Origin of the sequence: Saccharopolyspora antiqui (assembly GCF_052246905.1) — a bacterium.
Classification (GTDB): domain Bacteria; phylum Actinomycetota; class Actinomycetes; order Mycobacteriales; family Pseudonocardiaceae; genus Saccharopolyspora.
The window spans coordinates 1-44,751 of the sequence record NZ_JBQQBO010000043.1; the positions used below are offsets into that span (position 1 = coordinate 1).

Annotated in this window: 39 protein-coding genes and 1 pseudogene; 10 read left to right on the plus strand and 30 right to left on the minus strand. The window is 69.1% G+C overall.

Annotated elements, in window-relative coordinates; translation table 11 throughout:
• Positions 1 to 222 precede the first annotated feature (222 nt).
• Positions 223 to 948 carry a DedA family protein gene (locus ACTWQN_RS36865; protein WP_443208312.1) on the plus strand — a complete coding sequence of 242 codons (726 nt, stop codon included), beginning with the start codon at positions 223 to 225 and terminating at the stop codon, positions 946 to 948.
• Between the two features lie 90 nt (positions 949 to 1,038).
• Here ACTWQN_RS36865 and ACTWQN_RS36870 read toward each other — a convergent pair whose 3' ends face one another.
• Positions 1,039 to 1,875: a helix-turn-helix domain-containing protein gene (locus ACTWQN_RS36870; RefSeq protein ID WP_443208313.1), complete on the minus strand. Its 837-nt coding sequence runs from the start codon at positions 1,873 to 1,875 to the stop codon at positions 1,039 to 1,041.
• A gap of 46 nt (positions 1,876 to 1,921) precedes the next feature.
• Between ACTWQN_RS36870 and ACTWQN_RS36875 the strand changes: the two genes are divergently transcribed.
• Entirely contained in the window at positions 1,922 to 2,128 is a 207-nt protein-coding gene (locus ACTWQN_RS36875; protein WP_443208314.1) for a hypothetical protein, read from the plus strand.
• Between the two features lie 126 nt (positions 2,129 to 2,254).
• On the opposite strand, the gene ACTWQN_RS36880 is transcribed toward ACTWQN_RS36875, so the two are convergent.
• From ACTWQN_RS36880 to ACTWQN_RS36940, 13 genes are all read right to left on the minus strand, one after another.
• Positions 2,255 to 4,807, minus strand: a complete 2,553-nt coding sequence (locus ACTWQN_RS36880; protein ID WP_443208315.1) for an ATP-dependent Clp protease ATP-binding subunit — start codon at positions 4,805 to 4,807, stop codon at positions 2,255 to 2,257.
• A gap of 246 nt (positions 4,808 to 5,053) precedes the next feature.
• Positions 5,054 to 5,914: an ABC transporter ATP-binding protein gene (locus tag ACTWQN_RS36885; RefSeq protein WP_443208316.1), complete on the minus strand. Its 861-nt coding sequence runs from the start codon at positions 5,912 to 5,914 to the stop codon at positions 5,054 to 5,056.
• On the minus strand, positions 5,911 to 6,993 hold the full coding sequence (locus tag ACTWQN_RS36890; protein WP_443208317.1) for a FecCD family ABC transporter permease: 1,083 nt from the start codon (positions 6,991 to 6,993) through the stop codon (positions 5,911 to 5,913). Before ACTWQN_RS36890 ends, ACTWQN_RS36885 begins: the two co-directional genes overlap by 4 nt.
• Positions 6,990 to 8,072, minus strand: a complete 1,083-nt coding sequence (locus ACTWQN_RS36895) for a FecCD family ABC transporter permease (RefSeq protein WP_443208318.1) — start codon at positions 8,070 to 8,072, stop codon at positions 6,990 to 6,992. The genes ACTWQN_RS36890 and ACTWQN_RS36895 overlap by 4 nt, the downstream gene beginning before the upstream one ends.
• Before the next feature lie 409 nt (positions 8,073 to 8,481).
• Positions 8,482 to 8,838, minus strand: a complete 357-nt coding sequence (locus ACTWQN_RS36900; RefSeq protein ID WP_443208319.1) for a histone-like nucleoid-structuring protein Lsr2 — start codon at positions 8,836 to 8,838, stop codon at positions 8,482 to 8,484.
• Between the two features lie 186 nt (positions 8,839 to 9,024).
• A complete protein-coding gene (gene lysS / locus ACTWQN_RS36905) occupies positions 9,025 to 10,479 on the minus strand; it encodes a lysine--tRNA ligase (protein ID WP_443208347.1) in 1,455 nt (484 codons plus the stop codon).
• 184 nt (positions 10,480 to 10,663) lie between these two features.
• Positions 10,664 to 11,467, minus strand: a complete 804-nt coding sequence (locus ACTWQN_RS36910; RefSeq protein WP_443208320.1) for a type III pantothenate kinase — start codon at positions 11,465 to 11,467, stop codon at positions 10,664 to 10,666.
• A gap of 128 nt (positions 11,468 to 11,595) precedes the next feature.
• Positions 11,596 to 12,072, minus strand: coding sequence for an aspartate 1-decarboxylase (panD, locus tag ACTWQN_RS36915; protein WP_443208321.1), 477 nt, complete (start codon positions 12,070 to 12,072; stop codon positions 11,596 to 11,598).
• A 94-nt stretch (positions 12,073 to 12,166) separates the two neighbouring features.
• Positions 12,167 to 13,066, minus strand: a complete 900-nt coding sequence (panC, locus tag ACTWQN_RS36920) for a pantoate--beta-alanine ligase (protein ID WP_443208322.1) — start codon at positions 13,064 to 13,066, stop codon at positions 12,167 to 12,169.
• 136 nt (positions 13,067 to 13,202) lie between these two features.
• Positions 13,203 to 14,102, minus strand: a complete 900-nt coding sequence (locus ACTWQN_RS36925; protein WP_443208348.1) for a Rossmann-like and DUF2520 domain-containing protein — start codon at positions 14,100 to 14,102, stop codon at positions 13,203 to 13,205.
• A 147-nt stretch (positions 14,103 to 14,249) separates the two neighbouring features.
• Positions 14,250 to 15,539, minus strand: coding sequence for a PrsW family intramembrane metalloprotease (locus ACTWQN_RS36930; protein WP_443208323.1), 1,290 nt, complete (start codon positions 15,537 to 15,539; stop codon positions 14,250 to 14,252).
• Positions 15,540 to 15,589: 50 nt separating this feature from the next.
• Positions 15,590 to 16,522 (minus strand): DUF6779 domain-containing protein, encoded by a 933-nt coding sequence (locus ACTWQN_RS36935; protein ID WP_443208324.1) that lies wholly within the window; start codon positions 16,520 to 16,522, stop codon positions 15,590 to 15,592.
• 195 nt (positions 16,523 to 16,717) lie between these two features.
• Positions 16,718 to 17,182 (minus strand): DUF3180 domain-containing protein, encoded by a 465-nt coding sequence (locus ACTWQN_RS36940; protein ID WP_443208325.1) that lies wholly within the window; start codon positions 17,180 to 17,182, stop codon positions 16,718 to 16,720.
• 115 nt (positions 17,183 to 17,297) lie between these two features.
• Here ACTWQN_RS36940 and ACTWQN_RS36945 point away from each other — a divergent pair, with 115 nt between their 5' ends.
• A complete protein-coding gene (locus ACTWQN_RS36945) occupies positions 17,298 to 18,248 on the plus strand; it encodes a MerR family transcriptional regulator (protein ID WP_443208326.1) in 951 nt (316 codons plus the stop codon).
• A gap of 128 nt (positions 18,249 to 18,376) precedes the next feature.
• Here ACTWQN_RS36945 and folK read toward each other — a convergent pair whose 3' ends face one another.
• The 10 genes and pseudogenes from folK to dacB form a co-directional block, all read right to left on the minus strand.
• Positions 18,377 to 18,871 carry a 2-amino-4-hydroxy-6-hydroxymethyldihydropteridine diphosphokinase gene (gene folK / locus ACTWQN_RS36950; protein WP_443208327.1) on the minus strand — a complete coding sequence of 165 codons (495 nt, stop codon included), beginning with the start codon at positions 18,869 to 18,871 and terminating at the stop codon, positions 18,377 to 18,379.
• 74 nt (positions 18,872 to 18,945) lie between these two features.
• Positions 18,946 to 19,335 (minus strand): dihydroneopterin aldolase, encoded by a 390-nt coding sequence (folB, locus tag ACTWQN_RS36955; RefSeq protein WP_443208328.1) that lies wholly within the window; start codon positions 19,333 to 19,335, stop codon positions 18,946 to 18,948.
• The gene (gene folP / locus ACTWQN_RS36960; RefSeq protein ID WP_443208329.1) at positions 19,328 to 20,176 is read right to left on the minus strand and encodes a dihydropteroate synthase; all 849 of its coding nucleotides are present in this window, start codon (positions 20,174 to 20,176) and stop codon (positions 19,328 to 19,330) included. The genes folB and folP overlap by 8 nt, the downstream gene beginning before the upstream one ends.
• On the minus strand, positions 20,176 to 20,715 hold the full coding sequence (gene folE / locus ACTWQN_RS36965) for a GTP cyclohydrolase I (protein WP_443208349.1): 540 nt from the start codon (positions 20,713 to 20,715) through the stop codon (positions 20,176 to 20,178). Before folE ends, folP begins: the two co-directional genes overlap by 1 nt.
• Positions 20,716 to 21,486: 771 nt before the next feature.
• A pseudogene (locus ACTWQN_RS36970) lies at positions 21,487 to 21,720 on the minus strand (GTP cyclohydrolase I); the annotation flags it as partial.
• 119 nt (positions 21,721 to 21,839) lie between these two features.
• Positions 21,840 to 24,194 carry an ATP-dependent zinc metalloprotease FtsH gene (gene ftsH, locus ACTWQN_RS36975; protein ID WP_443208330.1) on the minus strand — a complete coding sequence of 785 codons (2,355 nt, stop codon included), beginning with the start codon at positions 24,192 to 24,194 and terminating at the stop codon, positions 21,840 to 21,842.
• Positions 24,195 to 24,422: 228 nt separating this feature from the next.
• A complete protein-coding gene (gene hpt / locus ACTWQN_RS36980; RefSeq protein ID WP_242190998.1) occupies positions 24,423 to 24,977 on the minus strand; it encodes a hypoxanthine phosphoribosyltransferase in 555 nt (184 codons plus the stop codon).
• A gap of 89 nt (positions 24,978 to 25,066) precedes the next feature.
• Positions 25,067 to 26,053: a tRNA lysidine(34) synthetase TilS gene (gene tilS / locus ACTWQN_RS36985; protein ID WP_443208331.1), complete on the minus strand. Its 987-nt coding sequence runs from the start codon at positions 26,051 to 26,053 to the stop codon at positions 25,067 to 25,069.
• An 81-nt stretch (positions 26,054 to 26,134) separates the two neighbouring features.
• Complete coding sequence (locus ACTWQN_RS36990) at positions 26,135 to 27,259, minus strand: Rv3626c family coenzyme F420 biosynthesis-associated protein (RefSeq protein WP_443208332.1); 1,125 nt, start codon at positions 27,257 to 27,259, stop codon at positions 26,135 to 26,137.
• Between the two features lie 169 nt (positions 27,260 to 27,428).
• On the minus strand, positions 27,429 to 31,127 hold the full coding sequence (gene dacB / locus ACTWQN_RS36995; RefSeq protein WP_443208333.1) for a D-alanyl-D-alanine carboxypeptidase/D-alanyl-D-alanine endopeptidase: 3,699 nt from the start codon (positions 31,125 to 31,127) through the stop codon (positions 27,429 to 27,431).
• 146 nt (positions 31,128 to 31,273) lie between these two features.
• Here dacB and ACTWQN_RS37000 point away from each other — a divergent pair, with 146 nt between their 5' ends.
• From ACTWQN_RS37000 to trxA, 3 genes are all read left to right on the plus strand, one after another.
• Positions 31,274 to 31,762, plus strand: a complete 489-nt coding sequence (locus tag ACTWQN_RS37000; RefSeq protein WP_443208334.1) for an inorganic diphosphatase — start codon at positions 31,274 to 31,276, stop codon at positions 31,760 to 31,762.
• 126 nt (positions 31,763 to 31,888) lie between these two features.
• The gene (locus ACTWQN_RS37005) at positions 31,889 to 32,305 is read left to right on the plus strand and encodes a MerR family transcriptional regulator (RefSeq protein ID WP_443208335.1); all 417 of its coding nucleotides are present in this window, start codon (positions 31,889 to 31,891) and stop codon (positions 32,303 to 32,305) included.
• Entirely contained in the window at positions 32,305 to 32,652 is a 348-nt protein-coding gene (gene trxA / locus ACTWQN_RS37010; RefSeq protein ID WP_443208336.1) for a thioredoxin, read from the plus strand. Before ACTWQN_RS37005 ends, trxA begins: the two co-directional genes overlap by 1 nt.
• 157 nt (positions 32,653 to 32,809) lie before the next feature.
• Here trxA and ACTWQN_RS37015 read toward each other — a convergent pair whose 3' ends face one another.
• Entirely contained in the window at positions 32,810 to 33,067 is a 258-nt protein-coding gene (locus ACTWQN_RS37015; RefSeq protein ID WP_443208337.1) for a hypothetical protein, read from the minus strand.
• A 198-nt stretch (positions 33,068 to 33,265) separates the two neighbouring features.
• Here ACTWQN_RS37015 and ACTWQN_RS37020 point away from each other — a divergent pair, with 198 nt between their 5' ends.
• The gene (locus ACTWQN_RS37020; RefSeq protein ID WP_443208338.1) at positions 33,266 to 35,917 is read left to right on the plus strand and encodes a PEP/pyruvate-binding domain-containing protein; all 2,652 of its coding nucleotides are present in this window, start codon (positions 33,266 to 33,268) and stop codon (positions 35,915 to 35,917) included.
• A gap of 303 nt (positions 35,918 to 36,220) precedes the next feature.
• Here ACTWQN_RS37020 and ACTWQN_RS37025 read toward each other — a convergent pair whose 3' ends face one another.
• From ACTWQN_RS37025 to ACTWQN_RS37035, 3 genes are all read right to left on the minus strand, one after another.
• Positions 36,221 to 37,015: a hypothetical protein gene (locus tag ACTWQN_RS37025; RefSeq protein ID WP_443208339.1), complete on the minus strand. Its 795-nt coding sequence runs from the start codon at positions 37,013 to 37,015 to the stop codon at positions 36,221 to 36,223.
• A 164-nt stretch (positions 37,016 to 37,179) separates the two neighbouring features.
• Positions 37,180 to 37,992 carry a DUF4231 domain-containing protein gene (locus ACTWQN_RS37030; protein WP_443208340.1) on the minus strand — a complete coding sequence of 271 codons (813 nt, stop codon included), beginning with the start codon at positions 37,990 to 37,992 and terminating at the stop codon, positions 37,180 to 37,182.
• 312 nt (positions 37,993 to 38,304) lie between these two features.
• A complete protein-coding gene (locus ACTWQN_RS37035) occupies positions 38,305 to 38,892 on the minus strand; it encodes a M23 family metallopeptidase (RefSeq protein ID WP_443208341.1) in 588 nt (195 codons plus the stop codon).
• A gap of 591 nt (positions 38,893 to 39,483) precedes the next feature.
• Here ACTWQN_RS37035 and ACTWQN_RS37040 point away from each other — a divergent pair.
• The 3 genes from ACTWQN_RS37040 to ACTWQN_RS37050 all read left to right on the plus strand — a co-directional run bounded on the left by ACTWQN_RS37040 (position 39,484) and on the right by ACTWQN_RS37050 (position 41,983).
• Positions 39,484 to 40,638 (plus strand): trans-sulfuration enzyme family protein, encoded by a 1,155-nt coding sequence (locus ACTWQN_RS37040; protein ID WP_443208342.1) that lies wholly within the window; start codon positions 39,484 to 39,486, stop codon positions 40,636 to 40,638.
• A gap of 143 nt (positions 40,639 to 40,781) precedes the next feature.
• Positions 40,782 to 41,711: an LppU/SCO3897 family protein gene (locus tag ACTWQN_RS37045; protein WP_443208343.1), complete on the plus strand. Its 930-nt coding sequence runs from the start codon at positions 40,782 to 40,784 to the stop codon at positions 41,709 to 41,711.
• 26 nt (positions 41,712 to 41,737) lie between these two features.
• Positions 41,738 to 41,983, plus strand: a complete 246-nt coding sequence (locus ACTWQN_RS37050; protein ID WP_443208344.1) for a hypothetical protein — start codon at positions 41,738 to 41,740, stop codon at positions 41,981 to 41,983.
• 1 nt (position 41,984) lies between these two features.
• Here the strand turns inward: ACTWQN_RS37050 and ACTWQN_RS37055 are convergent, their stop codons facing one another.
• Both ACTWQN_RS37055 and ACTWQN_RS37060 read right to left on the minus strand, forming a co-directional pair.
• Complete coding sequence (locus tag ACTWQN_RS37055) at positions 41,985 to 44,345, minus strand: trypsin-like serine protease (RefSeq protein WP_443208345.1); 2,361 nt, start codon at positions 44,343 to 44,345, stop codon at positions 41,985 to 41,987.
• Positions 44,342 to 44,632 carry a CU044_2847 family protein gene (locus ACTWQN_RS37060; protein ID WP_443208346.1) on the minus strand — a complete coding sequence of 97 codons (291 nt, stop codon included), beginning with the start codon at positions 44,630 to 44,632 and terminating at the stop codon, positions 44,342 to 44,344. Before ACTWQN_RS37060 ends, ACTWQN_RS37055 begins: the two co-directional genes overlap by 4 nt.
• Between the last annotated feature and the right edge of the window lie 119 nt (positions 44,633 to 44,751).

The following is a 44,751-nucleotide window of genomic DNA, read 5'->3' on the forward strand; positions in this document are numbered from 1 at the left end:
CGCGCGCGGGGGCTCGCCACCCCCCCACGCCACGCCGAAGACTCGGCTCCGACCACGCCGCTCCAGCGGGGTGGCATAGATCACGTCCCCCGCGGCGGAAGTGCGACCGGAGGCTGGAATCATGGAAGAAACGGACATACTGCCGATCAGTCGTTCCGCCAACGCGGCTCGGGCATTCATCGGGGCCGCCGATGCGGAGCGCGCAATCCCGGAGCCGCTCGCATGGACCTGACGCCGTTGGCCGCCACCTCCGCCGAACCGACCGGCTTCACCGCCTGGGTGATCGCGGTGATGGAAGCGCTCGGCGGTCCGGGCGCAGGGCTGATCATCGCGCTGGAGAACGTGTTCCCGCCGATCCCCAGCGAGGTGATCCTGCCGCTGGCCGGGTTCACCGCCAGTCAGGGCGGCATGTCGCTGATCGGCGCGATCCTGTGGACCACGCTCGGCTCGCTGGTCGGCGCCCTGGCGCTGTACGGCATCGCCGCATTGCTGGGCCGCGACCGCACGCGCGCCATCGCCGCGAAGCTCCCGCTGGTCAAGGTCTCCGACATCGACAAGACCGAGGCGTGGTTCGCCAAGCACGGCGTCAAGGCGGTGTTCTTCGGCCGGATGATCCCGCTGTTCCGCAGCTTCATCTCGATCCCGGCCGGGGTCGAACGCATGCGCCTGACCACGTTCGTCCTGTTCACCACGCTCGGCAGCCTGATCTGGAACACGATCTTCGTGCTGGCGGGCTACCTGCTGGGCCAGCACTGGTACCTGGTCGAGGAATACGGCGGCCTGCTCTCCCGAGCGGTCCTGATCACCTCGATCCTGACCATCGCGGCGTTCGTGGTGATCCGCATCCGCAACAACCGCCGCGAACGCGAGTCGGCGGAAGCCCCCACGGTCCAGTTCGCCCGAATCCACTCCGAAGCCCCAACCGAAGAGATCCGCCGCATCCGCTGACACCCACCGACGGGTGACGAGTGAAGGGCACCTTTGACCGACTATGCCGGTAAAAGGTGCCCTTCACCTGGGAAAAATCACGCGATGAGGTCAGGCCCGAGACGATTCCTCCGCTAGCGCAAGCTTTTCGACGGCCTCGAACGCCCGGAACATCGGCCCAGTGTCCACTTCTTGATCGTGGTATGTCGATGGCCCGTAGAGAACGGGGACAAACACGATTCTCGGCGCTGCGGTCCCGAAGTCGAGGATGATGAGCCCGCCACCGAGGAGAGGATTGTCCGGCACGCTGCGCGACAGCACGCGAACAGTCACGTTGGGACGCTCGCTCAACTGGAGCAGGTGCAGAACCTGACCGCGTAGCACGGAAGCACTGCCGACAACCTGGTCAAGCGCAGTTTCCGTAAGCACGAAGGAGATGTCCTTCGGCTTGTCCGCTTCCAGGACTCGTCTCTGCTGTTCCATGCGGAAGGCAAGGCGGTTCTCGACTTCCTGCGCCGATGTTTCCCACCACACACCATCAAAGGCTGCGATCACTGCTCTCGCGTAGTCGGACGACTGCGCAAGGCCCGGCACGATGCCGGTGTCGTAGAAGCCAATCGACTTGGCGTCCGCTTGAAGATCGGCCAGGCGCTCGAAGGAGTGCGGTAGTTGGTCGGTGTACGTCCGGCCGCGTTGGCGCTTTCGCGCTTGCACGCCCAATTCGAGGACGGTCTGCCGTTCGGCTTCTGATACTTCGTAGAAGTCCAGCAATGTCGTCAACTCGTCGGCGTTGAACGAGCCCTTGGCCGTCTCGACCTGGCTGATGCGCGCGGCGTCGCGTCCGATCGAGCGGGCCGCCTGCTGTTGGGTCTTGCCCGCTTGAACGCGGAATCGCCTGAGCGTCAGGCCGAGTTGGCGACGTTCCACGGTTTGACGTCCGGTCGGCACATGAACCTTATCTAGTTCGGGGTTCGTACCCGGAGGGGAGTCGAGTGTGCACCGAGGGGTGGAGACCGCCACGCTGGTCGGGATTTCGGAGACCGCTGAGGTCACGCACGAGTACGACGAGTGCTCCGACGAGGTGAACCTGGTCTTCCGCGGCAACGACGAACTCGTGCTCAGCTGCACCCGCCGCGGCTTCGCCGCGCTCAGCGGCGCGGTCGACGCCGCCAACCAGGACCTGATCACCCGATCGGTTTGAGGTGAGGGGCACCTGTGACCAACTTACTGGGTCACAGGTGCCCCTCACCTGGAAAAGATCACCCGGGTGGGGACGGCAGAGGGCCCCGCGCCCTGGGTGGGTGCGGGGCCCTCTGGGTGTTCTCCGTCAGGCGGATTCGGAGTCCGGGCGGTCCGACTTGTCGTCGGTGCCAGCCGAGACCGCCACCGGCGGGGTGTCGGGCACCAGCGACGGCTTGGGCTCGCCGCGGAAGGTGAAGTGCGCCTTGTCGTCGGCGCCCTCGCCGTCCCAGCCGTCCACGTCCACGATCACGATCTGACCGGGCTGGATCTCGCCGAACAGGATCTTCTCGGACAGCTTGTCCTCGATCTCCCGCTGGATGGTCCGGCGCAGCGGCCGCGCGCCCAGCACCGGGTCGAACCCGCGCTTGGCCAGCAGCTTCTTCGCCCTGTCGGTCAGCTCCAGAGCCATGTCCTTGGTCTTGAGCGCCTTCTCCACCCGGCCGGACAGCAGATCGACCATCTGGATGATCTCCTGCTCGGTGAGCTGGTGGAAGACGATCACGTCGTCGATGCGGTTGAGGAACTCCGGCCGGAAGTGCTTCTTCATCTCCTCGTTGACCTTGTTCTTCATCCGCTCGTAGTTCGAGTCAGCGCCCTGACCACTGGAGAAGCCCAAGCCCACGGCCTTGGAGATGTCCTGCGTGCCGAGGTTCGAGGTGAAGATCAGCACCGTGTTCTTGAAGTCCACCGTGCGGCCCTGACCGTCGGTCAGGCGGCCGTCCTCCAACACCTGCAGCAGCGTGTTGTAGATCTCCTGGTGGGCCTTCTCGATCTCGTCGAAGAGCACCACCGAGAACGGCTTGCGGCGGACCTTCTCGGTGAGTTGGCCGCCCTCCTCGTAGCCGACGTAGCCCGGAGGGGCACCGAACAGCCGCGAGGCGGTGTAGCGGTCGTGGAACTCACCCATGTCGATCTGCACGAGCGCGTCGTCGTCGCCGAAGAGGAACTCCGCCAGCGCCTTGGACAGCTCGGTCTTACCGACCCCGGACGGACCGGCGAAGATGAACGAACCGGACGGGCGCTTCGGGTCCTTCAGCCCGGCACGAGTGCGGCGGATCGCCTGGGACACGGCCTTGACCGCGTCGTCCTGGCCGATGATCCGCTTGTGCAGCTCGTCCTCCATGCGCAGCAGCCGGGTGGTCTCCTCTTCGGTGAGCTTGAAGACCGGGATGCCGGTCCAGTTCGCCAGCACCTCGGCGATCTGCTCGTCGTCCACCTCGGCGACCACGTCCAGGTCACCGGCCTTCCACTGCTTCTCCCGCTCCTCCTTCTGGCCGAGGAGCTGCTTCTCCTCGTCCCGCAGGCGAGCGGCCCGCTCGAAGTCCTGCGCGTCGATCGCGGACTCCTTCTCCCGGCGCACGTCGGCGATCTTCTCGTCGAACTCGCGCAGGTCCGGCGGCGCGGTCATGCGGCGGATGCGCATCCGGGCACCGGCCTCGTCGATCAGGTCGATCGCCTTGTCCGGCAGGAAGCGGTCGTTGATGTAGCGGTCGGCCAGGGTGGCCGCGGCGACCAACGCGGAGTCGGTGATCGACACCCGGTGGTGCGCCTCGTAGCGGTCCCGCAGACCCTTGAGGATCTCGACCGTGTGCTGCAGCGACGGCTCGCCGACCTGGATCGGCTGGAAGCGGCGCTCCAGGGCCGGGTCCTTCTCGACGTACTTGCGGTACTCCTCCAGCGTGGTGGCACCGATGGTCTGCAACTCGCCGCGGGCCAGCATCGGCTTGAGGATGCTCGCCGCGTCGATCGCACCCTCGGCGGCACCGGCACCGACCAGCGTGTGGATCTCGTCGATGAAAAGGATGATGTCGCCGCGGGTCTTGATCTCCTTGAGCACCTTCTTCAGGCGCTCTTCGAAGTCACCGCGGTACCGGGATCCGGCGACCAGCGAACCCAGGTCCAGGGTGTAGAGCTGCTTGTCCTTCAGCGTCTCGGGCACCTCGCCCTTGACGACCTTCTGGGCCAGCCCCTCCACGACCGCCGTCTTGCCGACGCCGGCCTCGCCGATGAGCACCGGGTTGTTCTTGGTGCGCCGCGAGAGGACCTGCATGATCCGCTCGATTTCCTTCTCCCGGCCGATCACCGGGTCGAGCTTGCCCTCGCGGGCGCTCTGCGTGAGGTTGCGGCCGAACTGGTCCAGCACCAGCGACGACGACGGCGTGCCCTCGCCGCGGCCACCGGCCTCCGCGGGCTCCTTGCCCTGGTAGCCGGACAGCAGCTGGAGGACCTGCTGGCGCACCCGGTTGAGGTCCGCACCGAGCTTGACGAGCACCTGCGCGGCGACGCCTTCGCCTTCGCGGATCAGCCCGAGCAGGATGTGCTCGGTGCCGATGTAGTTGTGGCCGAGCTGCAGCGCTTCGCGCAACGACAGCTCCAGCACCTTCTTGGCCCGTGGGGTGAACGGGATGTGTCCGCTGGGGGCCTGCTGTCCCTGGCCGATGATCTCCTCGACCTGTTGGCGCACGCCCTCAAGCGCGATACCCAGCGACTCCAACGCCTTGGCGGCGACACCCTCACCCTCGTGGATCAAACCCAGGAGAATGTGCTCGGTGCCGATGTAGTTGTGGTTGAGCATCCTGGCCTCTTCTTGGGCCAGGACGACCACCCGCCTCGCGCGGTCGGTGAACCTCTCGAACATTCGCACTCCCTGACTGCTGCGCCGGCGGTCTCGTTACGGGACACGGCTGAAGCATCGCCGGTGCCCACGACTGGTTCAGCACTCTTGGGGACCACTGTAGTAGCCCCACCCGGTCGCGGTCCGTGCCCGTTACGGCCTTACTGCCCACATTCTTGTCCGGCTCTATGACCAACGGTCCGCTGGCCTGCGGGATTCCGGTTTCGGGCCGATCCGATGGCCCTGTCCGCTGAGCGCGAACAGGTCCGGCTAGCTGGCCTGATCGACATCCGCACCGCGTCGTCCGCCGATCGGTACCACCATCGGGGTACCCGCCACCGGATCAGCAATCACCCGGGCGTTCAGCTCGAACACCTCGGCCAACAATTCCTCGGTGAGCACCTCGCCCGGCTCGCCCTCGGCGACGATGGCACCGTCGCGCATCGCCACCAGCCGGTCCGCGTAGCGGGCGGCCAGGTTGAGGTCGTGCAGCACCATCACGACGGTACGACCGCTCTCGTCGTGCAGCCGACCGACCAGCTCCAGGACGTCCACTTGATGGGACAGGTCGAGGTAGGTGGTCGGTTCGTCGAGCAGCAGCAGGTCGGTCCCCTGGGCCAGCGCCATGGACAGCCAGGCGCGCTGCCGCTGGCCGCCGGAGAGCTCGTCCAGCGTTCGGTCGGCCAGGTCCGCGATGCCGGTCATGGCCAGCGCCTCGGCCACCGCCGCCTCGTCGTCCGAGGACCACTGCCGGTACCAGGACTGGTGCGGGTGCCGACCGCGCGCGACCAGGTCGCCGACGGTCAGGCCCTCCGGCGCCACCGGCCCCTGCGGGAGCACCCCGAGCACCTTGGCGACTTCCTTGGTCGACATCTTGTGGATCCGCTTGCCGTCCAGCAGCACGCTGCCGCGCTGCGGTTGCAGCAGTCGTCCCAGCGCCCGCAGCAGCGTCGATTTGCCGCAGCCGTTCGGGCCGATCACCGCTGTGATCGTGCCGTCGACGACGTCGAAGTCCAGGCCGTCGACGACGACCCGGTCGCCGTAGGCCAGTTGCAGGTCGCGGGCGTGCAGCCGCTGGCGACCGCCGGTAGGCGTGCCGACCTGGTCGCTGGACGTGGCGGATGCGGTCATGCGCGGACCTCCCGGTACCGACGGACGAGCAGGTAGATCAGGTATGGGGCGCCGAGCACCGCGGTGATGATGCCGACCGGCAGCTCCAGGGCACCGAAGGCGGTCCGGGAGATCACATCCGATCCGACGACCAGCGCGGCACCCAGCACCACCGAGGTCAGCAGCGGCGGCCGCGAAGTGCGCGCCACCCGCAGCGCGATCTGCGGGGTGGCCAGCGCCACGAACTGGATCGGACCGGCCGCGGCAGTCGCGATGGACGCCAGCACGACCCCGGCGAACAGCAGCACGCCGCGCGCCAGGTCCATCCGGACACCGAGCCCGCGAACCGTGTCGTCGTCGAACTGCAGCGCCCCGAGCACGTGCGTGCCGACCAGGGTCAGCGGGATCAGCACCACCAGGGCGATCGCCACCGGCACCACGTGTTCCCAGCCGCGCGCGTTGAGGCTGCCGGTCAGCCACACCAGCGCCCGGCCCGCGTCGTTGACGTCGCCGACGGTCAGCAGCCAGTAGGTCGCATTGCCCGCCAGGGCGCTGACCCCGACGCCCACCAGCACGAGCCGGTAGGAGTCCACCCCGCGTCGGTAGGACAGCGCGTAGACCGCCAAACCGGTGACCAGCCCGCCCACGAGCGCCACCAGCGGCAGGCCGAAGTTCGCCATCGCACCCACGATGCTGCCGCCGGTGCCGCCGAGCACGATCACCGCGGTCGCGGCGGTTCCCGCTCCCCAGGTGATGCCGAGCATGTCCGGGCTGGCCAACGGGTTTCGCGCGAGCGCCTGCATGATCGCCCCGGACAGGCCGAGCGCGGCGCCGACCAGCAGGCCGGTCAGCGACCTCGGCAGCCGCAGCTCCCAGATGATCAGCTGCTGCGCCCGGTCGCCGCCGCCGAACAGCGTGCTGAGCACTTCCAACGGGCTGATCTGGTACTCGCCGAGCCCCACGTTCAGCACGAAGACCGCCAGCAGCACGACCAGGCCGCCCAGCAGCGCCGCCATCGGCCGCCAGCGCACCACCCCGGAGAACGGGCCGAGCCGGACCGGTCGCCGCCCGTCGACCTTGTCGTGGAGGACCTGGGTCACAACCGCACCATCTTCCTGCGGCGCACGAGGGCGATGAAGAACGGAGCGCCGACCATCGCCAGCATCACCCCGACCTGCACCTCGGACGGCCGCGCCACGATCCGGCCGAGCACATCGGCGAGCAGCACCAGCGACGCCCCCATCAGCCCGGCGAACGGCAGCAGCCAGCGGTAGTCGGCGCCGGTGAAGAACCGGGCCACGTGCGGCACGATCAGCCCGACGAAGCCGATCGGCCCGCAGATCGCCACCGACCCGCCGACCAGGATCGCGATCCCCGCGATGCCCGCCCGGCGGGCCCACACCACGCGGTGGCCGAGCGAACGGGCGACGTCCTCGCCGAGCGAGAGGGCGTTGAGGCTGGCGGCGTTGGCCAGCGCCAGCACGATGCCCACCACCAGGAACGGCAGCACCTGCGGGATCACCGAGGCGTCGTTGATCGCGATGGAGCCGACCTTCCAGAACCGGTAGGTGTCCATGGTCTGCTGATCGGTCAGCACCAGGGCCGAGGTGACCGCCTGCAACAGGTGGCTGATCGCGGTACCGGCCAGCGCCAGGGTCACCGGCGTGGGGCCGCCGCGGCCGAGGGACCCGATCGCGAACACCGCGATCGCGCCGAGCAACGCGCCGGCGAAGCCGAACCAGATGAATCCGAGCAGCGTGCTGACGCCGAAGGTGTAGACGGCCAGCACCACGGCCAACGCCGCGCCCTGGGTGATGCCGAGGATGCCGGGATCGGCGATCGGGTTGCGGGTGTGGCCCTGCATCAGCGCGCCCGCCAGGCCCAGCGCCGCGCCCGCGAGGACCCCGACCACGGTGCGCGGCACCCGGAGTTCGCGGATGATCAGGTCGTTCTCCGTGCCGGTGGGCGCGAAAAGCCCGTTCCACACGTCCTGCAGCGGGATCGTCTTGGCGCCGATCACCACGCTGAGCACGCAGCTGACGACGAGCACGACCAGCAGGACGGCGATGCCGATGATCCGGCGGCGTCGGCGCTGCCGCAGGCGAGCACCACCGGCGGCCGTCGACGCGGCACCGTGCCCGGAGGTGCGAGGGCTGTCGACGGCCACGCTGCGACTCACGTCCCACTCCCTCTGCCACTCACCCGGACCGCACTTAGGTTAGGCCCACCTAAGCCTCGACGAACAGGGTGGGCTGGAATGTCCGTTGTCACATTGCGGCGACCGGACGGACGAGCCTCGGGAAAAAGGGCAACGAGGGCGTTAATCGGACAACCGCGCGACGGACTCATTGATCAATCGCGGTTTAACGTTCTCGCGGATTGGCGGAGTCCGACCGGCCCGGCAGCATCGCGACGCCGGGCAACCGGCACCGGTCGCAGCGGAGTTCGAGGTGCCACGAGCCGATCCGGCTACCCAAACCAACCGGTGAGCGTTGTTAACCGCTAAGCGGTGAATAGAGTTATCCGAACGCAACGAAGGGCGTTTGCGCGGCCGGTCGACCTCGCAAACGCCCTGTTGGCATGCGACTTCAGTTCGCCTGGTGGTACTGCTCGACGATGTCCGCCGGGATACGACCCCGGTCCGACACCTTCAGGCCGCGCTTGCGGGCCCATTCCCGAATGGCCTGGTTCTGCTCACGATCAGCACTCGTGGAACCGCCACCGGTACGCGCCGCCGCCACACCCGGCCGCGGACCAGGCTTCTTGCGGCCACCGGCCCTACGTGCGTTCGTGACGTAGTTCGCCAGTGCATCCCGCAACTCGCCGGCATTGTCGGCGGAAAGGTCGATCTGGTACGAGACACCGTCCAATCCGAACTCAACGGTTTCGTCGGCCTGTCCGCCGTCCAGATCGTCGACAAGGGTGACTGTGACCTTCTGCGCCATCTTCGTAGTCCTCCCCGGAGCAAAAATTGTGCAATAGTGGGACAGCGACCATCCGCCGGGAGCTGAACTCCCTTGCGAGTTCGGCAATAGCCGTCACCGAGACATTCTGAGGTCAGGTTAGCGCAGTAACTGCGATAATGCACTCACCTCGGGCCGAAAAATCGCTAGCGCTTCACCCTGATCGGGTCATTCCGGGCGGACCAGCGGGAAGAGGATCGTCTCGCGGATACCGAGACCGGTCAACGCCATCAACAACCGGTCGATACCCATTCCGACCCCACCGCTGGGTGGCATTCCGTACTCAAGCGCGCGGAGAAAGTCCTCGTCAACCGGCATCGCCTCGTCGTCCCCGGCGGCCGCGAGTGCGGCCTGTTCCTCCAACCGGGTCCGTTCCACCACCGGATCAACGAGTTCGGAGTATCCGGTGGCCAGCTCGAACCCGCGAAGGTACAGATCCCATTTCTCCGCCAACCCGGGCAGGGTGCGGTGCTGCCTGGTCAACGGCGAGGTCTCCACCGGGAAGTCGCAGACGAAGGTCGGCGCCGACAAATGATCCCCGACCAGGTGCTCCCACAGCTCCTCGACGAGCTTTCCGTGACCGTGCGCCGGATCCGTCTGCAATCCGTAGGAGTCCGCGTGCTTGCGCAGCGTCTCCACCGTTGTTTCCGGTGTGATCTCCGAATCCAGCGCTTCCGACAAGGAGTCGTACATTGTGATCGACGCCCACTCACCGGACAAGTCGTACTCGGTTCCGTCGAACCAGGTGACCACCTGCGAACCGGCGATCGCCTCGGCCGCCTCCTGGATCAACGACCTGGTCAGCTCGGCCATGTCGCGGTAATCGGCATAGGCCTGGTAGAACTCCAACATCGCGAACTCCGGCGAGTGGGAAGAATCACTGCCCTCGTTGCGGAAGTTCCGGTTGATCTCGAATACCTTCTCGATCCCGCCGACCACGCATCGCTTCAGATACAACTCCGGTGCGATCCGCAGGAACAGGTCGATGTCGAAGGCGTTGGAATGCGTCGTGAAGGGACGTGCGGCGGCACCGCCCTGCAGGGTCTGCAACATCGGGGTTTCCACCTCGACGAAACCGCGCCGCTCGAACGAATCGCGCAGCGATCGCTGCACCGCGGCGCGAGTGCGCACCGTGTCGGCGGCTTGCTTTCGCACGATCAGGTCGACATAGCGTTGCCGAACGCGCGTTTCCTCACCGAGCTCCCGGTGCATCACCGGCAGCGGGCGCAGCGCTTTCGAGGCCATCCGCCATTCGTCGGCCATCACGGACAGCTCGCCGCGCCGGGAGGTGATCACCTCGCCGCGCACGAAGACGTGGTCGCCGAGGTCGACGTCGCTCTTCCAGGCCGCCAGGGAGTCCTCGCCGATCTGCTTGAGGCTGAGCATCGCCTGCAGTTCGGTGCCGTCACCGGCGCGAATCGTCGCGAAGCAGAGCTTTCCGGTGTTGCGCAAGAACATCACGCGTCCGGCGACGCCGACGTGCTCGCCGGTGGCGATGTCCGGCGCCAGCTCCTGGTGGGTGGCGCGCACCTCGGCGAGGCTGTGCGTGATCGGCAGCAGCACCGGGTAGGGATCGACGCCCGCGGCGAGCAGGCGCTCCCGCTTCTCCCGCCGGATCCGCATCTGTTCCGGCAGGTCTTCGACGCCGTCAGCGCTGGTTGCCGGTGAGTTGGGACGGTCCTGGTCAGTCACGGCACCCAAGCGTACGGTTCGCCGCTGGTGAGCAGCTGAGCGGGCTCCAGCCCGCGCGCACCGCGCCCGAGCTCGCGCCGATTGGGCGTAGCGGGGGACCATCCCGCGCACTCCCTCAGCCGAAGTTGCGGTCGAAGACCAGCCGCAGGCCGAGCAGGGTGAGGTCCGGCACGTGGTGCTCGATCGTCGCCGACTCGGTGACCACCAGGGGCGCCAGGCCGCCGGTGGCCAGCACCGTGGTGGGGCCGCCGTGGGTGGACTCCAGCTCGGTGGCGATGCGCCGGACCAGGCCGTCGACCTGCCCGGCGAAGCCGAACAGGATGCCGGACTGCAGGCATTCCACGGTGTTCTTGCCGATCACCGAACGCGGCCGGGCCAGCTCGACCTTGCGCAGCTGCGCGGCTCGGGCGGCCAGCGCGTCCAGCGAGATCTCGATGCCGGGGGCGAACGCGCCGCCCAGGAACTCGCCCTTGGCCGAGATGACGTCGATGTTCGTGGACGTGCCGAAGTCGACCACGATGCAGTTGGTGGCGTGCAGGTGGTGCGCCGCGAGCGTGTTGATCACCCGGTCCGCGCCGACCTCCTTCGGGTTGTCCACCAGCAGCGGCACCCCGGTGCGCACGCCGGGCTCGACCACCACGCGCGGCACGTCGCGCCAGTAACGGCCCAGCATGACGCGCAGTTCGCGAAGCAGCGCGGGCACTGTGGACAGTGCCGCGATACCGCTGATCTGGTCCGCGTAGTCGCCGAGCAGCCCGCGCATCGTCAGCGCCAGCTCGTCGGCGGTCATCCGCGGCTCGGTGCGCATCCGCCAGTCCTGGACCAGCGTCGTGGCGACGTCGACGTCCGCGACCTCCCGACCATCGGGGTACAGGCCGAGCACGATGTTGGTGTTTCCGACGTCGATGGCGAGCAGCACCGTCGTTCATCCCTTCAAATTTCGGAGATCACGCGGATGGGGCGGCGCGCTCGACCGCCCGTCGCCTTCACCACGCAGGCAACTCGCGCCGCGGGACCACCGGCGCCACCAGGCCCAACGCGGTGCGCTCAGTGCTCTGGCTGTTGCAGCAGTGCGTCGAGCTTCGCGGCGTCGTCCGTCTCGGCCATCGGGTCGGCGATCACGGCCGAGCTGGTCAGCCCCGAACCCTCCGGCGCGCTGCCCGGATCCTCGCCGCGCAGCACGATCCGGTTGTCCGCGTCGACGAAGATCACCTTCGGCCGCACCGACCGCGCCTCCAGCTCGTCCAGCACGCCGTAGGACAGCAGGATCACGATGTCGCCCGGCTGGACCAGGTGCGCGGCGGCGCCGTTGATGCCGATCACCCCGGAACCGCGCTCACCGGTGATCACGTAGGTCTCCAGCCGCGCGCCGTTGGTGACGTCCACGATCGCGACCTGCTCGCCTTCCAGCAGGTCCGCCGCGTCCATCAGATCGGCATCCACGGTCACCGAACCGACGTAGTGCAGGTCGGCCTGGGTCACCGTGGCACGGTGGATCTTGGACTTCAGCATGGTGCGGAACATCGCAGACCTCCTACTGCTGATACCGCGCGCGGCTTGCCGACGTATCTTGCGCGACGCCCGATCGGCTGCGGGCAGCGCCCGCGACTTCGGCGCGTCATGCCTGCTCCGACACGCCGGGACTGCCCAGCAGGACCAGCGCGTTGTCGATCAACCTCGTGGTGCCGACCTGGGCCGCCACCAGCAGCCGGGCCTTGCCTTCCGTCGGCGCCGGACCGAGCTCGGTGTCGCGCAGCTCCAGGTAGTCGACCGCCACCGAAGGTTCGGTGGCCAGCACTTCACCGGCGGCTTTGAGCACCGCTTCGGCACCGGCCGTCCCAGCGTGCGCACCGGCGGTCAGCGCCGCCGAAAGCGCCAACGCCGCCTGGTGCTGCTCCTCGGTGAGGTAGGCGTTGCGGGAGGACAGCGCCAGGCCCTCCGGCTCCCGGACGGTTGGGATGCCCTGGATCCGGGCGTCCAGGTTCAGCTCCCGCGCCATCCGCCGGATCAGCACCAGCTGCTGGTAGTCCTTCTCCCCGAAGAACGCCAGGTCCGGGCGCACGATGTTGAGCAGCTTCAGCACCACGGTGAGCATCCCGTCGAAGTGCCCGGGCCGGGTAGCACCCTCCAGCTGCTCGCCCAACGGTCCGGAGTGGACGGTGATCTGCGGGTCGGTGCCGTACATCGCCTCGACCGACGGCGCGAAGATCAGCTCCACCCCGGCGTCCTCGCAGGCGGCCACGTCTGCCTCGAAGGAGCGCGGATAGCGGTCGAAGTCCTCGTTCGGCCCGAACTGCAACGGGTTCACGAAGATCGACACGACCGTCACGCTGTTGATGTCCCGCCGGGCGCGGCGGATCAGCTCCAGGTGGCCGCGGTGCAGCGCGCCCATGGTCGGGACCAAGTGGATCTTTCGGCCGGTGGCCCGCAGCGCGCGGGTCACCCCGGCCAACTCGGCGGGATCGCGGTGCACGGTCAACGCGCCCCGCGTGAAACCGGGGTTGGCGGCTGCGCTCATGGCTGGTCCGCCTCTCCGCGATTCACAGTGGTGGTCGCGCCCAGCCCAATCTCCCGTTCCGCGGTTTCTTGTGGCTGGTTCGCGCCACGGTCCCCTGAGGTGCCGTTGAGGAAGACTGAGATTGACACCGGGCTACTCATGACGGCTCCTGGTCCAGGACCTCGCGGACCGCCTTGGCGCCGTCCGCGCGCAGGATGCCCGCCTGCTCGGCCCGCTGCGCGGTTCGCCGCGCCAGCTCGCGATAGCCCGGCACGGTGTCCGGATTCGCCTCGCCCAGCGCCGCGAGGTGCGCGCGCACCGTTCCGGCGTCGCCGCGCATCACCGGGCCGGTGATCGCCCGGTCGCCGAAGCGCAGCGCGTTGTCCAGCGAGGCGGACAGGATCGGCGCCATGACCCGGTCGGCGATGTCGACGCCCGCGTCGCGCAACAGCTCCGCGCACTCGTTGACCAGCGTGATCAGGTGGTTGGCGCCGTGCGTGAGCGCGGCGTGGTACAGGCGGCGGGACTCCTCCGGGACGCGCACCGGCTCCATCCCGAGCTCCAGCGCCAGCGCCTCCGCGACATGCCAGCCCGCCTCGTCCACAGTGGACGCCGTGATGGCCATGCAGGCGGTGGCGAGGCGTTCGACGTCTTCCGCGCGACCGGTGAAGGTCATGGCCGGGTGCATCGCCAGCGGCAGCACACCGATCTCGGCGGCCGGGGCGAGCACCGCCACCCCGTGCGCGCCGCAGGTGTGCACCAGGATCTGCCCGGCACGCAGCGATTCGGTGGCGACCAAGCCGCGGACCAGTCCAGCGATCGCGTCGTCCGGGATGGCCAGCAGCACCAGGTCGGCCTGCACGGCGACCTCGTCAGGCGGCAGCACGGCCACGCCGGGCAGCAGTTCGTCGGCTCGGCGCAGCGACGCCGTGGACACCGCGGAAACCGCGACGACCTGGTGTCCCGCGCGCTGCAACGCCGCACCCAGCACGGCACCGACCCGACCGGCCGAGATGACCCCGACCCGCAGTCGAGGGCCGGTGCGACCAGCAGACATCGCCACGTCGTCCTCCCCTACCGTTCCAGTCCCAACTCCCGGGTACCAGACAGCAGCGCGAGAGTAGCCCGCAAATCCGCCGATGTGCCGCCCAGGTGGCGAGAACCACGCAATCCGGTCCCCGCGTAGCCGTGCGGGTCGGCGAGGTCAGTCGCGGGAGCGTTGGATCGGGTCCCCGGACTCCGGCGGCCGCTTCGAACTCGGCGGGCGCTTGATGTTGCGCTGGGTCAGTTCGTCGAGCTTGATGCGGGCCGTTCGGATCGCCTGCTGGGTGCCCGCCGCCGAACGTCGCGCGTACTTGAGGTCCGCGATCAGCTTCTCGCGGCGGGCCCGCCGGGCCGCGCTGGTCGTCTGGCCCTGGTCGGCCCGATGCTGCAGGAACGCCAGCTCGGTGACCACGATCTGGTAGTCCCGCACCGCTTTCGCCGCCTCGTGCCCGGCACTGCGCCGCACCTTGCGCAACCAACCGCGCCGACCCGCGAGCGTGGCCAGCATCTCCATCTCGCTGCGCACGATCAACCCGGCCCGCTCCAGCACCGGCAGTTGCCGGATGACGATCCGCTGCTCCCGCTTGCGCTGCCACGCCACCAGCCAGCCGGTACCGAGGAAGATCGGCACCATGATCAGGAAGTAGACGTTCAGGAACTCCGTACCGCCGAGCAGCGTGGCCGCGTTCCACACGCCGTGCAGCACAACAGCGGCGAAGTACCCGAGCAACGGGTACAGCAGCCGCAGCTTCTTGTCGTCGGTGCGCGAGGCCAACCCGATGCCGATGCCGATCATCGAGCTGAACAGCGGATGCGAGAACGGCGCGAGCACGCCGCGCAGGATGAACACCGCCACGACACCGCCCCCGACGCCACCGAGCCCACCAGCGGCGAAGGCCTTGCCGAAGTACAGGATGTTCTCGGTGAAGGCGAACCCGGCCGCGGTCAGCGCCGCGTACACGATGCCGTCGACCAACCCGTTGAACTCCGAGCGCCGCCGGAACCAGAGCGCGACCACGAACAGCGCCTTCGCCGCCTCCTCCACCAGCGGGCCCATCACCGCCGTGACGAAGAACCGGTGATCGGTCGGGCCGAACAGGACGTCCCCGAGCCCGGTCATCGCGTCGTTGAGCAGCAGCGAGCACGCGGTAGCGCCACCGGCACCCCACAGGAACGCGCCGAGCAGCAGCATCGGCGGTTCGGGTTCCCAGCGGTCGATCCAGACGATCGCGGCGAACACCACCGCCACCGGCAGCAGCGCGGCCGCCGCCCCGACCAGCGCGGGCAGCAGGCCGACCTTCGAGGTGGTGACACCGGCCATCACCAACCCGCAGAACCCCAACACGATCAGGCCTGCGACTGGCCATCCGACGGCGTGGTGCTTGCGGGTCTGGAGCCTGCGCGCACCGGAGAGATCGGCGGCGGGCCCGCCAAGATCGGGACTCGACACGGACAAAACCCTAGAGAACGGCTCCGGCCGGTGCCCGGATAGTCACCTTCTCAGGCGCGTCGACGGCGTCGGCGTTGCGTATCGGAGACGTTGCCGTAGGCCGCGAGCAGGTCGTTCACCGAGGTGCCCTCGGCATGCGCACCGGCTGGATCCGGTTTGGGAGCAGGCGGCGCAGCGGGCGGTTCGGGCCTGGATTTGGCCTTGGGCGGCATCGGCGGCTCCGGGACGCGGCGCGGTGGCTCCGGCCGTTCGTAGTGCACCGTCTCCGGTCGGCGGGCCGGGGTTTGGTGGTGCGGGTGCGCCTGCATCGGCTGCGGCTTGGGACGTGCCCGCGGCGGCTTCGGCCGACGCTCCTCGACCCGCGGCGGCTTCGGGCGAAGCTCTTCGGGCGGCTGATCCCCGGACAGCCTGGCGATCAGCTCGGTGTTGGGCGGCGCGCCGGTGGGTGGCGGCGCGGCGGGCAGTTCCCGGCCCTGCGGATGCTGGACGATCTGCCCTTCGGCCTTGGCGCGCTCCGGCAGCGACCGGACCCGGGTGGATTCGGCGCGCAGCGCGACCCGCTCGAACAGCAGGTCGCCACCGGCCACCTGCTCCAGGCTCTCCCGCAGTCGGCGCAGCTCCGCCTGCAACGCCTTCAGCTCGGCATCGGACTCCTCGGCGACCTGCCGCCGCGCCTCAGCCGCCGCCTCCAGCTCGAACTCGCGGCGAGCGGCGATCTCCCGCTCCAATTCGAGTTCGTAGACGCGCTGCCGCTCCACGGCCAGCTGCTCACCCTCGACGACCCGGTGCCGCAACCGGGCGACCGCGAAGGCACCGATCAGCGCCGACCACAACGCGGCGACCAAACCGAGCCGGAGTAAACGCGCGTCATCGCTAAGCACCAGAACCGCCGTGGCCGCCGCGGCGAGCACCAGCGCACCGACCCACAGGGCGGTCGATCGCCCCTTGCGGGATTCGGTCTCGGTGCTGCCGCGGTCGGACATGGCCCCACGGTACCGGGCGTTTATCAGTTCGAGACCTCAAGGGAAGCGACCCGGCTCCACTTTGGTCAGCGTGGCGCAGCGCGCAGCGGCTGAACGGCCGACATGCTCGGCCGAATCGAACCGTCCGCAACACCAGCGGCACTGCTGGTGACCGCGCCGACCGCCGCAACGACCGAAAACCGCCGACAGCGCCGGTCATTCCTCGTCTTCGTACGGTTCTTCCGGCTCGTCGGGGTTGCGCAGCGAGTTCTCCAACCAGAGACCGGCGGCGATCAAAGCGGCGGCGCTGACCAACCCGACCAGCGCGGCGGCGATGTCCGACCGCGCCACGTCGACCGTGCCGAACAGCGGCAGCAGGTACGCGGTCAGACCCACCCACACCCCGGCCATGATCGCGCCCGCCATCGACGACGCCTTGGCCAGCGCCACGGCACGCGCGGCGGTCAGCGCGTCAACCGGTTCGGTGCCCGGCTTGCGCTTCACCCGCGGCCGCATGTTCACCGCCAGCGCGACGTCGACGAGCGCGATCAGCAGCAAGGTCGCCCCGGCCAGCAGCGGCAGCGGCGGCAACTCGCCGTACATCAGCCTGGTGAGCAGGAAGACCACGACCGCCGCCGCCAATCCGGCGGCGACGAGTTGGCCGGGCTTGGTGAAGGTCATGCGCTCTGCGTGTCGCGGTGCCACGGTTCCAGGATGGCACCTCGCCGCACCGCCACGATCCGCGGGCGAAAATCATCTTGAGTCTCCACCGACTGGAGGGTCCAAGGTGAACCACGTGGACGACACCGTGCGATACACGATCGGCGAGCTGGCCCGGCGAACCGGGCTGAGCGTGAAGACGATCCGCTTCTACTCCGACAGCGGAGTGGTGCCGCCCACCGACCGCACCGCAGCTGGTTACCGGCGCTACGACGTGACAGCCGTCAGCCGACTGGAACTGGTGCGCACCCTGCGGGAACTGGGTGCCGGGCTGGACGAGGTGCAGCGGGTGCTGGCCCGCGAGACCACGCTCTCGCAACTGGCGAACACGCACCTGGAGCTGCTGGAGGAGCAGATGCGCCTGCTGCAGACCCGGCGGGCGGTGCTGCGGGCGGTCGTGAAGCTCAACCGTTCGACCGAGGAGGCCCGACTCATGCACAAACTGGCGCAGATGTCCGACGAGGAACGCAACCGGCTGATCGACGAGTTCTGGGACGAGGTGAGCGCCAATCTCAACCTCCAGCCGGGATTCACCGAGTGGTTGCGGGAGGCCAAACCGAACCTGCCCGCCGACCCGTCGGCCGAGCAGTTGGAGGCCTGGATCGAGCTGGCCGAACTGGTCCAGGACCAGGGCTTCCGGCGCGCGGTTCGGGCGCTCTACCAGGAGCATTCGGACCGCCGCGACGCCGGGGAGTCGATGGCGGGGCCGAAGCCGGAGGACGCCCAGAAGTGGTGGGCGGTCACCGACGAGGCACGGCTCGCGGCGGCGTCCGGCACGTCGCCGACCAGCGCCGAAGCACGAGCACTCGCCGACCGCCTGACGGCCCTGGCGTCGGCGGAGTGGGGGCAACCCGACACCGCCGACTTCCGCCGCTCGCTGGCCGACGACTACGAAACCCGCACCGACGAACGGATATCCCGCTACTGGGAGCTACTGGCAACCATCAACAACTGGCCCCAACACCCCACCACAGCAAAAGCAACCCACTGGCTAGCCAAAGCCCTCCGAGCCTCAACCACCCCCTGACCCCAGGGTGACGGGAACGGAGTGAAGGGCACCTTCGACCGACTATGCCGGTCAAAGGTGCCCTTCACTCCTCACCTGATCGGGGTGTGGGCGCCGAGCGGGGGTGGACGTCGGCGCGTGTGGTGTCCTCAGTGGAGGGTTAGGTCGGGGCGGGGGTGGACGTCGGCGATCTCGCCCGGGGGTAGCGCTTCCAGGAGGTCGGCGATTCGGCCGTCGCCGGGGAGTTCCGCGTTCGGGTCGATCGCCAGCCAGGGGATCAGCACGGTGGCGCGGCTCGGCGTGCCGGGGTGCGGCAGCAGCAGGTCGGGGTGGTCGCTGCGAACATCGTCCACGGTGACCACGTCGACGTCCAAAGTCCTCGGCCCCCAACGCTGTTCGCGGCGCCGTTCGGCCTGCCGCTCCAACTCCTGGCCGCGCCGCAGCCAGCCCCACTCGTCGAGTTCCGGGGACGCCACGATGAGCACCGCGTTGAGGAAGTCGGGCTGGTCGGTGACGCCCCACGGCGCCGTCTCGTACACCGGGGACGCCGCGACCAGCACGTCGGCGAGGCCTTCCACGGCGAGCCGGAGGTACCCCAGCCGATCCCCGAGGTTCGACCCGAGCGAAAGCACCGCCCTGCTCATCGCACCCTCCCGATGCCGCACTCGTTGAACTCATCTCGCGCTGGTGCGGCGATTTCGCGCGAGCGGGACACCGCTCAAGCCGGGACGACGTTGCCGCGACCGCCGCGGCGTGAGCGGCGGATGGTCACCGCCACATCGGCGAAGGTCAACGGGATCGGCGCGTCCGGTTTGTGGATGGTCACCTCGGCGGCGTGCACCCGCGCATCGGTCATGATGCCGTCGGCGATCTCGCCCGCCACCGTCTCGATCAGGTCCCGCGACGGCCCGGCGACGATCGCCGCCGCCCGCTCGGCCAGCTCGCCGTAGTGCAGCGTCTGCTTCAGGTCGTCGTTCGCGGCGGCCTCGGCCAGGTCGAGCCACACCGTGATGTCGACCAAGAAGTCCTGCCCGTCGCGCTTCTCGTGCTCGAAGACGCCGTGGTTGCCGCGAACTCGCAGGCCGGTCAACGTGATCCGGTCAGCCACCGGACTCCCCTCCGCTGCGCCACGCGGCGGCCACCGCGACCGCGTCCAACGACTGCCGCACGTCGTGCACCCGCACGCCCCACACGCCGCGCTCCGCGGCCAGCGCCGACACCACGGCGGTCGCCGTCTCCCGCCCGTCGGGCGGTCGCGGCTTGTCGTCGGCGTCGGCCAGCAACCGGCCGAGGAACCGCTTGCGCGAAGCACCCACCAGCACCGGGAAACCCAGCTCGACGAAGGTGTCCAGCCGCCGCAACAACTGCCAGTCGTGCGTACCGGTCTTGGCGAACCCGAGCCCGGGATCCAGCACGATGGCGTCCTCGGCCACCCCAGCGGTGGTCGCGACATCGACCTGCCGCAGCAGTTCCTCGCGCACCTCGGCGACGACGTCCTGGTACACCGCGAGGCTGGTCATGTCCTTGCTGTGCCCGCGCCAGTGCATCAAAATCCACGGCAGGCCGGTGTCCGCCGCCACGTGCACCATGTCCGGATCGGCCAGCCCACCGGAAACGTCGTTGATCACGGTCGCACCGACCTCGGCGGTCGCGGCCGCGACCTTGGCCCGAGTGGTGTCCACGCTCACCGGAACTCCGGCCGCCACCAGCTCGCGCACCACCGGCAGCACCCGGTCGATCTCCGTGGCGGGGTCGACCCGCTCCGAACCCGGCCGGGTCGACTCGCCGCCGACGTCGATGATGTCCGCGCCCAGCCGATGCATCTCGACACCGTGCGCCACCGCCGCCGCGCGGTCCAGGTAACGCCCGCCATCGGAGAACGAATCCGGCGTCACGTTGAGCACGCCCATCACCGCGCAGCGCGGCGGGTGCGGCAGCCGGGGGTGCATCAGCGCCCCCTGATCAGCGACAACGCCTCGGATCGCGACGACGCCGAGGTGCGGAAGATGCCGCGAACCGCCGATGTGGTGGTCGTCGAACCGGCCTTGCGAACCCCGCGCATCCCCATGCAGAGGTGCTCGGCATCGATCACCACGATCACGCCGCGCGGCTCCAACCGCCGAACCAGGGCATCGGCGATCTGCGAAGTCAACCGTTCCTGCACCTGCGGACGCTTGGCGTAGAGGTCAACCAACCTGGCCAATTTCGACAGTCCAGTCACTCGCCCCTGAGCGTTGGGAATATATCCAACGTGAGCAAATCCATGAAATGGCAAAAGATGATGTTCACAGTTATGTGTTAGATGTCCATTAATTAGAAATGTCGGATGCGGATCACATTTATAGCTATAAACCGTATAAGGTTTTGCGCCGGTTGCTTCCAGGTGCCGAACCGACTCGACCTTAACCCACTGCGACTCGATCAGGTCGGTTCGGTGCGATTCCTGCGCGAATCCGTGGCGAAGAATCCAGTCATCTGAAACGTACAAATGCGAAGTCTGCGTCCGACTTGGGGTGAACCTCGCGGAGATCACCTGCGCCAGATCATCGAGGAACGCCACGTTGCGCCCCGTGATCACCCGGTAGCGGCGGCTACCGACTCGGCACCCGTCGCCGTCCACACAGCCATCGAGGAAGCCCCTGAACGTGATCTCGTTCGACATCACCACGCGAGGGAACTTCTGGCGCTGGTGATTAGCGTCGTCGCCGACGTACTGACGGATAAGATCGGCCAGGTACGACGAGACGACCCGCACCCTGTGCCCTGGAACCGGACGATTCAAATACCCTGACGGGCGCTCAACATCCTCGACATTCGCAACAACACCAAATGCGTGCTCCAGAGAATACGCGAATTGCTTCGCGAAGTCGCGATCGTTCACCACCAATGACACGTATCGGTCGCCGACGGTGCCGTCCGAGCACAAAGCGCCCAACGCATAACCGAAGTCGTAACCGATCCGCGGCTGCCAGCGCTGGCGGCACAGTTTCCTCGGCGGAGTCCACTCGATGTAAGTACCCGCCACGTCCTTGGCTTCCTGCCATCCCTGCGGCGTTGCCAGTGGATGGTCCGCAGTGACCTGGAATCGGCCCTTCTCCGTGACGACCTCGACGAGCTCGCGCTCCTTGCGGGAACTGACCTCGACGACCTCGGTCTGCTCGACCTTGCCGTCGACGAGGGTCCAGAAACGATCCCCGATCCGGACATCCCGAGCAGGCTTCGCCCCATCAACCAGGTTGACGGTCTGCTTGCTCGGAACGCACTGGGAATACATCGGGATGTCTCGGACCAGGACGAGTTCGTCGTGGGCTTCGTCGAAGGTCTTGTCCAGGACCTCGTCCGGGTTCGTGTAGAGCCCCGCGAACAGTTCGTGGTAGGCGCGGGCGACGCGCGCCGGGGTGTCCCGCAGACCTTCCCGGTCCGGGTCTTCGCCCGCGGCGAGCAGCAGTTCTCGGATCGCCGCTTCAGCGCGGGCGTGATCGAACGTGGGCATGTGAAAAGAGCCGTCGAAGCGGGAGTCGCCTCCCGCCCCGAGCGGCTCGTCGACCGTACTGGTCAATTTGTCGTTCCTCCACCGGCTGTGGCGCCCGAGGACGCCGAGTGCACCGGAGTTCAGCGGCTGTTATTGCCGCTGCCGTTGTCCTGGGCCGACGAGTCCGGCCCCGCCTCGGGGCTGGGCCGCGGTGCATCCTCGACCTTAGACTCGCCCTGCTCCGGTGCCGCTGGCTGCTGGCCGCGTTCCCAGGACGGCGTCCAGTTGTACTGGCCGCCTCCGCCAGGGTAGTTCGAGCCGGACGGCGTGGTCGCCGGGGTCCACCCGGGCGGCGCCCCGTAGTTCGGCGGCACCGCCTGCGGCGCCTGGCCGGATTGCTGCTGCGGCTGCCCCTGGGACGGGTTCTGGAACTGCACCGTGCCCTGGTGCGCACCGGCTCCCGCCGGGGTGGGCGCCTGCTGCCCGTGCTGCGCCGGACCGCCGTTCTGGTTGCCCGCGGCGACCGGGGAAGGCGCCGGAGTCGGCTCCTCCGTGACCGGCGGCCACGGCTCACCGCGTTCCTTGGCCAGCTCGCCCGGGGTCTTGATCGGCGGTTTGTTCGACGGGGTCCGACCGGCGAAGTCGTTGAACGCGGTGATCCTGGGCCGTTTCTGCACGTGGGAGAAGATCCGCTCCAGGTCCCTGCGGTTCAGCGTCTCCTTGTCGATGAGCTCCAGCACGAGGTCGTCGAGCACGTCGCGGTAGGTGTTGAGCACCTCCCACGCCTCGGTGTGCGCGGCCTCGATCAGCCGACGCACCTCCTCGTCGATCTCGTGCGCGACCTCCAGCGAGTAGTTCGCCTGCTGTCCGGCGGTGCGGCCGAGGAAGGGGTCGCCCTCTTCCTTGCCGTACTTCACCGCGCCCAGCCGGGCGGTCATGCCGTACTCGGTGACCATCGCGCGGGCGATCTTGGTGGCCTGCTCGATGTCGCTGGACGCGCCGGTGGTCGGCTCGTGGAAGACGAGTTCCTCGGCGGAGCGGCCTCCCAGCGCGAACACCAGGCGGGCGATCATCTCCGAGCGGGTCATCATGTCCTTGTCGTCCTCGGGGACGACGAGGGCGTGCCCGCCGGTGCGACCGCGCGGCAGGATCGTCAGCTTGTACACCGGTTCCAGGTCGGGCATCGCCCAGGCGGCCAGCGCGTGCCCGCCTTCGTGGTAGGCGGTGATCTTCTTGTCCCGCTCAGAAATGATCTTGCTCTTCCGGCGCGGGCCGCCGATCACCCGGTCGACCGCTTCCTCCAGCGCGGCGGCGGTGATCAGCTGACCACCCTCGCGCGCGGTGAGCAGCGCGGCCTCGTTCACCACGTTCTCCAGGTCGGCGCCGGAGAACCCGACGGTGCGCTTGGCGAGGCTGTCCAGGTCGGCGTCCTGCCCCAGCGGTTTGCCCTTGGAGTGCACGTTCAGGATCGCCCGGCGACCGCGCATGTCCGGGGCCGAGACCGGGATCTGCCGGTCGAACCGGCCGGGGCGCAGCAGCGCCGGGTCCAGGATGTCCGGGCGGTTCGTCGCTGCGATCAGGATGATCCCGCCGCGCGAGTCGAAGCCGTCCATCTCAACCAGCAGCTGGTTGAGGGTCTGCTCCCGCTCGTCGTGCCCACCGCCGAGGCCCGCGCCGCGCTGGCGGCCGACCGCGTCGATCTCGTCGACGAAGATGATGCAGGGCGCGTTCTGCTTGGCCTGTTCGAACAGGTCGCGGACGCGGGAGGCACCGACACCGACGAACATCTCGACGAAGTCGGAACCGGAGATCGAGTAGAACGGCACCCCGGCCTCACCAGCGACGGCGCGCGCCAGCAGCGTTTTACCGGTACCGGGCGGGCCGTAGAGCAGCACGCCCTTCGGGATCTTGGCGCCCAGCGCCTGGTATCGGCCGGGGTTCTGCAGGAAGTCCTTGATCTCGTGCAGTTCTTCGACTGCCTCGTCTGCACCGGCGACGTCGGTGAACAACGTCTTGGGCATGTCCTTGGTGAGCTGCTTGGCCTTGGACTTGCCGAAGTTCAGGACGCGGTTCCCGCCGCCCTGGACGTTGTTCATCATCCACATCAGCAGCAGCACCAGCAGGCCGATCGGGACCAGGTAGAACAGCATCTGCACCCAGAACGAGTCCTGGGTGACCTTGGTGTTCCAGTTCGGCACGTGCGCGTTGCGGATCTCGTTGACCACCTGGTCGGTGGCACCAGCGGGATACTGCGCGATCAGCTGGTTGCTGCCTTGGAAGTTCTGGCCGTCATTCAGGGTCAGCCGAACCCGCTGCTCCTTGTCCTCGATGGTCGCTTCCTTGACCTTGCCCTGGGCGATCTGTTCCAGAGCCTGCGAGGTCGAGACTTCACGGTAGGCGCGAGTCTCGTCGAAGAGCACGCTGAACGCGTAGATCAGCAGAAACGCTGTCAGGATCCACAGCAGCGGGTTGCGGAGCAGGCGCTTTCGGTCCATTCACTTGCGGCCGACGGTCGGCCTCGACCCTCCCTGACTGTCACTTCGGGCGACGGCTGTTCGGTAGACACACTTAGTCATCGCCGTCAACCCCTTCAGACCAGCGTACCGGCCGATGCGAGGGCACGACCATGCCGAGCTCGACGCAGGACGTCAACCCTACTCGGCCGACCCGCCCGCCCGGAGCGGGAGGCCCGAATCGGACACCCCGCCCGACCACCGGCAGGCTCAGACGCCGGACGTGTAGACCTTCGGATCCAGTGTGCCGATGTAAGGGAGATCACGGTACCGCTCGGCGTAGTCCAAGCCGTAGCCGACGACGAACTCGTTCGGGATGTCGAAGCCCACGTACTTCACCGGGACGTCGACCTGCACCGCGTCCGGTTTGCGCAGCAGCGTGCACACCTCCAGCGACGCCGGGTTGCGCGAGCTCAGGTTCTTCAGCAGCCAGGACAGCGTCAGCCCGGAGTCGATGATGTCCTCGACGATCAGCACGTGCCGGTTGGCGATGTCGCGGTCGAGGTCCTTGAGGATGCGCACCACGCCGGAGGACGAGGTGGACGAGCCGTACGAGCTGACCGCCATGAACTCCAGCTGGGCCGGCTGGGGCAGCGCCCGCGCGAAGTCGGTCATGAACATCACCGCGCCCTTGAGCACGCCGACCAGCAGCAGGTCACCACCGGTTTGCTGGTAGTCCTCGTCGACCTGCTTGGCCAGCTCGGTGACCTTGTCGTTGATCTGCTGCTCGGTGATGAGCACGGCAGCAATGTCGCCGTCGTACACGGCCCGGCTTCCCCTCTTCCGAATCGACGGAAACCGCGGTTCTCCGGTACCGGAATCCCGCCACCCGAGCCGAAACGCCTCGGGTCCCGTCAGCCGTTCGGCGGCTTGCGACCCGCCGCTTCCACCAGAAGCGTGCCATGCGCCCGGCGCAGTACAAAGTCACCGGGCAAGGCCGGACCACCTTGACCGCGCCAGTCGGACACCAACGCATCCGCCGCGCGCAGGTGGGCATCGGTGATCTCGGGGATGCCGCGCGCCAGCAGCCAGGTTCTCAAGATCCGGCGACGCAGCGCGGCCGGAACTTCCCGCAACGCCACGGCATCGAGCACTCCATCGGCCTCGACGCGACCGCGCGCTTCGGCGGCCAGGACGTCGAGCGCGTCGGCGTCCTCCCGCAGCTGCCGCGCGGTTCGGGCGAGCGCTTCCCGCACCCCGCCCTGCAGGACTTCTTCCAGCAGGGGAAGGACTTCTGTGCGCAACCGCACACGGGTGAAGCGCGGATCCGAATTGTGCGGGTCCTGCCAGGGCCGCAGGCCGAGCGCCGCGCAGGCGGCCTCCGTCGTCGCGCGGCTGATGCTCAGGAACGGCCGCGCCCACGGCGGGTCCAGCGGCCGCATCCCGGCGATCGACCGGGCGCCCGAACCGCGCCCGAGCCCGAGCAGCACCGTTTCGGCCTGGTCATCGAGGGTGTGGCCGAGCAGCACGAGGGAGTCGGGCGGTCGATGCTTCGCCAGCGCCGCGTAGCGGGCGCGGCGGGCCGCCGCTTCGACCCCGCCCGGACCGCCGACCTCGACCTTGATCACCTGGGCCGCGCAACCCAGCGCGGCGAGCTGGTCAGCGGCGCGGGCGGCGACTTCGGCGGAGCCGACCTGGAGCCCGTGATCAATGACGAGACCGTGCACCGCGACGCCGTCGTGGCGGGCGACGTGCGAGGCGGCGGCGGCCAGCGCCAGCGAGTCCGCACCGCCGGAGCACGCGACGGCCAGCGCAGCGCCCCGGAACGGCGCCGCCTCGGCGGAACCGAGCAGGCGCCGGACGGCGGAGCGGACGGCGCTGACGGCGGGAGCGGGCGGCACGCCCGCATTCTCCCGCGTCAGCTCCTGGCGAAGCACGAACGTCGACGAAGTCGGTCTCGTTGGCGTGCAGGCCCTGGCGGGTCAGCCGTGGACTCGGCGGATCCAGGCTGCCGGGTCGCTGATCTCGGCCCGGGTCGGCAGGTGTTCCGGGGATGTCCAGACGGCGTTGAAGTCGGCCATCCCGACGGCGCCCACCACGTGCCGGGTGAAGGCCGCGCCCTGGGCGTACTGGCGGATCTTCGCGTCGACGCCGAGCAGGCTCCGCAGGATTCGGTCGAGCAGGCCGCCGCCCTTGCGCCGGTCGGTGAACCGCTGCCGGATGGTGGCCACGCTGGGCACCACTCGCGGGCCAACCGCGTCCATCACGTGATCGGCGTGCCCTTCCAGCAGCGTGGAGATCGCGATGATCCGGTCGAGCGCGGCGCGCTGCGCGGGCGTCTGCAGCAGTTCGATCACGCCGAGCATGCCGGGGCTGGAGTCCTTGCTGGAACGCGCGGACCGGGCCTCCCGCAGCACCGCGGGCAACCGGCTCAGCAGCTCGCCGGTGGTGCCCTCCATCTCGGCCAGCAGGGTGCCCAGGCTGGCCGCGAAGTGCTCCCGCAGCCACGGCACCGCGTTGAACTGCAACCGGTGCGTCGACTCGTGCAGGCACACCCACATCCGGAAGTCGTCGCCCGGCACCCCGAGGGAGCGCTGCGCCGCGACGATGTTCGGCGCCACCAGCAGCAGTCGGCCGCGCTGCCCGGCGACCCGGGATTCGCCGTACGGGTCGAACTGGCCGAGCACCTTGCCGCCGAGGTAGGCCAGCACCACCCCGGCCTGCACCCCGGCGCCGCGCGCGCCGAGGCCGCCGAAGATGTCGCTGCCCTGCAGGGCTTTGGAGTCCGCTGTGGACAGTGCGGCTTCGGTCAGTTCCGCGAGGCCGTCGGCCGCGCCGCGGACCCAGGCGGGCCGGTCCACGACGTCGCCTTCCGAGATCGGCAACTCCCGGCCGAGGCCGGTGAGCTCGCGGACGTGGGTTTCGGCTTCGACGCTGAACTGCCGCAGCGAGCGCACCGCTTGCTCGGCTTCCGCCCGGGGCACCTCCGGTCCCGGTTTCATCAACCGGACCGCGGTGGCAACGGCGACGTTCCAGTCCAGCGCCCGATGCTCCCCGGCGGCGCCCCGCTCTGGGGACGACGGCAGGGTGGAGGGTCGGGCGTTCACACGACCGACCGTACCCGCTAGTCACCTGCGCAGGTACCTCACTTTCGAGCGGTCAAACAAGCTTCCGCGATGCGGAACCCACCGCCAGTTTCCCGTTCGAGTGAGAGGTGAAGGGCACCTTTCGCCAGGTTAGTTGGTGAAAGGTGCCCTTCACTCGCTTCGTTGCGGTTCAGCGGCAGCCGCAGGCGCGGAGGGCATTGGCGACCTCGTCCAGGGCCGGGCGGGCCACCGCCGGGCTCGTCCCGTTGGACATCAGCGCGAACACCAGCATCCGGCCGCCTTCCGTCACCACCGTTCCGGCCAGGCTGTTGACGCCGTCCAGGGTGCCGGTCTTCGCCCGCACCCAGCCCCGGCCGTCGCTCCCGCCGTAGCGATCGCTCAGGCTGCCGTTGCCACCGGCGACCGGCAGTCCAGGCAGCAGCGCCCGCAGCTGCGCCGACTGCGGTGCCAGCCCGCCATCCGGGCCTGCCGGGGCGGTCGCCGAGCCCAGCAGCGCGGCAAGCAGCTTGGGCGTGGTCCGGTCTTCCAGCGACAACCCGCTGCCGTCGGCCATGGTCGTCCCGGTGACGTCGAAGCCGTGCCGCGCCAGCACGTCGCGCACCGCCTTGGCCGAGCCCGCGAACGACGGTTCGTTGCCGGTGGCGATGGCCACCTCGCGCGCCAGCGCCTCCGCGAGCATGTTGTCCGAGTGCTGCATCGCGATGTCGACCATCTCCCGCACCGTCGGTGACTCGACCTGGCCGAGTACCTGCGCGTTCGGCGGCGCCGCACCGTTGGACACCTGGGTCGCGCCGAGCCCGGTGGCGAGCCGCTGCGCGGCCTGCAACGCCGGGGTCGAGGTCCGCGGGCTGTAGTCCACGGTTGGGTCGGCCCGGCCGCCGTCGAGCATCACCGGTTCCATCGGCGCCATCATCCCGCCCGCCACGTCCTGCGGCAGCCAGCCCGGCGCGAGGCCCGGTCCGGTGTACCGGCTGGTGTCCACCAGCACCGACGTCACGTTGCCACCAGCGGCGGCCCGCACCTGGGCGACCAGGTCGTCGAACCGGGCGGCCCCCGGGTAGACCGATTCCTCGCCAGTGGGAAGCGTGGACAGCGTGAGGTCGCCACCGCCGACCAGCACCACGCTGCCTGGTTGGCTGCCACGTACCACCTTGGTGGTGAGCCGCTGGTCGTGGTCGAGGACGAGCAGCGCCGCGCTCATGGCGAGCAACTTGCCGGTGGACGCCGGGACCAGCGTCTGGCCCGCGTTCTGCTGCCACAGCACCTGACCTGTTCGGGCGTCCAGCACCGCACCCGCGAAGGTGCCCAGGCCCGGGTTGCCGAGCGGCCCGGAGAGCGCCGCGTTGAGGCCCGCCTGCGTGGGCAGCGGCGCGTTCTGGTTGAGCGGCTTGATGGTCGGGTTGAGCTGCACGGGCTCGGGCGGTGCCGCGATCTGGGCCTGCTGCAGGGCTTCGACCAGCTTCGGGCCGAAGGCGATGCCGACCCCGAGCAGCAGGACGACCACCGCGGCCACTGCGATGAGCGTCCGGCGCCGCCGGGGCGCTTCGGTCTTCGGCCGGTCCTCGGTTTCCGGTGCCGGTGGCGTCGGCGCGAAGTCGGGCGCGATCCGCTGCGGCTGCGCGCGCGGCGCGGTCAGGCCCGCGAAATCCGCAGGTGATGCGGGTTGTGGCGCGGCCAGCCCCGCGAAGTCCCGCGGTGCTGCGGGGTGCGGTGCGGCCAGCCCGGCGAAGTCCTGCGGCGCTGCGGGTTGTGGCGGGATGCGCTGTGGCGTCGCCCGAGGCGGCGCCAGGCCCGCGAAGTCCGCGGGCGAGGCCGTCGGAACCGGTGGTGCCAGACCTGCCGGAGCCTGCGGTGGCCTCCTCGCGGGCTTGACGTGCGGGGCGGTGAGACCGGCGAAATCCGCGGCGGATGCGGCGCGCGGTGGCGGGCCGTCGAAGTTCGGTCGGGCGAACTGCTGGGTCTGCTCGGCGGGCTCGACCGGCGGCGCGGCCCGCACCTGCTGCGGCGCGGGGCCGGGAGCGGGGTCGGCGCGCAGCCCGGCCAGATCCTTGAGTTCGATCCGGGTGGTCTTCTCCACCTCGGATTCTTCCGGCGCCTTGGCGGGTCCGGCCTGCGGTGCGGCGGCGATCCGCGGGATCTGCTGCGTCTGCTCGGCGGCGCTGGGTGGCGGTACGGCGTCCCTGATCGGCGCGAACTGCTGCGTCTGCTCGGCCGCCGACGGCGGCGGCTCGACGACGACGCGCTCCTGCTCGTCGGTCGGCCGGTCGTCCCGCTCCGGCACCCGGCCAGCGGCGGGCGCGACGTCGGCCACCGGTTCCGCTGCGACATCTCCAGCGACCGTCGCGGATCCCGCAACCACCTGCTCCGCGGCGACTTCTCCCGCCGCAGTCGCGGATCGGGCGTCTTCAGCCGACTGCCCTTCAGCGCTGTCTTCCGCAGCGGTCGCGGAGTCGACAGACACCGTTTCGGCGGCGACATCTCCCGCCGCCACGGGCCTGGCGCCTTCAGCCGACTGTCCTTCGGCGACACCTCCCGGAGCGGTCGCGGACCCAGCAGACCCCTGCTCGGCGGCGACCTCTTCCGCGGCCGTCGCAGGCTGGGCACCTTCAGCCGACTGTTCTGCGACAACCTCTTCCGCAGCGGTCGCGCCCCCGGCGACCTCAGCCGCCTGCTCTGCGGCGATGTCCTCCGCGGCGGCTGGCTCGGTGGTGGTGTCCGACTCGGTGCCAGCCGTGGTCTCGGGCTGGGCCGTGGCATCCGCTGCGGACTCGTCGGTAGTCGCCTCGACCGCGACTTCGTCCGCAGGCTCGGTGTCAGCGCCGCCGACCGGCTGGGCTTCCGCCGCGCCAGCACCGGTTTCCGCCGGGTCGGCTTCGGCTTCGGACTCGGCGCCGGTGTCGGGCTCGGGGTCAGGGCCGCTTACCGCCTCGGCCCGAGCATCCTCGCCATCGACCGCCTCGGTCTGAGCATCCTCGCCCGCGCCATCGACCGTGTCGACCTGGGCTTCCGCACCGGGGCTGCCTGCCGTCTCGGGCGCGGGTTCCGTGCCAGCATCGGCTGCCGCCGCTTCTTCTTCCGCACCGGCCTCGGCTGCGACTTCTGCCTCGGACCCGCTGGCTTTCGCTGCGGACTCGGTGTCACCAGCCGACTCGACCGCCGCGTCCGCTTCGGGCTCGGCGGCCTCCTCCACTGGGTCGCCGCTCGCACCGGCATCGGTCGAATGCTCGTCCGCGTCCTCGGCGCCCGGCGACGGGTCGTCAACTTCATCCGCCGCAGGTGCGGTCTCGGCAGGCTCGTCGTCGAGGCTCCCGGCGACCCGCTTCGTCGCGGTTCCCGCCGCGCCCGGCGAAGATGCGGCAGCGACGATCGGCGTGGTCCGCCGCACGGCGGGCGCACTCGACTGCTCCACCTCAACGGTGCCGCTGACCTGTGATGATGCACTGACCGAACGCCCGGCTTCGCGCGCCTGGTCGCCATCGTCGGCGCCGAGATCACCTGCGACCCGCTTCGTCGCGGTGACCGCTGGCTCGGCCACCGACGCGTCCGGAGGAACCGCGTCGCCGCTATCGGCGACATCGGCCTCTTCCTCGGATTCCTGGGCAGCATCGGACTTCTCCGCGTCGCCGGGCTGCGCCGAATCATCGGGCGCCGCAGCGTCGGTCGAGGTCACGTCCTCGACAGGCGGGTCAGGGGCGGTCGTGGGTGGGGTGGTCTCCGACGCCGCTGCGGCAGGGTTTTCCGCAGGCCAGTCCGGTGGCGTGCCGTCCGGGGACGACGCATCGGTTCGGGTCGGGCTCTCATCATCCGGCGCTGACGCCCGGACCTCGGTTTCGGACACCTCACCCCCGCTGTTCTGGGGTTCGGGCACGTGCTCCTCCTCGACGGATGGCCAGACTGCCAGATTGCGACGTCCCGCACTGCGGTGGGGCCTGGAGACACACCGTGGTCCACACTAGACGTGGTCGCGCGCGCGAGCGGGCGGCCGCACCCAACGCAAGACGAGTGAGGAACCGCGTGGACTTCGACGTCACGATCGAGATCCCCAAGGGGAACCGGAACAAGTACGAGGTGGACCACGAGACGGGGCGGATCCGTCTCGACCGGACGCTGTTCACCGCCACCCAGTACCCGGCGGACTACGGGTTCATCGAGGACACCCTCGGCGAGGACGGCGATCCGCTGGACGCGCTGGTGCTGGTCCAGGAGCCGACGTTCCCCGGCTGCCTGATCAAGTCGCGTGCCATCGGCATGTTCCGGATGCGCGACGAGAAGGGCGGCGACGACAAGGTCCTCTGCGTGCCCTCGGACGACCCGCGGCAGGAGCACCTGCGCGACATCCACCACCTCGCCGAGTTCCACAAGCTGGAGATCCAGCACTTCTTCGAGGTGTACAAGGATCTGGAGCCGGGCAAGAGCGTGGAGGGTGCGACGTGGGTCGGCCGCACCGAGGCCGAAGCGGAGATCAAGCGCTCGTACGAACGAGCCAAGGAACAGGGGCACTGAAGCCACCAGGTAGGAAAAGGGCCCTCCTCGCGCTGGATGCGAGGAGGGCCCTTCTGCGTTCGGCGCGGCCTTCCATCCAACGGCGACGTTGCCTTGACGCGGGCGTCAACGTTTACGGTCGAGCGCATGCGAATCGGTGAACTGGCCAGGCGCGCCGGAACGACCACCCGCGCGCTGCGGTTCTACGAATCCCAGGGGTTGCTGACGGCACGGCGTTCGACGAACGGCTACCGCGAGTACGACGACGCGGATTTCCGACTGGTCAACGAGATCCTGACCCTGCAAGCCGTCGGACTCAGCCTCGACGACACCAGGCCGTTCGTCGATTGCCTGCGTGCCGGTCACGAGGCCGGGGATTCCTGCGCCGATTCGATCGAGGTCTACCAGCGCAAGCTCGCGGAGGTCGACGCCTGCCTGGACCGGCTCAACTCGGTGCGGGCGGGCCTGCTGACCAAGCTGGCGGCGGCCGTGGCGAGGCAACCCGAGCCGTGCCGCGTGGTTGATCGAAACACCGGCGAACCGAACGCGATCGAGGAGTCCTGATGTCACCGACTAGCTTCCCCGCCGCGGTTTCCGCCGTCACGGATGGGACGTTCGAGCACGAGGTCCTGCGGCACGGCACGCCTGTTCTGGTGGACTTCTGGGCGCAGTGGTGCCCGCCCTGCCACATGATCGCGCCGGTGCTCGCGGAGATAGCCGTCGAGCGGGCGGGGTCGCTGGCCATCCGCAAGATCAACACCGACGAGAACCCGCTCGTCGCGCGGAACTACCAGGTGATGTCGCTGCCGACGCTGCTGCTCTTCCGCGACGGCCAGCCGGTGCAGTCGCTCGTCGGCGCGCGCCCGAAGGCCAGGTTGCTGGCGGAACTGGACGCGGCCCTGCACCGATGAACGTTATCCACAGAGCTGTGGATAAGTACTGTGGACAACTCGGTCGGCGGGGCATCGAGATCAGTCGAGGCGGACGTCGCGGACCAGCCAGGTGCGGGCGAAGGCGACCAGGACCGGATGCGCCATTGGCAACTCGTTTTCCCACAACCGACCGACATCAGCGCCGGCGCGCGTCGCGCGACACCCAGCCCAGGGCCGAACCGTCGGACCGGCGCAGCAGCACGACCGGAGTCGTCGAGGCGTGCTTCCCGCTACCCGGCGTGTACCGCTCGCGGAGCGCCCGCTGCTGGTAGAACCAGGCCAGCTCGGTCCGCACCCGGGAGACCGCCCGTCGCCGGAGCAGGTACCTGCGGACCGCTGGAGCCAACACCAGCAGTCCGCAGACGGCCGCCACGGTCACCATCCACCACTGCATCCCGCTCCTCTCACCGAGCGCCTGCCGGGCGCGCGGGCGCGCCGCGCCAAATCGGGTTCCGAGAGAGAAATGCCGGTCCGTCCGGTTTCTGACGCACTGGCTGCCGAGACCACCCCATCGGCGCAGCTAAATTCAACGGATGTTGATTTATTGGTCGCCGCGCGTTACCTTGCTCGCAACAGCGCGTGGAGGTTCGCCATGAGCACACTGGAAACCCGGACGCTGCTCGATCTCGGCGAGATCGACGCGAGCGGCGGTGAATTGGTCGGCGGCAAGGCCGCGAACCTCGGCGAGCTGCTGGCCGCCGGTTTCCGAGTGCCGCCCGGCTTCTGCATCAGCACGCTCGCCTACGACGAGGTCTGCCGGGAGCTGACCGGCGAACTGCTCGACCACCTGCCCGACTCGGCGGCCGAAATCCGCTCCCGATTGGCGGGCGCCGAGCTCCCCGCCGAGCTGGCCGCCGCGATCAGCGCCGCCTACGCCGAACTCGGTCCGGACGCACCGGTCGCGGTGCGCTCCTCGGCGACCGCCGAGGACCTGCCGCACGCCAGCTTCGCCGGTCAGCAGGACACCTACCTCAACATCGTCGGCGAAGCAGCGCTGCTGGACGCGGTGCGCCGCTGCTGGGCTTCGCTGTGGACGGACCGAGCCGTGGCCTACCGAGACGCTGGCGACATCGACCACCGCGCGGTGCGGCTGGCGGTGGTCGTGCAGCGCATGGTGGACGCGACAGCCGCCGGGGTGCTGTTCACCGCGAACCCGGTCACCGGGCGCCGCGCGGAGCTCGTGATCGACGCGAACACCGGGCTCGGCGAGTCGGTGGTCTCCGGCGCGGTCACCCCGGACCACTTCGTGGTGGAGTCCGGCCGAATCACCGCGCGACGGCTGGGCGACAAGCCCACCAGCATCCGCCCGAAGTCCGGAGGCGGCACGCAATCCGTTGCGCAGCAAGGTGATCGGGCTTCGATCAGCGACGACCAGGCCCGCGCGCTGGCCGCGCTGGGCACCGACGTGGCAGGTCACTACGGTGCCCCGCAGGACATCGAGTGGGCCATCGACGGTGACGGCGTGATCTGGCTGACCCAGTCGAGGCCGATCACCACGTTGTTCCCGCTGCCCGAAGAACGGCTCGACGGCCTGCGCGTCTACCTGTCGATCAACGTGGTGCAAGGCGTCTACCGGCCGATCACCCCGCTGGGCGGGGCGACGTTGGCGCTGATGTTCACCGGCCTGATGCGCAGCCTCGGGATCCCCGTCGACGGACCCCGCCCCCCGGTGTGGCGGCAGGCCGACGGCTGGCTGTTCGCCGACATCACCGGCATGACCCGCAACAAGATCGGTCGAGCCGTGGCGCCTCGGGTGTTCGCGATGGCCGAAGCCCGCACCGGCAAGGTCTTCGAGTCGCTGCTGGCGGATTCGCGGCTGCCGCTGGACCCGAAGGTGCCGTGGCCGCTGGTGCGCCGGCTGGCCGGGATCGTCGCGCACACCAAGGCACCGATCGAGGCGGTGCGAGCCCTGCGCGACCCGAAGCGCGCCCGAGACCGGGCTTTCGCCCTGGCACGCGAAATCCGCGCGGAGCTGGCGCGCACCGAGCCGTCGACCGCGGCGGAGCGGTTGGCCGCGGCACGGCACGGCCTCGTGGCGGTCACAACGCCACGCATCGCGCAGATCCCACCTCGGTTGCTGCCGATCCTCGCCCTCAGCCGATTGCTGCCCAAGATCGTGGGCGCCGCCGCCACCGCCGAGGAAGTGCAGATCGTGCTGCGCGGCATACCGCACAACGTCACCACCGAGATGGACCTGGAACTGTGGGGCATCGCGCAGCAGGCCCGCCAAGACCCCGAAACCGCCCGGTTGTGCGGGGAAGCGACCGTCGATGAACTCACCGAGCACTACCGGCAGCGCACCCTGCCCACCGGACTCCAAAGTGGACTCGACGTCTTCCTGGAGCACCACGGTCACCGCACGGTGGCGGAGATCGACATCGGCATGCCGCGCTGGTCGGAGAATCCCGAGCACGTGTTGGGCCTCGTCGCGAACTACGTGCGGACCGGGGAGGGTGGGCACTCCGCCGACGAGCAGTACCGGCGCGGGGTGGCCGAGGCGGAGCAGATGGCCGCCGAGATCGTGTCCCGGCTGCGGCGCGGGAACCGGCTGCGGCGCGGGAACCGGCTGCGGCGCGGGAACCGGCTGCGCGCTCGGTTCGCCGAATTCGCCATGGACCGGGTGCGGCAGCTCTCCGGACTGCGCGAACTGCCGAAGTACTGCCTGGTGCTGGCGATCGCGCACGGTCGCCGACAGCTGTGCGCCGTCGGCCGGGAACTCGCCGCGACCGGACGGTTGCAGCAGGCGGACGACGTGTTCTTCCTCGACTACGACGAGCTCGCCGAGGTGCTCGGCGGTGCCGACCACCGGGAGTTGGTGGCGCTGCGCCGCGAAACCCACGAACGCGAGCTGCGCCGTCGGCACCTGCCGCGCGTGCTGCTCTCCGACGGCGCCGAACCCGAGGCGATGCTGTCCGCCGAGCCGGTCGACGGGCAGTTGGTGGGGACATCCGCATCGGCGGGCACCGTGACCGGAACGGCGCGCGTGGTGCACGACCCGGTCGGCGCGCAGCTGGCTCCCGGCGAGATCCTGGTCGCGCCGTCCACCGATCCCGGCTGGACGCCGCTGTTCCTCACCGCCGGTGGCCTGGTGATGGAGATGGGCGGACCGTACTCGCACGGCGCGACGGTGGCCCGGGAGTACGGAATCCCAGCGGTGGTAGGCGTTTCCGACGCGACGAGCCGCATCGTCGACGGCCAGCAGATCACGGTGCACGGCTCAGCAGGCACCGTCGAACTACCCTGACCCGCACCAGCGATGAGGCTGAGGTGAAGGGCACCTTCTACCAACTAAGTTGGCGAAAGGTGCCCTTCACCCCTCACCTGGACGAACGACGCGCGGGGGTCCTGGCATGGCGATGGCCCCCGCTTGGTGACGGGGGCCATCTGGTCCTGTTCGGGGGCGCCATCGGCGGTTCGACCGCCGGTCAAGCGATGTGATCGACCGAGAACCCGGTGCGGGATCAGGCTTTCCGGGTTTTCCGGGGGCTGCTTCCGATGGGGTCGGTGGACTGCTCCGGCGCGGGCGGGCGCCGTCGGTGATCCGCGGTCAGCCGCCGAGTTGGTTGGTGCCACCGAGCGGGCCGTGGGCGAGCAGGTCGTTGACCTTGTCCAGCGGCGAAGCCGGGGCGACCTTGCCGATCGGCAGGCTGCCGGTGAGGCCACCGAGCGGGCCCTCCGGTCCGGTGAGGCTGCCCAGCGGGTCGCCGGCCTTGCCCACCGGTAGTTCCGTGCCACCGACCGGGGAACCGGCCAGCACGCCGCTGAGCGCCTCGCCCACCAGGTCGGGGTTCTGCTCCGCGGGCGGCAGCTGCGCGGGCTTGGTCTGCGGGACGCCAAGCTGGGCGGGATCCAACGCCGAACCGATGCCGGACGGCAGCAGGTCGTCGGCCGGGCCACCGGTCTTCGGCGCGGGCAGGGTCTGCCCGGCGGGGATCACGTCACCGATCGGCAGCACCCCGAGCGCGTTGCTGGGGTCGAGGGTGCGACCACCGGTCGCGCCACCGAGCAGGCCGCCGCCCAGCAGATTCCCGAGCGGGTTGCCGCCACCCAGCAGGCTCCCGAGCGGGTTGCCGCCGCCGAGCGCCCCGGTGATCGGTGCGAGCGGGTCTCCACCTGTGCTGCGCCCGGCGAGCTGCTGTTCCAGCGGCACCACGTCGCCCACGGTCTGCTTCGCGGAGTGCAGCGTGCCCGCGAAGTGGTAGGCCGTCTGGGCGAGGTTGTTGTCCGTGGGCAGCTCTGCGGGCAACTGCGGGGACTCGACAGCGTTCGCGGTCGCGGCGAAGCCGACCGCGCCAGCGCCGCTGGCCAACACAGCGGCCGCTGCGGTAAGGGTGCGCTTCATCGCATTGCTCCTCTCTGCACAGGCCGTCTCCTGTGCGCCGCGCCGGAGATTACGGAAGAATCACCCTCCACTATTCAGCGATCACATAAGTGGGAAATGTGGACGCTCAGTGATCACGGTCGGCAAATTTCACCCCACTTTTGCGGGACATGATTCCGACGTGACTACTGCCCGATCCCATCTTTGGCCGCCGAGGGCAACCGGCGCGCCTGTTCGGCCCGCAGTGCCTCGACCGCGTCGGCGAATTCCGCATAGGCCTCGCGCTCACCGCCGCAGCGCCGATACCGGCCGACCCGCAGCTCCACCGACTCGTACTCCCGCTCCAACGCATCAGCGGTCTGCTGCCAAGCGGTGGACCTATCCCGGTACTTGGCATGCCCGGCGAACGCCGCGCACACCGCGACGAGCACGCTCAACAGCACCGCGATCCAGCGAACGTCCACAACGGACATCGCGGTCGCGGCCGCCGTCGCGGCGATTATCGAGCCACCGATGACCATCGTCTGCAGGGCGTTGTCCTTCCACCGGTCCCGGCGCGCCTCGCCCCGGTAGCGGTCGATGAGCTCCGGCAGCTGGGCCCGGTAGCGCTTGTGCGCGCCCAGCGGATCCCCGGACTCCAGCTCGTCCAGCAGGTGCTCGCGGTGCGCGTGTTCCAGCGTGCGCAGTTCTGACTCCACCGCGCGAACCTTAAAGTGCTGCTGGTAGAGGAACTTCGCCGACACCGCGATCGAGGCCACCACCAACGCGAACGCGATGCCAGCCGGTAGCGCGGAATCCCATAACGCCAGCACCACCGCCGCAGCGCCGAGCAGCATCAGGTTGCCCGGCACCGCCCAGAACAGGAGCAGCCGCTGCACCATCCGCGCGCGGTAGTGCTGCTCGGAACGCTCGGCGATGCGGCGCTCCCAGGCCGGCGGCTGGCGATTCTCGGCGAGCACTCCACCGCCGACGATTCCGGCTGTATCCACTCGCTCCATCACATCGATCCTTCCAGCGCGTTAGTGCGATCGAAGTAGCTCCCAGAGCACCACGACAATCGGCCAGGAGAGTGATCGTCGAATAGGCTGATCGGTTCATCACCAGATGCTCCGAGTGATCGCCGCTGGACTCGAACGTTTCGCTTGAACGATATCCAGCAGTGATAACAGCCAGTGGTGCCATGCCACGGCATCGTGAGCGACTTCCAGGGCTTGCCACTGTGGCAGCGCCGCCGAGATGGCGGACAACCGGGGCACCCACCGGGCGCACGACTACCGCTGAACGCGCTAGGAAGTTCTGCTGCGAATGGATCAATTCGTCAATCGAGCGGCCGCCCCTCGGTAGAACAGCACCGGGTCCACCGGCACTCCGGCCACTTCGATCTGGAAGTGCAGGTGCGGCCCGGTGGATTCGCCGCGATCGCCCATCGTCGCGATGAGTTGCCCGGCCCGCACCTGTTGGCCGACCACGACGAGGCTCTCATCGATGTGCCCGTAAATCGAAACGACGTCGCGCTGGTGCGCGATTCTGATCCACAGGCCATAACCGCTGGCCGGTCCGGAATCGATGACGGTGCCCGCCGAACTCGCCCGAATCGGAGTGCCGATGTCGTTGGCGACGTCGACGCCCTTGTGCAGGCTGCCCCAGCGCTCGCCGAAGCCGCTGGTGATCTCACCCTCCGCCGGTGCGACCCACACCTTTGCGGGATCAGCAGGTGAACCGGAGTCGTGCGGCGATCTCGCGGCGAGGTGGGCGACGCGGTCTGGCGCGGCCGGTGAATGTTGCTGCTGGGCACTCTGCACAGCCAGAGCGGTAGCCACCGCACCGGCGGAGCACAACGCGCTCCCGACGAGCAGGCCGACCAGCCCACCGATCACGGTCTTTTCCCGAATTGTCATCGCGTTCAACTCCTCCTGCCACCAGCGGTTTTCCACGCAGTGGCCGGATCGAATTCCGCGGTTGTCCGCCGAGCATTTCAAATCCGGCGTCCAGGCGGTCCGGAAAGATTGCAGCCGAACCGCGCTAGGAATGCATTCGGAAATGACCGGAAAGCACGCGTAGCGGAATTACCACTGCCCCAGCCGGATGAGCAAGAAGATCCACCACAAGAAAGCCCCACCAATACCCTGTGTCCACAGTGGTCACGATTCTCGGTGAATCGCACCGGGGTCGAACCCGAAGCCCTTTCCACCGGTTACACCGGGTGCCTATTGCCGCTGATCCGCCCGATTCACCTTCCGGATCCCCACTCCACCCGACCGAGAGTCACCCGATCGAGCCAAGCGTGAGGGGCTTCTTCGGCCCGACCACTTGGTCGAAGGCACCCTCCGCGCACCCGCGCCCAGGCGCACTCCACACCGATCGAGTGACAGGTGAAGGGCACCTTTCGCCAAGTAAGTTGGTAGAAGGTGCCCTTCACCCGAGTTCGGCCGGGTGCTTCCCAGGCTGGGCGAGGACCGTTGGGGTAGGTGTGCTCGTGGGAGGTTCAGGTGGATGAGGGTCGGATCGAGACGGTGGCGGTGCACGGCGGCGAACGGCGACCGGGCCCCGAAGGTTCCGTGGTGTTCCCGATCTACCAGAGCACCGTGTACTCGGTCCCGGCCGACACCGACTACCACGACATCAGGTACATCCGGCTGAACTCGACCCCGTCGCAGACCTACCTGCACGACAAGCTGGCCGCGCTCGAAGGCGCCGAAGCCGCACTCGCGACCGCCTCCGGCTTGGCGGCGATCTCGACGGCGCTGCACAGCGTGCTGCGCACCGGCGACCACCTGCTGGTCGGCGACTGCCTCTACGGCGGCACGCACGACTTCCTCACCCACCACGCCGCGGATTTCGGTTGGAGCTACACGTTCATCGATCCGCAGCGCCCGGAGACCTGGGAGTCGGCACGCACTCCGAACACCCGCGCGGTCCTGGTCGAAAGCATCACCAATCCCCTGGTCCGGGTGGGGCGGCTGCGCGAAATCGCCGAGTTCGCCAGGAATTCCGGCCTGACCAGCCTGATCGACAACACCTTCGCCACACCGGTGAACTTCCGGCCGACGGCAGCGGGTTTCGACCTCTGCCTGCACAGCGCGACGAAATACCTCAACGGCCACTCGGACATCGTGGCGGGCGCGATCATCGGCCGCGCCGACCTCGTGGAACGCGCCCGGACCACGTCGAACCACTTCGGCGGCAGCCTCGACCCGCACGCCGGATTCCTCCTCGCCCGCGGCCTGAAAACGCTCGCGCTGCGCGTCCGGACGCAGAACGAAAACGCCCAGGCGCTCGCCGAATTCCTCGCCGCACAACCGAAGATCCGCGAGGTCAACTACCCCGGCCTGGCCTCGCACCCGGATCATGCGCACGCGGCGCAGCTGTTCAACGGCTTCGGCGGCATGCTCAGCATCCGGCCCAGCGGTGGTGTCCAGGCCGCCCAGGCGCTGATCGACGCGGTGCAACTCCCTTACGACGCACCGAGTCTCGGCGGCGTGGAGTCGCTCATCACCCGCCCGGCGGCCACCTCGCACGCCGGGATGAGCCGAGCCGACCGCGAAGCCCTCGGCATCACCGACGACCTGGTCCGCATCAGCACCGGTATCGAAAACCGCGACGACCTGATCGCCGACTTCACCCAAGCCCTGGCCAAGGTCTGATCCGGCGAGAAGCAGAAAACCATCCCTGGACCACCCCCTAGATCACTACACTGGGTGGCAGGTCAAGCGCTCTTCACGCCGGAGAGATGCCATGGGCTCGGATCGCTTCCGGTCGGCTGCGCGTCGCCGCGCGGAGGTCTGAGATGCGGTTCCCCCGGCCGAAACGCCCGCCGGACATGGGCACGGCGGGCGTGCTGCTGCTGTCCGCGCTGGTGCTACCGCTGATCGTCGGCCTGTTGGCGGGCGTGCTGGGCGCGACCGCGGCCGGTGGCGGGTCGTCGGCGAAGCCGACCACGCCGCAGCCGCCGGAGATCGACCTGTCCGAACTGCCGACCACGGCCGATTACCCCACCGATTACCCGGATCCCGGGTATCCGACCAGCGCTGCGACGACGACCGCCAACGAGGCGCACACCGCGGCCGTCGGCGAATGCTTCCAGGACTACGGCTCGGGGTCCACATCGGACTTTCGAACGGTCTCGTGCGGTCCTGGGACGTACCAGCTGATCGAGCGATTCGAGGGCGTGTCGGCTCAGTCCTACTGCGATGGCGTCGAAGACACCAACTGGGTGGTCACCTACTCCGACCAGGTGCTCTGCCTGGAGTACCAGTACGCCGACGAGGCTGGCAATGCCGCCATCGGGGACTGCGTCTACGGCGAGCAAGCAGACGGAACCTGGTACCAGTACGAGTGCGAGCCGGGCACCTTCAAGGTCGTGGACCGCTACTACGGCTCGACGAGCACCGACCGGTGCGATGCCCGCCAGGACTACTACCGGACGAGCCGCTGGTACACCAATCCCGACCAGAGCCAGCTCGACGCGGTGTTGTGCCTGACCTACCAGTTCGCCGACGACAGCTACTACGCAGCGAAGGGGAACTGCGTCGTGGCCAGCGGCGGCGAAGGGAACCTGCGGTTGTACGCGGCGCCCGACTGCGACTCGGCGAACGCGGTCATCACCGGCCGGACCAACGAATACAACCCGGAGTTCTGCCGGGACCACGGTTGGCGGGGCTGGCGCGACGACCGCTACTCCTGGGTCAACTACACAGTCTGCTGGCGCCGGAAGTAGTGCCGCTGGAGAGAGGAACGCCCACCATGTCGGAGAACAGCACGAGCGAGGACACCTCGGCCAAACCGCGCTGGAGCCGGATCCTGCTGTGGCCGGGCGCGATCATCCTGGGCCTGCACGGGATTTTCGCCATGCAGTTCGACGTGACCACCGACATCGGTGCCTTGCAGCGGTTGTTGGCCGCCGCCTCGGTGCTGCCGATCCTGGCGCAGGCCCTGCTGACCGCCGGGCTGATCGCGCTGGTGCTGGAGGAAACCGACGACCGCGGCTGATTCACCGCAGCTCTGCGTAGAACCGGTAGTGCCCGGTCGACCGGTCCGCCTTGGTGATCATCAGGGTGTACTCGCCGTCGTAGGGCAACGGGACCTCGTAGGCACCCGACGCCGGGTAGATCGCCCCCATGTCGTCCATCCTCGGGTCGTGCAGCGTCCATTCCAGGTCCTGGAACGAACCGGTTCCGTCGATCACCAGGGATTGGCCGGACGTCGCGTGGAAGGTGAAGACGTCGGTGCTGCCGGGGCCGGGCAGATCGCCCTGCACCGGTGTGCCGAAGGCCAACTCGGCGTGCCTGGTCGAGGCGTCCCACAGCTTCAACCGATAGCTGCCCGCGCAGTCGTCGCCCATCGGCACCGAGATTCCGCCGAAGTCGGCGAAATCCCGGCACGGTCCGGTGATGGTCAGCTCGTAGCGGCCGGGCTGGGGCAGGTCGACCCGCTGGTCACCGCCGTAGCAGCCCAGGTTCAGCCGACCGCCGACCAGGCGGCCGTCAACGCTCAGCTGCCCGTCGAGCCCGTAGATGCGCGCGTTCGGGCAGTCGAGGCGCTCCACGAACACCGCGTTCGCGCTGGTGTCGAAGGCGTAGACATCCGTCGCCGCCTGGTTCTCCAGCTCACCGGCGCCGGGCCCCGGCCTGCCGGGCTCGATCTCGTCCCCGACGGAAACCGCGAACCTCTCCGGTGGCGGCGGTTCCGATCCACCCGCCGGAATCAGGCTCATGATCAGGAACACGGCGGCGATGCCGAACAGCGCGGCGATCGCGGCGAACGAACCGTAGTTGCGCCGCTTCGGCGGCTGCCGGTAGAGCACCGGCACCGATCGTTGCCGGTGCCCGGCCCGCACGCGCACGGACAGCTCTCGGGTTGCCACCGAGCGGCCTGCCCGGCGGGGTGGTCGAACCGTGAACTCCGAGGCGGCCGATCGACCTGGTTCGATCCGCAGGCGCGGCGCCGCGACCCTGATGTCCAGCCCGGAACCGGAAACCGCCAGGTCGACTTCGAGCGGCCCCACACCGACGTTGTCGACCAAGGCCTGGAACCTGCCGCCGCCGAGTTCGCCCACCCGCAGCACGAACGAATCGTCCGGCCACCGACGGACCAGCGCCGCGGCACTCGGATCACCCGCTGCCGCGACCGGCACCGACAGCTGGTCGAGCAGATCTCCGACCAGCACGTTCGCCTGGCCAGCGCCGGTTCGCTGAGCCAGCAGCGCCTCGATCACGGCCGTGGTGAACGCGCCAGGTTCCGCACCGACCGGGTTGGCGAGCAACGCGCGCCCTTCGCGGGCGAACCCCAACGCGGGATGATCACCATCGCGGCGACCGTGGTAGGCGCAGTCGAGGATCAGCAGGATCGAGTCGGCCGCCGATTTCCGCGCCTGATCGGCGATTTCGGCGAGCGAGATGGTCGGTGCCTGACCGGCGGTGTCGTTCGCGCACAGCAGCAGCGTGCCGTCGGGTCCCAGCCGCGCGTGACCGCGGTAGTACACCAGCAGCCGATCAGCAGCACCCGCCTCGGCGAGCAGCGCCTGGAGCGCGGTCGTCATCTCGCGTTCGGTGCCGTCCAACACTTCCCGGACATCGGTGTACAACCCGATTTCGGGATGGCTGAGCACCGCGCGCAGCAGCCGGACGTGCGGCGCGGCGCCGGGCAGCGCAGCCAGGTCGGATGCCTTCGGGAAGCTGGAGTTGCCCAGCAGCAAGGCGCGATGCGCACCTAGCTCGGACGGTTTGGGGACCAGGCGGCGCAACTGCGGCCACCTGCTCAGCACATCGGACATCGCGGTGGCGTAGAACGTGCCGCCGGAGGCGCGTTCCGGATCGTCGGCGCTGGACTGCTGCCAGCGGGCCACGCCGACCGCGCGCTCCGCGTCCCCGACCAACACCGGCCCACCGCTGATGCCGAACAACGCCAGTCCAGCCGCTGCCTCCTGGCAGTACAGCTCGACGACGGGCGCCTCGTCCTCGGAGCGCTGGGTCTTCCCGCTCACCTCGCCGGTCACCGCGCGGATCCGGACCCCGTCGGCGGCGGCCGGGTAACCCAGCGCCCGATACCGCTCGTGCGGGCTGGCGTCGAAGCCGAGCTGCACCGGTGAGCAGTCCGCCGGAGGCGGCTCGGTCAGCCGCAGCAGGGCCACGTCGAGCCAGTCGTCGGAGTCCTCGACGGTCGCCGTGACGATGCCGGTCCCGCTCGCCCGGTGCAGGCGCAGCTCCACCTGGTCGAGCTCTGGATCAGTGACGCAATGCCTTGCGGTCAACGCGAATTCGGCGCTGATCAGGAAGGCGGTGCCGCGGGCGGTACCGGTCGCCGGGTCGGTGAGCTGGGCGATGCCGGCCGCCGGGTCAGCCGGTTTGCTCACCGCCCGCGCTTCCAGGTGAGCTTCACGCCGAAGGTGGCACCCCCGGTCGCCTTGATCACCACGCCGCCCTGCACCTGCAGCGCCAGCTGGAAGCTGAGCTCCACCTCGTCCGGCCCGTGGCTGCGGGTCGCCAGCTTTTCGTCCAAGTCGCGGCGGAACTGCTCGGCCACGACGGCCACGCTGTCGGCGATCTCCGGCACGCGTTCCTCGAAGAGCTCCGGGATCGCCGGTTTGGGTCCCAGATTTCCCGACCGCGCCGACTCCACCTCCACCACGATCTCGCTCATGACCTGGAACTCTCCCACAGCGGTGAGCGACTTTTGACCGAAATTGGTTGAGTGCTTGAACGTTTTGGCACGAATGGAGCCACCGAAACCGAGGTCGGCGGTCGTGGGGGGGGGGGTTG

Coding starts and splice junctions, on each gene's coding strand:
- ACTWQN_RS36865 (WP_443208312.1), top strand. CDS start 223: ATGGACCTGACGCCGTTGGCCGCCACCTCCGCCGAACCGACCGGCTTC.
- ACTWQN_RS36880 (WP_443208315.1), bottom strand. CDS start 4,807: ATGTTCGAGAGGTTCACCGACCGCGCGAGGCGGGTGGTCGTCCTGGCC.
- ACTWQN_RS36885 (WP_443208316.1), bottom strand. CDS start 5,914: ATGACCGCATCCGCCACGTCCAGCGACCAGGTCGGCACGCCTACCGGC.
- ACTWQN_RS36900 (WP_443208319.1), bottom strand. CDS start 8,838: ATGGCGCAGAAGGTCACAGTCACCCTTGTCGACGATCTGGACGGCGGA.
- lysS (WP_443208347.1), bottom strand. CDS start 10,479: ATGCGGATCCGGCGGGAGAAGCGGGAGCGCCTGCTCGCCGCGGGCGTC.
- panD (WP_443208321.1), bottom strand. CDS start 12,072: ATGTTCCGCACCATGCTGAAGTCCAAGATCCACCGTGCCACGGTGACC.
- panC (WP_443208322.1), bottom strand. CDS start 13,066: ATGAGCGCAGCCGCCAACCCCGGTTTCACGCGGGGCGCGTTGACCGTG.
- ACTWQN_RS36925 (WP_443208348.1), bottom strand. CDS start 14,102: ATGTCTGCTGGTCGCACCGGCCCTCGACTGCGGGTCGGGGTCATCTCG.
- ACTWQN_RS36935 (WP_443208324.1), bottom strand. CDS start 16,522: ATGTCCGACCGCGGCAGCACCGAGACCGAATCCCGCAAGGGGCGATCG.
- ACTWQN_RS36940 (WP_443208325.1), bottom strand. CDS start 17,182: ATGACCTTCACCAAGCCCGGCCAACTCGTCGCCGCCGGATTGGCGGCG.
- folK (WP_443208327.1), bottom strand. CDS start 18,871: ATGAGCAGGGCGGTGCTTTCGCTCGGGTCGAACCTCGGGGATCGGCTG.
- folP (WP_443208329.1), bottom strand. CDS start 20,176: ATGCACCCCCGGCTGCCGCACCCGCCGCGCTGCGCGGTGATGGGCGTG.
- ftsH (WP_443208330.1), bottom strand. CDS start 24,194: ATGGACCGAAAGCGCCTGCTCCGCAACCCGCTGCTGTGGATCCTGACA.
- ACTWQN_RS37005 (WP_443208335.1), top strand. CDS start 31,889: ATGCGAATCGGTGAACTGGCCAGGCGCGCCGGAACGACCACCCGCGCG.
- trxA (WP_443208336.1), top strand. CDS start 32,305: ATGTCACCGACTAGCTTCCCCGCCGCGGTTTCCGCCGTCACGGATGGG.
- ACTWQN_RS37015 (WP_443208337.1), bottom strand. CDS start 33,067: ATGCAGTGGTGGATGGTGACCGTGGCGGCCGTCTGCGGACTGCTGGTG.
- ACTWQN_RS37020 (WP_443208338.1), top strand. CDS start 33,266: ATGAGCACACTGGAAACCCGGACGCTGCTCGATCTCGGCGAGATCGAC.
- ACTWQN_RS37025 (WP_443208339.1), bottom strand. CDS start 37,015: ATGAAGCGCACCCTTACCGCAGCGGCCGCTGTGTTGGCCAGCGGCGCT.
- ACTWQN_RS37030 (WP_443208340.1), bottom strand. CDS start 37,992: ATGGAGCGAGTGGATACAGCCGGAATCGTCGGCGGTGGAGTGCTCGCC.
- ACTWQN_RS37035 (WP_443208341.1), bottom strand. CDS start 38,892: ATGACAATTCGGGAAAAGACCGTGATCGGTGGGCTGGTCGGCCTGCTC.
- ACTWQN_RS37045 (WP_443208343.1), top strand. CDS start 40,782: ATGCGGTTCCCCCGGCCGAAACGCCCGCCGGACATGGGCACGGCGGGC.
- ACTWQN_RS37050 (WP_443208344.1), top strand. CDS start 41,738: ATGTCGGAGAACAGCACGAGCGAGGACACCTCGGCCAAACCGCGCTGG.
- ACTWQN_RS37060 (WP_443208346.1), bottom strand. CDS start 44,632: ATGAGCGAGATCGTGGTGGAGGTGGAGTCGGCGCGGTCGGGAAATCTG.